The sequence below is a fragment of the Streptomyces sp. NPDC004647 genome (assembly GCF_040609575.1).
Classification (GTDB): domain Bacteria; phylum Actinomycetota; class Actinomycetes; order Streptomycetales; family Streptomycetaceae; genus Streptomyces.
In genome coordinates this window covers 1-46,352 of record NZ_JBEXKU010000063.1, presented here as the reverse complement: position 1 = coordinate 46,352, position 46,352 = coordinate 1, and the positions used below count along the sequence as shown (strand labels likewise).

Sequence of the window (46,352 nt, the reverse complement as noted above, 5' to 3'; positions counted from 1 at the left end):
CCCAGCCGCCCTGGCGCGGTTGCCAGCTCGAACTCCTTGTCCATGTCGTTCGTGCCGGCATGCAGCGTCACCACATTCGGCCGGTATCTGCGCACCGGGCAATAGGCGAGATCGGCGATCTCATCGATCCGCTTGCCGGGATGACCCTCATGGTCGATGTCCGCGAACGTCCCATCTCGCTGTGTCCCGACGAAATCCATGGTGCGGCCCCCGAGATTGAGCTGGTCCCACAGCTCGGCCCGGTAGCCGGAGCCGGTGGAACTGGCCACGCCGGCCGTGATCGAGTCGCCCAACGGCATCACCCGCAGGGGGGTGGGCGGCGTCGGCGCGGGCTTGATCCCGCTTACCCTCTCGATCCAACCAGCGATGAGGTAGGTGGGAGTCATGTCGACGTAGGTCTCTTCGTCGCCCTGCGCAACCACTCCCACCACCTTGCCGCCGTACTGAATTCCGCCGCCGGAATCACCATGGGAGGCTACACCGCTCCCCATTTCATCCAGACGCTCAAATTCATGTACCACGTCGCCGGTGACCCTCATTGTGGCGACCTTCAGCTCGGGGGAGAGATCTGGGAGAGAGGGATCGGGTCTGCCCCAACCGCGAACGGCCACGCTGCTCATTTCCGGCGCGAAGTCCGCTGTGTAGTCGACCACGAGCTCATTGCGAGTGGAGGGTTCGGACAACTCGATGAGTGCTGCGTCCTCGGCGACGGTTCTGGACACCGATTGGGTATCGCGCCGCTCCCCCTCCCCCAAACGCCGGTCACCGATCAGGACATTCGTGTCTTTGTCATCCGTCACCCTTTTGAAACAATGCTTCGCGGTCAGGACCCACTTCACGTCGATCAGGGTTCCGGTGCAGATGGTTTTGCCAAAGTGCTGTACCTGCACCTGGCCACGGAGCTTGGCAGCGGCGGTGCCTCCGACGATGGCGTGCGCCCCCGGCGCGGTGGCCACTGTCAGGCCGAGCAGCGTCGCCAGCGCCAACAACACAGCCGTTAACGGTCTTCTCACGTATTTGCTCCTATGTCCTCGTTCGGTGTCGTTCACGGCATCCTGGCATGGCCCAGACAACGAGGACTGGTCTTCCGGGGTGAACGGCAAGCTGACTTGGCCACGTCGTCGTTGGTCAGCTCCCGGCGGGCAGCTCGTACGGCGGGCGGGCCCTTCGTCACACCGGATCGTCGTCCTCACCTCCGGCGGCCGGGTCGCGCAGGGGCCACGGGCCGCCGCCGGAGACCAGCTCCTCCACCGGCGTTGTGTGCAGGTCTTCACGACATCGGGAAGCTCTCCGGGTTCCAGTACTGCGATGCACGAGCGCGGGCGCTGTTGAGCGAGTCGCTAACCAATGATCCGGGGCGGATCAGGCTAGAGCGGATGGGCCACGACGTCGCAGGAATGCACGCCGCGGCGACTGTGCTCGCGGCTCTCGGGTTCGAGGCTGGCGGGACCTCCGTGAAAGGGGCGGTGCGCCGGGTAGCGGAGGTCATCGGCGGGCACCACGGCCGGTTCCACGAATACGTACCGATCCATCCCCAGAACCAGGATCTGCTAGGCGGTCCTGCGTGGGCGAGGCAGCGGCAGGCGCACGCGGGTGCGGTGTTTGAAGTGTTGGGCGCTCCGCTGCCGCCGGAGTACGTCGAGGCGCCAGCCGCGGTTTTGATCACGGGGGTGGTGATCCTGGCGGACTGGCTGGTCAGCCAGGAGGGCTATCTGCAGAGTCGGCAGCGCGGCCTCGACTCCTCCTTGGAGCGGCACTTCGCGCAGTCGTGTGCCGACGCCGAGGGTCTGGTTCGCGAGGCCGGTCTGCTGCCCGTGGAGCTGGAGCGCAAGGATTTCGCGGAGACGTACGGCATCACCGGGCAGCCGAATCCGCTGCAGCGGTCGATCACCGAGGAGTTGACCCAGCCGACGAGACCGCCGAACTCCTTCGGCCCGTGAACGACTGGATCATCGACGCGCTCGTCGAACACCGCGGCGCCCCCCAGCAGAGCATTGGCCTCGTCGCAGGTCGCTGGTGGGCGTTCACATGCGAGTTGCCCGGCTGCTGCGAAGGCGAACCGCTCCCCGCCCTCGACGACCCCAACAGCGCCGCCGCGCAACTGATCCAGCTCGGCTACGCACCCGGCCGCCGCACCAGGGAGATCGTCAAGGAGTTCCAGCCCATCGACCCGGAGCACGCCCCTCACCAACTCTCGGCCCTCGACAACGAGGGCGCGGCCTACGCCGCCCAATGCGCGGCGCCGGAAGGGCAAGACGCCGCCCTCGACGCCACCCACTCGCTCCTCGAAACCGCGATGCGCGACTTCCGCGCCGGAGCAACCGAACTCGCCGACGACATAGCCGCCCGGCTCATCCACGGTCTGCACGACGACTGGGCCCGAGACCACGGCCTCGAATTCTCCGAGGACGACGACCTTCCCTACGCCCGGCGCCTCTGGGCATTCCTCGCCCGCCGCTGCATCGCGCCTCACACCAACGCAGCCGTCCCGGCCCTCACCCTGCTGGCCTGGGTCACCTGGCGGCAGACCGACCTCCCCACCGCGCGCCTCGCGCTCAAGAAGGCCCTGACCACCGACCCCAGCTACGAGCTGGCCGAAGTCCTCCACGGCGCCATCAACAGCAAAGCCGACCCCCAAGGACTCCTCGCCATCGCCCGCAACGCCCGTGACGCACGGATGAATCGCGCCAAGCGCACGGACAGCCACACGCACTGAACGGCTCGGCGGCCCCGGCATCAGCCGGGGCCGCCCCGATCCGAAAGACGGAAGCATGACCGCACCACCGAAGCCGTCGGCGCCATCGCACGACCGCAGCATCCACGCCGGCGCCCCGCCCGACCACGGAAGGTTTGGTTACAGAGTGACTTCGCGCATGACTTTGATCTGCCCGATAACGGAATCAGCGGCAACCGTGTAGGAGTGTGCCGTAGCATCCGTGGGAATCAGACTCGGAGAACTAGGCATCCCCACGCCTCCTTGTGTTCCGTAAATGACTTCTCCAACCCTCAGTAGCTTTGCGACATTGTCGCCAACTACAAGCCATCGAAGATCCCCGGTTTTCTCTGCGAGTTGCTGCCCTGCCTTCTTGTTGCGATTTCCCCACCGCGGCGGTACCACCCCGGCTTGGCTACAGGCCGCTTCGAACTCGGATTTCACCTTTTTTGAGCAGCATCTACAGCAGCAAATTTTGGCGGCGGCGTGATCCAATACCCAGTGATGCCCTTCCAACTCAGCTCCCTCTTGAGCTTGATTACCTGAATGGGCTGCACCGCAGATAGCGCGCGTTCCCGTTCCCGCTGCCGCTTCTCTTCCTGTTCCCGCTGCCGCCGCTCTCGCTCTTCCCGCTGGCGCTGCTCTTCCCGCTCTCGCTCCCGCCGCTCGCGCTCTTCCCGCTCCTGTTGCTCCCGGTCCCTCCGCTCCCGTTCTTGTCGCTCCCGTTGCTCTTCCTGCTGCCTCTGCCGTTGCTCTTCCTGCTCCCGTTGCTCTTCCTGCTCCCTCTGCCGCTGCTCTTCTTGCTCCCGCCGCCCCTCCTGCTCCCGCCGCCCCTCCTGCTCCCGCCGCTCATCCTGTTGACGCTGCTCTTCCCGCCTCCGCTCTCTGCGCCATTCCACAGAACCCGCGAAGACCAAGATCAATAGAGCCGCTGAAATTACCCACCATTCCGTACCGTCCGGGACTTCGATCAAGCTAGTGATCACGTTGACCACGGAACTCACAATCACCGTGGTTAGAACCCAACCACCGACTACCGACGATCGCCTAAGCTCACTCATTTCCCCCCCAGCGCCGACCTCGAACGCCTGATCGAGGTCGGCTCTCTTGTGACTCACTGCCTACACATCCCCAGGTATAGCGATTCGCACGTCGCCAGGAGGACGCGTGGCCAAACCCATCCATGACGAAGACAGTGAGCAAGTCCGCTCCGGGACACGAAGCTTCGGATGAATCAGGACCTTCGTGCCGCGAGTGCGACCTGGCCGTTGACTCGCCGAGGCTGGAGCAGCTGGTGCTGTGACCGGGAATGGTCGTCGCCGGGTTGCCGGGAGGGGTGGTCGGCGGGTCATGCCGTGGTGACGCCGCCGTCTTGGACTATGGCGCGGACGGGGCGCGCTGTGCGGTGAGCACGGGCTGGTAGTACCCGCTGGAGGCTGGGGTGTGCCAGGTGATGTCGGTGAAGCCGGCGTCGGCCACGAACCTGGTCACCTGCCAGCCGGTCAGTGCCCAGTAGGTGGTCCGGCGGACTCGGACCTTCCAGGTGTCCGCTGCGGGGATGAGCTGGAAGTGCTCCAGGTCGTAGTGTTCGCCGTCCTCGTGCCAGTGCCAGAGCACCCTCGCCGAGGATGCGGACATGAATCCCACGCTAGTGCGTCGTTGCCGGGGCTGGGCGGTCAGGCTGGGGCGGCGTCTGATGCTCAGGCACATTCGGTCCTACCAGCGGGGACTGGGACGCGTTACTGACGTTGAAAGCATGGTGTCGGCGGGGCTGACGGTCCATGATCCCTGCGGGATGCCGACTGTATGAGGTATGCCAGGCTGCGGCGGCACCAGTCGGGCGGCTTGCTCGACGACAGCCCCGCGCGGGCCGACCTGGGCGCCTTACCAGACTGACCGGCGCGCGGGCCCGGAAGAGCGAAACAACGCCGGGCACGCCGGTCGCGGGGCCATGCTGCTCCCAGCGACAAGAGCGGGGGGCGGGGAACGTGCAGGCGATTCTGGCCGGGGCCGTACTTCTGGTGTGTCTGAGCACGCCGCTGATGGGAGGGATGCAGCCGCCACGGCTGAGGTCGAAGCGGCTGACACCCGAATACTCGGTAGGGGCGCCGTTGGCGGTGGGGCTCGGCTCCTGGGCGATGTGGGTGCTGATGTTTCCGGTGCTCCGCGTCGGCTTCACCGGCACCAGGAACACCTGGATATGCGTGGCGTTGCTCGTGCTGTGCGTACTGGTCGCCCGGCCGATGGTCCGGATGGTGGCGCCCGCGCGGCTCAAGGGGAGCCGAATGCTGGTCGCGGCACGCGCGGTGGGCCTCTGCTGCGTCGTGGCGGGCGTCATGACACCGCTGGACGCGGAGGTCGACAAGCAGCCCACGGCCGGGATGACCGTCATCTACGCGACGACCGCCGCCGTACTGGGTCTGATGCGGATCGTGGACCACGGCTACTTCCCGCTGGTCCTGCTGTGGACGGCGCTGTGGAAGGCGCTCCTGGCCATCGTGACCGGGTACTGGATCCACTACACCGGCGGCACCCTCGTCCCCGACCCGGACGACGCCACCGCCGGGACGCTGCTGCTCGCCGTCCTGTGGTGGTCGCTGGTGGGGCTGTCCGCCGGCTGCGCGGTGGCCGCGGCCGTCCGCCTGGTGCGCTGGCTGAGGACCGGGCCGCCGGCCCGTCCCGCGCCCCCCGGAGTGACGTCCTGGCCACCGGCCGTCGGCAGTGTGTGGACGGCCGAGCTCACCCACGACGACAACACCTACAAAGAGCGTCCGGTGGTCGTGCTGGAACGCACCCCGGGCTTCGTCCGCGTGCTCGGCATCACCAGCGTCGACAAGTCCGACCGGCCGCGCGGCTACCTGAAGCTCCGCCTGTCCGAGTGGGAGGGCGTGCTGAAGAAGGACGGCTGGCTGAACCTGGAGATCGCGCACGTCCCGTACTGCGACTTCCTTTGGCGGCGCGGGGAGTGCCCGGACCGAATGTGGGACGTTCTGTGCACGAAGGCCGACGTGCGGGAGCGGTCCGCGAAGGCAGGACCGGCCCCGGGGTTCACCTTCCGGCACCGGCTGCGGTCAGCGATGAACGCGCACGTCGGCCGTGACGCGCGCACGGTCCGCGCCGGCGCCGACAGCCGGGTGCGCTGGGTGTGGACGCGGGAGAAGGTCTGACCCGAACCGCCGCCGGACCGTGAGACGCCTGGGAGGGGCCGGCGCTCAGGACACGTGGCCCACGTGCGCCAGCGCCTGCTTCAGCAGCACGCCGTGGCCGCCGGGCATCTCGCTCTGCACGGCCGGGGGACGCGGCCTCCTGCGGGCTGAACAGCGTCTGGTCCGTGCTGCGGCGTACCACGTTGGCCAACCGGGCCCCCGACGACCTGATCACCACTGTCCGGCGCGAATTACGCCAGTTCCAGTCCCGCCACGACGTTCTCGACGGCTGCCTCGCCGGCACCGGCCTCCTCCGCGATCCCCCCTGACGACATCACGCATTCAACCGCAGTAGTCTGTGAGCAAGCGTCTGACCTGCTGAAATGGTCATGGGCTCCGTCCCGGGTTCAGGGGCCAGAGCCGGTTTCCACCTCGAACGATCTGCGGTGCTCAGCGTTTCGCGGCACAGCACCGACCTGGGCAGTATCTGCTTCGCCCTGCACGGACGCTCTTGAGGGCCTCCCCCATGGGAACGTGGTGGGAACACAAGGACACACAACGATCGAGAAGGACCAGGAAAGAGCTACCCGATGTGCTCCGCCTGCGGGGCTCTGACCTGCGCAGAAGCGCCAGGAATGAGAATGGTAATGAAGGATCAATGAGGTTCTTGCCATCCTTGTAAAGCGAAGGTCGTCGGTTCGAATCCGACAGTCGGCTCCAGCCCCGAACAGGGAAAACGCCCCGGACTGATGGTCGTCCGGGGCGTTTGACATCCGCGGCTGACATCAACGAGGGCAGTCAGCCGCGATCAAGGCGCCGTTTCAGCAGTCGGTCCATGTGGCTGATCGCTTCCCGCTGGGTGTCTTGCACGACGTGCGTATACACGTCCACGACACCGGCCAAACCCGCGGAGCCGACCTCACGCGGTCATGCCCATTCCGCACGGTTCAATCCGGCGATACGCGTGCAATTTGGGCGTCTCTCCCGACGCATGTAGCTGGAGGCAAGACACCCATCGCAACCTGCGAGACGCCCTCCGCCCGGTGGCAGCCGCCCCTGTCGACGCCTAACGTGGATCTCGTGGGCACGAGGATCGGGCTGGCAGCCTGACCAGTGCAGCGGCTGGCCGCAGAGCTGGAAAACGGCTTACGGCACGAGAACCGCTTGAGCGTATTCACTCGGCATCGCGGGTCGAATGCGACCGCCCCGCACGTTGAGTGCTGCGATGGGACCTCGGCGCATTTACTGCTTCCTTGCAGCGCACGGCCGGGACGCCGTAGGCGGCTTCGGGAGCACCGGGCCGGGGTGGACGAAGCGCCACTCTGGTGCGGAGGGCGCCGACCCCCGCCAGCCAGCCCAGTTCACCGGATCCGTCTGCCAGATCGACAGTCAGGACCGGTGGGAAGGAGCGCCGGACTGATGCCGGTGATCGAATACCAGCCAGGAACCGCCTTCCCGGGAGTCATGGGGCGGACCACAGAAGTATCCAGCCCGGCATGGCCCGAGCCGGCGCGGGCAGTACCCGGAGCGCCGAACGTGCTGTTGATCGTGCTCGACGACACGGGCTTTGGGCAGTTCGGCTGCTACGGAAGTCCGATCCGGACGCCCAACCTCGACGCACTGGCCGCGGGTGGGCTGCTGTACAACAACATGCACACCACGGCGCTGTGCTCGCCGTCGCGTTCGTGCATCATCACCGGCCGCAACCACCACGCCAACGGCATGGCGGCGGTCGCCGAGATGGCCACCGGGTACCCGGGCTACAACGGCAACATCCCATTCGAGAACGGGTTCTTGTCGGAGATGCTTCTGCTGCACGGATACAACACGTACATGCTCGGCAAGTGGCATCTGATGCCTTCGGAGCAGGAGTCTCCAGCCGGCCCCCACGACCGCTGGCCGCTCGGCCGCGGCTTCGAGCGGTTCTACGGATTCCTGGGCGGCGACACGAACCAGTGGTATCCGGAGCTGGTCTACGACAACCATCAGGTAGAGCCTCCCGCGTCCCCTGAAGAGGGCTACCACCTGACCTCTGACCTGGCGGACAAGGCGATGGCGTTCATCTCCGACGCCAAGCAGGTCGCACCCGACAAGCCGTTCTTCATGGACTTCAGCACCGGTGCCACCCATGCGCCGCACCACGTCCCGCCGGAGTGGGCAGACCGCTACCGGGGCCGGTTCGACGAGGGCTGGGACGCCTACCGCGAGGTGACCTTCGCCAACCAGCAGAGGCTCGGCGTCGTGCCGGCCGATGCGGTGCTCTCCGAACACGACCCGGACGTCCCGGCCTGGGACTCCCTCTCCCCGCAGGCACGACGTCTCGCTGCACGCATGATGGAGGTCTACGCCGGTTTCCTCTCCCATACCGACCACGAGATCGGACGGCTGCTGGAGTTCCTCAAGACAACCGGTGAACTTGACAACACCCTGGTCATGGTGGTCTCCGACAACGGCGCCAGCGCGGAAGGCGGAGTGACCGGCACGACCAACGAGGCACAGTTCTACAACAACGCCCCCGAACCGATTGAGGACAGTCTCAAGGCGATCGACGGACTCGGCGGCCCCACCATGTTCAACCACTACCCATGGGGCTGGACATGGGCAGGCAACACGCCGTTCCGGCGCTGGAAACGGGAGACCTACCGCGGCGGCGCCAGCGATCCGTTCCTGGTCCACTGGCCCCGTGGCATCAAGGCACGCGGAGAGGTGCGAACCCAGTACGCACACCTCATCGACATGGTCCCCACCGTGCTCGACGTCCTCGGTATCGAACCGCCCGGCACCATCAAGGGCGTCACCCAATCCCCGCTTCACGGCGTCAGCTTCGCCCACAGCTTCGACGACGCGTCCGCGCCGACCCTGCACCGCACTCAGTACTTCGAGATCCTCGGCCACCGCGCCATCGACCACGACGGATGGCGTGCCGTATGCCCCTGGCCGGGCCCCTCCTACGCCGAGGCCGACCAGCCCTTCGGGACGCCCATCACGGCTGAGAAGCTCACCGACCTGGACGTCAATCACTGGGAGCTTTACCACGTCGACGAGGACTTCGCAGAGACCCAAGACGTCGTCGCCGACCACCGCGACAAGATGCTGGAGATGGTCTCCCTGTGGTACGTCGAAGCTGGCAAGTACAACGTGCTGCCGATCGACGGCAGCACCCTCGCGCGGATGATGACGGAGCGTCCTCAGATCACCAAGGAGCGGACCAACTACACCTTCCGTGCCGGTACCGCGTCGCTTCCGGCGTCCGTAGCCCCCCGAGTGCTCAACCGACCGCACAGCATCACCGCCGACGTGGAGATCCCCGCCGACGGCGCCGAAGGCGTACTCATCAGCCAGGGAACCCGCGCCGGCGGCTGGAGCTTCTACATCAGGGACGGCAAACTTCACTACGTCCACAACTACGTCTGCCGAGCCTTCTACACTGTGGACTCGCCGGACCCGGTACCCGCAGGCCGCCATGAGCTGCGCTTCGAGTTCGAACCGACCGGCGAACCCGACATCGCCGCGGGCAAGGGCACACCGGGCCGAGCCGAGCTCTACATCGATAGCCACCGTGTGGCGGAAGCCGAATTCCCGGTGACCACCCCTGTCATGTTCAACCCGGGCGGTATGACATGCGGAGCCAATCCAGGCCCGTCGGTCACGGCCGAGTACCGCTCTCCGTTCCGGTTCACCGGCACCCTCCACAGCGTGACGGTCGACCTCTCGGGCAAGCTCATCAGAGACGCTGATAGCGAGATGCGGATGCACTTGGCTCGCCAGTAGCCCGAGTCGAGTTCTGACAGGTGTGACTGTGTGGCCCAGCTCCTAGTCCTCCGGCGTGGCCTTCCCCGCCCGCTTCGCCCGCGCGACGCGGCTGGCCACGGTCGTCCCGTTGATCGCCAGGTACTTCCGCTAGTTCCGTGTGAACGCGCTGGTTGCCTCCTTCTACAGGTCGGCGAAGGGCTGCACTCTGATGTCGACGAGGCCACGCCGGGCGGTGCCAACCCAGGAAGTGAAACGCCAGGTCGGACGCGCCCGGACTGGGCCGCCGCTGTCACGGCCGACGTAAAGACCTTCGCCACTGACCGCCACGAGCTACTCGCGCCTCAGAGTGGCGTATATGTACCTTCAGATGGCGATCTTCGCCCCTGTCCAGTCTGAACGTTGTATCGCTGTGTAGCGCCTGCGCCGGAGCGGGTCGTCTCGCTGCGGCAGCAGTCCTCTGAAGCGGAGACGAACCTATGGAGAAGCCTGATCCCCGGGGCGAGAATGGCACGGGCCGGGAATCGCGGCCGTCCCGGTCGGCCGCGCGCCGCCTGGCGCTGTTCGCGGGGATCCGGTCGGTCGTCACAGCGACTGGCTGCGTCCTGGCGTACTACCTGCTCCCCATGGACCAAGCTTTCACTGGAGGTACGGCGGCGGGCCTCGTCGTCGGCTTGATGCTCTTGGCGTTGCTGTTCGCCTGGCAAGTCCGAATGATCACACGGTCTGCTGCCCCTCGTCTGCGGGCCGTGGAAGCCATCTCCAGCACAATCCCGCTGTTCCTGGTGTTGTTCGCGTCCACTTACTACCTGATGGAGCGCGGCAGACCCGGTAGTTTCAGTGAGGCGCTCACCAGGACGGACGCCTTGTACTTCGCGCTCACCGTGTTCAGCACCGTCGGCTTCGGCGACATCACCGCCAACACCCAGGCAGCGCGCGCGGTCGCGATGGGGCAGATGGTCGGCAACATCCTGATCGTCGCCCTCGCTGCACGCGTGATGGTCGGAGCTGTCCAGGCCGGACTGCATCGACGGGACACAGACGAGGTGTGACGGGCGCTGCGCCCAGGAAGCGCCGCACAGAAGCGTCGTGGGCGGAGTGCTGAACGGCGGGGCGGGCAGGGCCGCCAGTGCCGGCCGGACCAACAAGGGCCTGCTGGCCGCCGCCTTCCGGGATGAGCCTGAACGGCTCTTCCTGTCCGTGCGGCCATAGCTGTATGGACTTACTCCAGGGGTAAAAACCATCCACTACGGCAATATCGCCCGAAAGGGACATTCACCTGAAAGTGCAATAGAGTAGAAGAATAAGCACCATTGGGAGGAAGTCATGGATGCAAATGTGCTCTTGGCGTACGACTATCCGGTGCTCGGGGTCTTCTTGACCGTCTTGTTCCTCGCCGTGGGGGCGATGTGGCTGATCTTGCTGTTCCGGGTGGTCGCCGACATTTTCCGTGACCACAGCATGGGTGGGCTCGGGAAGACGGCCTGGCTGGTCTGCGTGATGTTCCTGCCGTTCCTCGGTGTCTTCATGTACCTCATCGCCCGCGGCGACAAGATGAGCGAGCGCGAGGCCCGACGAGAAGCCGTACAGAGTGTGAGCAGCCGCTCTGCGGACCACCCCAGCGCCCAAGACTTGGACGAATTGGCCAGGTTGGCGGACCTCAAGGCGCACGGAGACCTATCGGACGCGGAGTACGAACGCGCCAAGACAAGAATCCTGCACTGAGAGAGCGCCTCGCAGGTTGATGTCCGTTCTCCGCATGGCTCGGGTGAGGTCGTGCGGACTCCCCGAATGACTCGTTCGGCGATCATGTTCGTGGTCGGTGCGAACACCGGCGCACGTGTCATCACGAGACCGCTTTGATGCCCGTCATCGAGGGCCGTGCCCCCCTGGGGCTACAAGGGGGCGGGGGCAGCCTGCCGCTCAACGCCCTCGTTCCTGCTCAGGCGGCACAGTTAGTCGTCGTCATCCCCATGGTCGCCGTCGTTGTCCTCGCGCCCTTCGTGTTTCCACCTGTTGTGCCGATCTCCCTTGTCCTCGTTCTCTTCCAGCACCTCGGCCGGCAAGCCGGTTGGGGAAGCGGCGGGAGTCACGGGCTCGGAAACAGCCGGGCTCGGAGATCTGGAAGTGGTCGGAGCGGGGTCTGCGACCTGGGACGATTTGTCTCCGGGGCGAGCCGATCCGCTGCTGTCAGGGGAGAACCAGGCCATGCCGAGCAGGGTGGCGACCACGAACGCGCCGATCCCGGCGACCACACCCGTCAGCAATTTGTGCCGACGTATCTGTGGCCGTATGCGCAGGAGGAGTTGCGGCTGTGTCCCCGGCGCGGCGTACTGGCCTTCCCGCGGAGCACGGTGCCGGGAGGCGCCGACCGTCGGCTGAAAGGTGGTCTTTGGCAGGCCGTATGTCGTTGCCGCGTCCGGTCCGTCGGGTGTGGTCATCCGCTGGGTGTCGCTGCCGCGCCAGGCTGGGCCGGCGAACCAGTCGGCCACGTCCTGTGCGCTGGGACGGTCCTGGGGGTCCTTCGCCAGCATCCTGAACAGAAAGTCCTCGAAGGCGCGCGGGATTTCCGGGCGTCGCAGGGAGAGACGCGCGGGTTGGGCGTCGACGTGCATGTAGAGGACGGCTGTTGGGGTGTCGGCCTGGAAGGGCGGATGGCCTGCCAACAGGTTGTAGAGGACACAGCCCAGGGCGTACACGTCCGAGCCGGGTCCGGTGGGCTTGCCCAGCGCGCGTTCCGGAGCGAGGTAGAGGCTTGTGCCGACGATCTGGCCTGTGCTGGTGAGCGCGGCGGAGGCGTCGTCGACGAACCGGGCGATGCCGAAGTCGCTGATCTTCACCGTGCCGTCGGCGTCCCGCATCAGGTTGCCGGGCTTGATGTCGCGGTGGATCACGCCTTGGCGGTGGGCGGCGGAGAGGCCGGCGGCGGCCTGGGCGGCGATCTGGGCGACGCTCTGCGGGCCGAACACTGCACCGGCTGCCAGGTCCTGGGCCAGGCTGATGCCCTCGACGAGCTCCATGACGAGGTAGAAGCGCTCGTTCCAGCAGCCGAAGTCGAACACGGTCACGACGTGGGGGTGGTTGAGGCGTGCGGCCGTCTGGGCCTCGAGGCGGAAGCGCGCGCCGGCCTGCTCGTCGGTTTCGCTGCCGAGGAGCAGTTTCACCGCGACCGGACGGCCGAGCACCTCGTCCGTGGCGCGCCAGACCTCTCCCATTCCGCCCCGGCCGATTGCCGTGTCCAACCGGTACCGTTCCGCCACAAGCACCCGCGTACCCTCCCTCGTTGTTCGATCAAGTCAGCTCGAAGCCGCGGGGCTGACTTCCCGGACGTCGTCGTGGGGGGACGGTAGTGCCGCGGCGACCTCAGCGTACAGACCTCGAGGAACGCAGCGGACCGTCGGCCGGGCGACGGGTGGCGTGGGGTGTCAGTCTCCCGACAGCCGCTGGCGACGATGGGGGCGCCGAGGCGCCCCCATGTCGTTACCGACCGCCCGGTCCGTGCCGGACTCAGGCGTTGTACTTCGCGAAGGTCCTGGTGCCGACCCCGAGCGACGCCGCCACCAGCGCGACCACCACGGCCAGTCCGAGCAGGACCGGCTGGGAGGTGTAGTCACCGGCGAACAGATCACGCATGGCGTCCACCGCGTACCGGAGGGGGTTGAACTCCGAGACGGTCTGGAGCCAGCCCGGCGCGAGGCTCATCGGGAGGAGGATCCCGGACAGCAGCATCAGGGGCAGGGCGATGCCGTTGAGGACAGGGGCGAACAGCCACTCGGAGGAGAGCTTCAGCGCCAGCGAATAGGACAGGGACGCCAGGCTGACGCCGAGCAGTGTCATCAGCGCCACCCCGGCCAGCACTCCGGTCAGGGGTGTGCGCAGCCCGAACAGCATGCTGATGAGCACGATGATGACCGACTGGACCAGCAAGGTCAGTACGTCCCACAGCACCCGCCCCAGCAGCAGACCGAGCCGGCTGGCCGGGGTCACCCGCAGCCGCTCGAGATAGCCGGAGCGCACGTCGGGGATCAGACCGAATCCGGCGTAACCCGTGGCGAACAGGCCCAGCTGTACGAGCAGGCCGGGGATGTAGATCTGCCAGGCGGACGTCCCGTTGCCGGGCAGCACCTGGATCATGACCGGCCCGAACAGGGCCAGATAGACGATCGGCTGCACCAGACCGATGAAGACACCCATCTGGTTCTGCACCGAGGCCGACGCCTCGTCGCGGAAGACGATCATTGCGTCCCGGAACGTGTGCACCCCTGCTCCCTTCAGACGTGGGCGCCATCGGCAGCGTGCTGCGGACGGCGGTCGGTGATGGCCATGAAGACGTCGTTGAGCGAGGGCCTGAGGACGCGTACGGACTCCGCCCGGATGTGGGCCGAGTCCAGTTCCCGCAGCAGCGAGGTGAGGCTCTGGTCGGCGTGCCGGCAGGTCACCGACAGCACCATGCCGTCGCCTGTCACGTTCTGGACGTCCGGGTGGGCGGCCATGACTTCGCTCGCCTGTGCCACCTCGCCGGCCACCTCGACCTCGATGGTGTCGTGAGCGATGGCCGCCTTCAGCCGTTCCGGGCTGTCCTCGGCCACGATGCGGCCGCGGTCGATGATGAGGACCCGGTCACACAGGCTGTCGGCCTCGTCGAGGTAGTGGGTGCTGATGAAGACCGTGGTGCCGTACTCGTCGCGGAGCCGGCGGATCTGGTCCCACAGCCCTATCCGGCTCTCCGGGTCCAGGTTCGCCGTGGGCTCGTCGAGGAAGAGTAACTGCGGCCGGTGCACCAGTCCGAGCGCCATGTCCACACGGCGCCGCTGGCCCCCGGACAGGCTCTGGGCCTGACGCTCGGCCAGCTCCTTGAGGCCGAGCTGGGCCAGCACCTCGTCGGCCCGGGTCTCGGCCTCGGAACGGGACATGCCGTAGAGACGCGCCTGGAGGATGACGTCGTTACGGATCACGGAGCCGGGTTTCGCGCCGCCCGCCTGGGACGTGTACCCGATGTGCAGCCGGACCTTGGCCGGCTGCCGGAGCAGGTCGCACCCCGCGATGGTGGCCGTCCCACCACTCGGCTTGAGCAGGGTGGTCAGCATCCGCATGGTGGTCGTCTTCCCGGCGCCGTTCGGGCCGAGGAACCCCACGATCTCTCCGGGAGCGACATCGAAGTCGACGCCGTCCACCGCCTGTACCGGACCTTGCTTGGTGGAGAAGCTCTTGGCCAGTTCCCTGACATGGATCATGGATTTGTGCCTTCCTCGAGAGTCGCGCGTAAGAAGCTGACGGAAGCGGGCAGTCCGGTCATGGCGCGTCAGGTGCTTCGGCCTCGTCCTGCTCGGCCCACACCTCCCGGCCTTCCACGGTCATGAGCTCCGGCCAGACGAGCGTGCCGTCGCGGATCTCCCGCACGATGCCGCGGGCCCAATCCCGCTCGGACGCCGCCATCGTGACCGCGTAGTCCAGTTCGATCACGAACAGCCGCGGCGCCTGCTTGGCCAGCGCTTCGTCCTGGGCCTGCCGGCCGCGTTCAACGTCCTCGTCCAGCCAGGCGATGCGTTCTTCCAGTGCCTGTACAGCCCGGTCCGGCCCGAGTGCGCCGAGGTAGCTCACCGCCGCGAGGAAGCTGGGGTACTCCTTGACGGGCTTCCGCACCAGTTCGTCCAGCCAGCTCACGAACTCCTTGCGCCCCAGCTCCGTGTGGGCGTAGACGGTGCGTTCGGGCCGGCGTCCGGACCGCTCGGTGCTGTGCGCGGAGATCCAGCCCGCACGGGCCAGCGATTCCACGACGTCGTACAGCGAACCTGTCTTGATCTTGAAACTGGTGTCCTTGTTGCGCTCCCGCAGCGTCGCTGCCATCTCGTACGGGTGCATCGGTTGCTCGATCAGCAGTCCGAGGACGGCGAGTCCGAGCAGATTGGAGACGGGTCGTTTCTGCGTCGCCATCATCCATCCCTTCGTTAGTCGGAGTCGACTATACGCTGCCGAGTAAGGTGGGGAGACGGCCGGATGCGGGCCGGTCGCACGGTGGCCCGTCCGAAGCCGTACTGGTCGCGCAGGGCGGTCGGTTCGGCGGATGTGCGGTTGAACTCGTCGGTGTACGTGGCGGGTTGGACCGGACGGTCCGTCACGTCGTTCTGGCTGGAGACCTGGGCACGCGTGTGTGACGCGATGCTCGCCACCGGGCTGGTGGACGCCGCGCAGGTCGACGCTGCGGTGCAGGCGCTCGCCTCCTCGGCTTTCGCCGCGCTGTCCCCAGGAATGATCACCGCCTGGGGCGGATGCCGGGCCTGAGAGCCCGGGCGGCTCGGCATGCACACCGGCTTCCTGCGCCCCATACTGAATGGCCGGGGCGAGGCGGCGTACGGGGCCGGGTCTCGTCGGCCGGTCACCGTTCATCCGCGGCAGTGTTCTCGGCGGGAGCGACCCCATGGCTGATCGTGCGGCAATGGAACGCGTGTGGGACGCACATACCGACAGCGAGTTCGTGCACCGGGATGTGCGGGTCACCATGAGCACGATGACCGACAGCCCGACGGTGATCCACGTTCCGACCGCCATGGGTGGTGTGGGGCGTGGGAACGTCAGGGATTTCTACGAGCGCTGGTTCATCGGCCGCAACCCTGACGACTTCGCCCTGAGGTCCGTCTCCCGCACGGTGGGGGACGAACGGATCGTCGACGAGATGGTCGTGTCCTTCACCCACGACATCGAAGTCCCCTGGATCCTCCCCGCGATCGGCCCGACCGGACGCGAGGTCCGCATCCCGCTCGTCGCCGTCGTGGGATTCCACGGCGAGTCCATCGACAGCGAGCACATCTACTGGGACCAGGCGTCGGTCCTCGCCCAGACGCTCCTGCTGGACACCGGACTCGTGGCACGGCTTCCGGTCGTCACGGATCAGCCGGGCATGCTGGACGGCGGCATCGCGCTCAACCAGCTCGCCGAGAACCGCTGAGGGCTCGCATCGTCGGCACCCGCCCAGCGGGGCGGACGCAGGGCAACCGGACTATCGTCACCGGCGGCCGCACGACCGGGACCGCACAACTCGCGGCAATCGCCTGAGAAGGCTGACACCACTGCCGGAGTCGAAGACGGTCGGCGCACCCGTTTGTGGATCCGCGGCGGTCACACGCAGCGGTCTGTCGGGCCGGTCCTGCACCGACAACAGGGATCCGACGACCCTGAGGACTTCGCCCTCCGGAACGGTACGAGCAGCGAGGGCCATCCGCCGAGGCGATAGCACCAAAACTGGGGAGCGTTCCACGTTTATCGCGAGGGGCGGTTGCGGGCGCCCCGCACCGCTCCACCGTCGTCTCCGGCGGGGGCGGGTCGACCAACCCGCGCGACGGAAGATTAGATAGCTATCTATGTTGACACTCTTCGAATCAGGTGGGAGGCTGGCGATGCAGACATAGACATACATCGAATCAAGGGAGCCCGTCATGGACCGTGTCCAGCTCGCCCTGCGCGTCGCCGACCTGGAAGGCTCCGTCGCCTTCTACTCCAAGCTCTTCGGCACCGAGCCCGCCAAGCGCCGCGCCGGCTACGCCAACTTCGCCGTGACGGAACCCGCCCTCAAGCTCGTGCTCATCGAGGGCGAGCCCGGCGAGGAGACCCGTCTGGACCATCTCGGCGTCGAGGTGACCAGCACCGAGGACGTCACCGCGGCCACCGCCCGCCTCAAGGAGGCCGGTCTGGCCACCTTCGAGGAGAACGACACCTCCTGCTGCTATGCCCTCCAGGACAAGGTCTGGGTCCACGGCCCGGGCAAGGAGCCGTGGGAGGTCTACGTCGTCAAGGCCGACGCCGACAATCTCAGCAGCCAGGCCGACGACCCAGAGGCAGCCGCCTGCTGTGGCAGCGCGGCCGGGTGCGGCTGCGGCGGAGGGCACAACGAAGGCTGACGAGAGTTCGCCCCACGCCCACGATCCGTACGATCCCGGAGCCGGCCGGAGGACCGGCTCCGCAGGGGATCTGGCAGCGCCGCCCAACCGCCCTGGAACTGACCCTTGTCAGCTGTCAGCTGTCAGCCTCCGCCGATCCTGCGCCGGAGGAGGCGTCGGCGCTGTGACGCGTAGGCCGGGCCGCGTGCCGTCGTACGGCCGTACCCTGGCGGCATGATCCGCACAGCCACGGCCGAGGACGTCCCGGCCATAGTCGCCATGATCCGCGAACTCGCCGCCTACGAGAAGGCCGAGCACGAAGTGCAGGCCACCGAGGCCCAGATCCACCGCGCACTGTTCTGCGACCGCCCGGCGGCCTTCGGACACATCGCCGAGACGGACGGCCGTACCGAGGGCTTCGCGCTGTGGTTCCTCAACTTCTCTACGTGGCGCGGTGTGCACGGCATCTACCTGGAGGACCTCTACGTCCGCCCCGAGGCACGCGGGCGTGGCCACGGCAAGGCGCTCCTCGCCGAGCTGGCCCGGATCTGCGTGGAGCGCGGCTACGGGCGGCTGGACTGGGCGGTGCTGGACTGGAACACCCCGTCCATCGACTTCTACGCATCGCTGGGCGCGGTCCCGATGGACGAGTGGACGGGCTTCCGCCTGACGGGCGATGTGCTGAAGGACATGGCCGCAGCCTGACGGCCTGCCTGAATCCCCTCTGTGCATGGCCTCATTCATGCACAGGGGTGTCACGAGCAGGAGGCGCAGCTCCCGGCCGGGCGCGTGTGGCGGATCCGGGCGTCCGGGAGCTGAGGGGCTTGAAGGGGCTTGAGGGGCTGAAACGGACCGACGGCGTTCCAGGGCGTCCTCAGAACGTCCCAGGCGTCCCAGGAGTCTCAGGTCGTCCCCCCGTCGTCCCCCGTCGTCCCCCCGTCGTCCCCGGGGATCTACGACGTGGTGAAGCCCCGCGTCAGGGGATGAGCACGACCTTGCCCATGGTCGCCCGGCTCTCCAGCGCCCGGTGTGCGGCGGCCGCCTCGGCCATCGGGAAGCGCTGCACCGCCGGCACGAGACGACCCGCCCCGGCCTCCGCCAGCGACCGTTCCTCCAAGGTGCGCATGGGGTTGTCCCCGCCGATCCGCTCGAGCATCGCGGGGCCGAGCACGGCCCGAGAGGTGATGCCGCGCCGCTCCAGCTCCTCGTCGGCGAATTCCAGCGGGCCGCCGGTGAGCAGACCGCCCGCGGACCAGCCGTAGACCAGGTGGCGGCCGCCGCGACCGAGGAGGCCGACGGCGGCCCGGCCGGGGTCGCCGCCCACCGAGTCGAAGAGGACGTCGGCCCGGTGGCCACCCAGGAAGGCGCGCACCCGCTGCGGCCAGTCCGCCGCGTTGTAGTCGACGGCGAGGTCCGCGCCCAGCTCGCGGACCCGCTCGACCTTGGCCGGGCCGCCCGCGAGGCCGATGACCGTGGCACCGGTGTTCCTGCCGTACTGGACGAGCAGCGAGCCGATACCGCCCGCCGCGGCGGTCACGATCGCGATATCGCCCGCGTGCAGCTCGGCGAGGTGCAGGATGCCCATGGTGGTGCGGCCCGTACCGATCATCGCCACGGCCTCGGCCTCGCCGAGCCCTTCGGGCAGCGCGTGCAGCTTCTCCACGCCGGCCACGGCGAGCTCGGCGTAACCGCCGGGGACCATGCCGAGGTGGGCCACAACCCGGCGGCCGAGCCATTCACGGCCGACGCCCTCGCCGAGCGACTCGACCGTCCCGGCGACCTCGCGCCCGGGAATGGTGGGCAGCTCGGGTACGGGGGTCGGGCCGCCCTGCATGCCCTCGCGCAGCGCGGTATCGAGGAGGTGCACTCCGGCCGCGCTCACCGCGATCCGTACCTGGCCGGGGTCCGGCTCGGGATCCCCCACCTTCTCGTACGTCAGATTCTCGGCGGGGCCGAAGGCGTGCAGCCGGATCGCGCGCATGGTGACTCCTCGTTGACGTGTCACAAGGTCAGTGCGCATCACTCTCCGACCTCAAGTTTGCTTGAGGTCAAGTCGCCGCGTGTGCGGAGCGAGGGGATGCGGGCAGGCCCACGGTCCGGTGAGGGCAGGGGCATTGTCAGTGCCGTGGTCCACGATGTGTGGACGAAAGGCGGTGGCGAACATGGCGCGGGCCAAGAAGGCGGCGGGTGCGGTGCGGCGGGCCGAGGTGCGGTTGCCGCGGCTGCGGCCGTTCGACGGAGAGGGCCTGGAGTCGGAGGGGGACTACGACGGGCTGGAGTTCGCGGACCTCGACCTCGCCGGGCAGGAGGGTGTCGGCGCGAGGTTCATGGACTGCGGGGTGTACCGCTGCGGGCTGGACGAGGTGCGGCTGTCCGGCGCCCGGTTCATCGACTGCGTGCTGGACGAGGTGCGGGGCGTCGGTACGGATCTGGCCGGGGCCTCGCTGCGGGATGTGGAGCTGGCCGACGCGCGGCTCGGCGGTGTGCAGCTGCACGGGTCCGTACTGGAGCGGGTGCTGGTGCGCGGCGGGAAGATCGACTATCTGAATCTGCGGAAGGCCTCGCTCAAGGACGTCGTGTTCGAGGGGTGTGTGCTCGTCGAGGCCGACTTCGGTGGGGCGCGGCTGGACCGGGTGACCTTCCGGGACTGCACGCTGCGGCAGGTGGACCTCCACGGCGCGGAGATGACGGATGTGGATCTGCGCGAGGTCGCCGAGCTCGATATCGTGCGGGGCGTGGAGCGGCTGGCCGGAGCCGTGATCAGTCCGTCCCAACTGCTCGATCTGGCCCCGGTGTTCGCGGCGCGGATGGGCGTACGGGTCGAGCCGTCGGCGGACTGAGCCACGTCCTGGGGAGCGGACCGAGTCACGTCCTGGGGAAGCGGGCCGAGTCACGTCCTGGGGAAGCGGGCCGAGTCACGTCCTGGGGAAGCGGGCCTGGAGATCCCACAGGATGGGGTTGTCGGCGAGCGCGCCGTGCATATCGGTGAGGTCGGCGATCAGGTCGTTCAGGAAGTCCCGGGCCTCGCGGCGCAGCGCGGAGTGGTTGAAGGTGAGCGGAGGCTCGTCCGCCGGTATCCAGTCGGCGGTGACGTCCACCCAGCCGAATCGGCGCTCGAACAGCATCCGGTCCGAGGACTCGGTGAAGTCCAGCTCGGCGTGCTGGGGGCGGTGCGAGCGGTTGCCGCGGGGGTCGCGGTCGAGCTGCTCGACGATGTCGCACAGCGCCCAGGCGAAGTCGAGCACCGGCACCCATCCCCAGGCTGTGGACAGCTCCCGGTCGGCCTTGGTGTCGGCGAGGTAGACATCCCCGCAGAAGAGGTCATGGCGCAGGGCGCGGACGTCCGCGGTGCGGTAGTCCGTCTGCGGGGGGTCCGGGAAGCGGCGGGAGAGCGAGTAGCCGAGGTCGATCACCGTTCGATGGTCCCACGGCTTCGGCGCCGTACCCGGATCACTCCCCTGAACTGCAGAAACGTATCTGGGAGATCCCCTGCTATTTGCTGGTGGACCGGGAGGCGGGCGAGGCGATCCTTTATACCGAGCCCTCCGATGAGCGTTACACCCGCAAGGTCGAGGTCGAGTTCTCCAAGGCGATCACGTTGCCCGAGCCCCTCGGGTTCGACCTCGACACCAGCGAGTTCTGACCGCCCCGTCCCGGTGGCGGGCGGCCGGTGGCGGGCGGCGTCAGAACACCACCACGGAGCGCAGCACTTCTCCGCGGTGCATCTTCGTGAACGCCTCCTCGATGTCGTCGAGTCCGATCGTCTCGCTGACGAACGCGTCGAGGTCCAGCCGCCCCTGGAGATAGAGGTCGATCAGCATCGGGAAGTCGCGGGACGGCAGGCAGTCGCCGTACCAGGAGGACTTCAGGGAGCCGCCTCGCCCGAAGACGTCGAGCAGTGGCAGCTCCAGCTTCATCTCCGGCGTGGGCACGCCGACGAGCACCACCGTCCCTGCCAGGTCGCGGGCGTAGAAGGCCTGGCTGTACGTCTCCGGCCGGCCCACCGCCTCGATGACGACATCGGCCCCGAACCCGCCGGTCAGCTCCTGGATGATCTTGACCGGGTCCCCCGTGGCGCTGTTCACGGTGTGCGTGGCGCCCAGCGAGCGGGCCTGCGCCAGCTTCCGGTCGTCCAGGTCCACCGCGATGATCTTCGAGGCCCCCGCCAGCCGCGCTCCGGCGACCGCCGCGTTGCCGACGCCGCCGCAGCCGATCACCGCGACCGAGTCGCCGCGCCCGACGTTGCCGGTGTTGATGGCCGCGCCCAGGCCCGCCATCACCCCGCAGCCGAGCAGGCCCGCCGCCGCGGGGGACGCCGACGGGTCGACCTTCGTACACTGCCCTGCCGCCACCAGGGTCTTCTCGGCGAACGCGCCGATGCCCAGCGCCGCCGAAAGCCGGGTCCCTTCGGCGAGGGTCATCTGCTGCTCGGCGTTGTGGGTGGAGAAGCAGTACCAGGGGCGGCCGCGGCGGCAGGCCCGGCACTGCCCGCACACCGCACGCCAGTTGAGGATCACGAAGTCGCCGGGCGCGACGTCGCTGACGCCCTCGCCGACCGACTCGACGACCCCCGCCGCCTCATGCCCGAGCAGGAACGGGAATTCGTCGTTGATCCCGCCCTCGCGGTAGTGCAGATCGGTGTGGCACACCCCGCACGCCTGCACCTTCACCACTGCCTCGCCCGGGCCGGGATCCGGGACCAGGATCGTTTCGACCCGGACCGGTTCGCCCTTGCCGGGAGCCACCACGCCGCGCACCTGTTGTGTCATCCAGGCAGCGTAATTCGGGTGAGGCAGGAACAGAACGGGCCGCACCGTGGGGAGACGGTGCGGCCCGCGTCCTGCGAGAGAAGAGACGTGCGCGGTGCGAAATGGGTGGTACGTGATGTCGTGCGGTGCAGGAGTGTGCGGGAGCGTTGCGCAGTGGTGCCGAGCGGTGCGGATCGTGCTGAGCGGTGCGGATCGTGCTGAGCGGTGCGGATGGTGCTGGGTGTGTGGCGTTGCGCCGTGGTGCCGGGTGGCACCGGGCGGTGCGAAATGGCGTACGGACAGCGGGCGTTCGGCGTGCGCGAACGCGCACGTGGAACACGGCCCTACCGTCGTGAACGGCGGGCCGTGCAGAGCGTGCCATTGGTTGAACTTCTTTGGCAGGTCAGCAACAAAGATTTGACCTTGTGTTTCCGATGGATGTCCGGACCTGTTCGCAGAATGATCGCTGCCTGCGCTCAACTCGCCCGCCCCCTGTGGGGTTACCCGACAGGCGAGGGGCCCCGGCTCTGAGGCGGCGGTCCCTCAGTCCGTTGCCCCCAGGGCCTTGCGGAGTACCACGCAGGGCCGGTGGAGCCGGCGGTCCTCCCGGCGGTCGATGACCTCGTAGCCGAGCGCGGTCCAGAAGGCCAGGGCCCTCGGGTTGTTCTCCAGCACCGCCAGCCGTACGCCGGCAGCGCCCTCGTCGCGCAGCCGCTCCTCCACCAGCCGTGCCATCTCGCGCCCGTATCCCGTCCGCTGTTCCTGGCCGTGCACCATCAGCATGCCGATCCAGGGGTCCGGGTCGTCCGGGTCCGGATGCTCGGCCAGCGTGATGGCGACGCCCAGCAGGCGGTGGCCCTCACGGGCGAGCAGCACCTCGGCGGAGGGGTGGGCCAGCTCCGCGGAAAGGCTCGCCGCGACGTGCTCGGGGCGGATGTCGTCCGGGTCGGGGAAGTCTCCGCTGATCCGCTGGAAGACGGGATCGGACCGGTAGAGCGCGGTCAGCTCATCGAGGAGTGGCGCGGGCAGTCCGTGCGGCCCGTGCAACTCCTGCCGCCCGTCGTCGGGGATCGGGAGCGGTTCGAGGATCATGTGACCGACGCTATCGCCGCTGGGCCCGGCAGGCGCCCCATCGGGGCGCACGGCAGGCCGACCCGGAAGCCATCGACCGGGCAGAGGAGTCACGGGCGCGGCCGTATGGCCGATACGCCTGCCCCGGGCGCATCGAAAGAGGGCCGGCCCGGAGGGCCGGCCCTCTTTCCTCTGCTCTGTTCGGCTGCTCGTTCGCAGGCCTACGTCGGAGAGCAGGAGACGTAAGAGACGTGAGAGACGTCCGACCGGCGTAACGGCGTAACGGCGTAACGGCGTACCGGGGCGTACCCGTCAGACGTTGACGCCGAAGTCCTGGGCGATGCCCGTCAGACCGGCCGCGTAGCCCTGGCCGACCGCGCGGAACTTCCACTCCGCGCCGTTGCGGTACAGCTCGCCGAAGACCATGGCCGTCTCGGTGGCCGCGTCCTCGCTGAGGTCGTAGCGGGCGATCTCGGAGCCGCCGGCCTGGTTGACGATACGGATGTAGGCGTTGCGCACCTGGCCGAAGTTCTGGCTGCGGCTCTCGGCGTCGTAGATGGAGACCGGGAAGACGATCTTGTCGACGTCGGCCGGGAGGCCGGCCAGGTTGACGTTGATCGCCTCGTCGTCGCCCGCGCCCTCACCGGTGCGGTTGTCGCCGGTGTGCACGATCGTCTGGTCCGGCGTGGACTTGTTGTTGAAGAAGACGAAGTGGCCGTCGGAGAAGACCTTTCCGCCCGGGTTCACCGCGATCGCGCTGGCGTCCAGGTCGAAGTCCGTGCCGGTGGTGGTGCGGACGTCCCAGCCGAGGCCGACCGTGACGGCGGTGAGGCCCGGCGCCTCCTTGGTGAGCGAGACATTGCCGCCCTTGGACAGGCTTACAGCCATGGGAGTCCCTTTCTTCGTCAGGTGTCGGGCTCCGTACTGGTGACGAAGCTACCGTCATCCACCACAACGCCGTGAGGGCACCTTCGGGTTCCACACTGCTTTACTTTCTTTACCCGGCCTTGCCCTGGGGGCGGAAAACCGGGGTGACGGGACCGTCCCGAGCCGGGATCATGGGACACATGTCCGGGCCCTATGTCATCCGCGGCTCGGTCTCCCTTCCGGAGGCCGAGCTCATGTGGCGTTTCTCGCGTTCCTCCGGCCCCGGTGGCCAGCACGTCAACACCAGCGACACTCAGGTCGAGCTCCGCTTCGACCTCGCCGCGACGGAAGCGCTGCCGCAGGTGTGGCAGGAGCGCGCCCTGGAGCGGCTCGCGGACCGCCTGGTCGGCGGAGTCGTGTCCGTACGGGCTTCCGAGCACCGCTCGCAGTGGCGCAACCGCGAGACGGCGGCCGTCCGGCTGGCCTCTCTGCTCGCCGAGGCCACCGCACCCCCGCCCAAGCCGCGCCGACAGACGCGTATCCCCCGGGGCATCAACGAGCGGCGGCTGCGGCAGAAGAAGCGTCGCGGCGAGACCAAGCGCGGCCGCACCGGCCGGGACTGGTAGCCGACACCGGACACCGGAAGGAACAGAACAAAACCGGACACCGCACTGGAGCAGAACAAGGGGGAGCGCCGCGGAAGAAGCCGGCGCCCCGGACCGATCGTCCTAGGACAGCCGCCGGTAGCGCCCGCGGAAGTACGTGAGCGGCCCGCCCTCCGCGCTCGGCGTACGAGCCGTCAGCACCCGCCCGATCACCAGCGTGTGGTCCCCCGCCGGCACCCGCTGCTCCGTACGGCACTCCAGCACCGCCAGCGCGCCTCCCACCAACGGCGCTCCCGCCACCGCCCCCCGCTCGTACGGGATGTCCTCGAAGAGCAGCCGGTCGCTGATGCGCCCCTTCATCGAGAACCGTCCGGCGATGTGCCGCTGGCTCTCGGACAGCACGGACACCGCCCAGAGCGGCTGGTGCTCCAGGAGGTCGTCCATACGGGAGTCGTTGCGAACGCTCACCATCGCCAGCGGCGGGTCAAGTGACACCGACATGAACGCGGTCGCGGTCATACCGGCATCCGCGCCACTCGGCCCGTCCTCCGGGTCGAAGGCGGTCACCAGCACCACACCCGCGGCCAGCTGGGACATAGCGGCACGGAACTCGTCGTCGCTCACCCCATCAGCATGGTGGATGGGCTCGGCACACGGGGGAGGGCTCTTCTGCAACACGCGAAGAACGCTATCCGCCCCCGCTCGGCGCGCACATCGGGCCCCGGAACCAGACGGGACCTAGGTCCCGGGGACGAGGCCCGCCCTGACCGACAGTCGAATTTGCGTTCAAAAAGTGTAGGAGCGCTCCCAGGGCATGTCCCCAACCCTTCACCACCTGCTGTGACTTGGGTCACAGGGGCCACTTATTGTTGACCCTGTGTACCGAGTGAGCAGCTCGCTGTGATTCAGTGGCCGTGGCAATCGGACGACACGGACTCTGGAGTTGCTGTCGAGGTCTCGGGGGGTGCAAGCCATGGAGACGGAGTCGGAGCCTTACGTCCGTCTCGCGACCCTGCGGCAGTTGCACCACGTCGTCGCGGACCTCAACACCGCCCGCAGCCTCGCGGACACCTTGCAGACAGTCGCCGACGGCATCATCAACGGTCTCGGCTACGCGCTGTCCGCGGTGAATCTCGTACGCCCGGACGGTGACCTCGTCGTCGCCGCCGTCGCGGGCAGCGCGGGCGCGGAGGCGCTCATGGCCGGCCGTGTCGGCTCCCGGCCCGCCTGGGAGCGCTGGCTCTCCATGGGCGAGCAATGGGGCGAGCTGCGCTTCATCCCGTACTCCGAGGGCTGGGTGCTGGACGACGACGACATACCGCAATGGCACACGGAGGGACCGCAGCCGCGGTTCGCCGACGAATGGCACCCCAAGGACCGGCTGCTCGCGCCGATGTACTCCGCCAAGGAAGAGCTGCTCGGCGTCATCACGGTCGACCGGCCGCGCAACGGCCGCAGGCCCGGCCCCTGGGGCCGTGAAGCCCTGCAGATGTACGCCTTCCAGGCCGCCATCGCCATCAGCAACGCCCGGCTGCGCGCCAACATGCAGCGCGCCCTCGTCCGGCTCGAGCGTGAGCAGCAGGCACTGCGCGCCAGCGAGGAGAGCTTCCGTCAGGCCTTCGAGTACGCCCCCAGCGGCATGGCGATCGCCGAGATGGGCGGCGACCAGCACGGCCGCCTGCTGCGCGCCAACGACGCCCTGTGCCGCCTCCTGGGCCGCCCCGCCTCCGCGATGCGCCGCTACTCCTTCTCCGACCTCGTCCACCCCGAGGACATCGGCACGCTGTTGCGCACCTCCGCCGAGGGCGGCCGCGCCGAGCTGCGGCTCGCCCGCCGCGACGGCACGTACGTCTGGGTGTCCCTGCGCAACTCCGTGGTCGCCGACGCCGCCGACGGGCCGCGGTTCCTGCTCACCCACGTCGAGGACATCGAGGAGCGCAAGCGGCACGAGCTCCAGCTCGCGCACCGTGCCAGCCACGACTCCCTCACCGGCCTGCCGAACAGCGCCGAGCTGCGGGCCCGTCTCGGCGCCCGGCTGTGCAGCAGGCCGCCGTCCCCGAACGGGCCGAGCAGCGCCACGCTGGACACGGCGGACGGCGCGGAGTACGGCGGTGCCGCATACGGGCCCGCGGAGGTGGAGACCGACGAGCACGGCTTCCGCTCCGACGGCTTCGACACGCCCTTCGGCGGCCCTAAGCCGGCCGTGGGGCCGTTCGTCGACCACCACATGCACATGGTCGCGCCGCTGGAGGGCGAGACGGACGACGGCTCGAAGGGGCTCGCCGTGCTCTTCTGCGACCTCGACGGCTTCAAGTCGATCAACGACCGGTTCGGACACCACACCGGTGACGCCGTCCTGATCGAGGTCGCCCGCCGGCTGACGAACGGCGTCCGGGACGGGGACACGGTCGCCCGCCTCGGTGGCGACGAGTTCGTCGTCCTGGCGGACGGGCTGGGCCGCGCGGACGCCCAGGACCTGGCCGTACGGCTGCGCAACGCGATCATTCCGCCGATCCGGGTCGACGGGCGTCCGGTCCGGGTGGGCGCGAGTTTCGGCATCGGCTGGGCGGCCTGCGGAATGTCGGCGGAGGAGGTCCTTCAGTCGGCGGACCAGCGGATGTACGTGGAGAAGCGGTCACGGTCGAAGACCCACCGCCGAGCGGGATGACGAGTGCTCCCCGGCTGCCGTGGCAGCTGCGCGGCGGCTGTGTGGCGGCCGCGTGCCGGCCGTTCCCGGGGTTGAGACGTCGTTGTCGGAAGACCGGCGGCCGAGCGGGTTGGCCGGTGAGTCCGGCCGGTCCGTTGCGGCTGAGCCGCCGTAGAGCGTGAGACGCGTCTCACCCGGGGTCTGCCGGTGGCATGGCGGTTCCCGGGCCGGGTAGGGGCGACGGCATGGTCAGCAGTAACGCACCCGCACCGCATCCGCGGCAAGCGTGGAACGGTCGCCGCGCCGAGCGGGTAGGCTCGGCCGGTCGGCGGTATCGCCGAGAGTGAATCGATCATGAACATTGGCCATCCGGACAGCGCAAGGCCTGTTGAGGGTCGCCCCGGCCCTGATAGGAGCTGTTCTGGCGCTTCGGATCAAGAGCGCCGGTGGTCCGAAAACCAGTTGGGGAGTGACAGGGGATGACGGCCGGCAACAACGGCGCGAGCACGCCTGAGAACGACGATCCGTTCGGCTATCTGTACCGCTCGGAGGGCGGCGAGGATGGCGCGAGCGGCAACGGCGCCGCTCCCCGCACCGGTGGCTACGGCTACCCCGGTCCGGCAGCCCAGCCCGGCGTCCCCCGCACCTCGTACAACCAGGTGTCCCGGGTCGGCGAGCGCCGCTACGGCCAGCAGCAGACGCAGCAGCAGTCCTACGGTCAGCAGCAGACACAGCAGCAGCCGTACGGCCAGCAGGCCAACGCTGCCTATGCCGCCCCCGAGACCCTCCCGGGTGGCGCCCCGCGCCAGCCCGGGCCGCCGCCCCACGGCGGCCGTGGCCATGGCGGCGGGCGCGGCCCGAACAGCAGGGGCCTGCTGATCGGTGCGATAGCGGTCGTCGCGGCCGTGGTCATCGGCATCGGTGTGGCGATGGCTACCAAGAGCGACGACGGCAAGAAGGACGAGGCCCAGAACTCCGCGCCGCCCGCCGACGACTCCGGTGGGAACCAGGGCGGTGGGCAGAAGGAGAAGCCGTCCGGCAAGGACAAGGGCAAGGGGGAGTCGTTCTCCTCGAAGAAGGAGGACGCGGCCTCCCTGCGCCTGGGCGGCCCGGCCGCCGTCGCCAGCGACATCCCGAACGCACGCTCCAAGAGCGGCTCTTACGTCACCATGAACAGCCCTGGTGCGACGGCTTCCTGGTCCGTGGACGTGCCCAAGGACGGTCAGTACACGCTGTTCATGGGCTATTCGGTCCCGGGCAAGGACGCGAACACGACCCTCGTGGTCAATGACAAGCCCCGCAGCGAGCCCCACGACTTGGAGAACTTCGCCCATGCGACGGAGGGCGCGTGGGACAAGGGGTGGACGCACAGCTTCGCCTACGTGCAGCTCAACAAGGGCACGAACACCCTCCAGCTCTCCTGCCAGCCGGGCAACCAGTGCGACTACATCCTGGATCAGGTCTGGATGAAGGAAGGCCAGGTCAAGGGCTAGGTTTGAGCGTTCGCCGCAGCGCGTGGCGGACCCCGGCGGGACGAGCGGTCACGCTACGCGCAGCCCATGTCCTGTGCGTCGCAGTTCCACCGGTGCCCCCTGTCCGAGGAATTGCCGACACACGCTCTGATCTGCACCGCCCAGCCCTCGCGCCCTGCCTTCTGCAGCGTGGGGAGCGAGGGTGATTTTCGGTGCTTCACGCACCTTGGCCACGGGGTCGGCTGGAGCCGGAGCTGCCCAGTAGTGCCAGGAAGGCCGCCACGGTCTCCGCCATCGCATCCCGCGCGGGGCGCAGGTACTTGCGCGGGTCCACCGCCGTCGGGTTCGCCTCCAGGAACGCCCGTACGGCGCCCGTGCAGGCCGTGTTGAGGGCCGTTCCGATGTTGATCTTCGTCATGCCGGCCGCCACCGCCCGGCGGATCTCCTCGTCCGGGACGCCCGACGAGCCGTGCAGCACCAGCGGTACGGGCAGGGCGGCCCGTAGCCGCGCGATCAGTTCATGGTCGAGGACGGCTGTCCGCTCGGTCATGGCATGGGAGCTGCCGACGGCCACCGCCAGGGCGTCCACCCCCGTTTCGGCCACGTACGCGGCGGCCTCCGCCGGGTCGGTCCGTACTCCCGGGGTGTGCGCGTCCAGCGGAGACTCGCCCTCCTTGCCGCCGACCTTGCCGAGCTCGGCCTCCACCCAGATGCCGCGCTCGTGTCCCCAACGTACGGCCGCAGCCGTTGACTTGACGTTCTCTCCGTAACTCAGCTTCGACGCGCCGAACATCACCGAGCTGAAGCCCTCAGGGTGCGCGGCGTACAGCAGATTCACGGATTCGACGTGGTCGAGGTGGAGGGAGAGGGACGCGGTCGAGGCCCGGGCTACGGCACCGGCGGCAGCGGCGATGGCCGAGAGTCGTCCGCCGTGGAACTTCACCGCGTTCTCGGAGACTTGAAGGACCGCGGCGGCGCCCGCGGCCTCCGCGCCCTGCGCTATTGCTTCGGCGTGCTCCAGCGTGATCATGTTGAATGCCGCAACAGCGTGGCCTGCGGCCCGCGCCTGAGCGATGAGTTCACCTGTGCCGACGAGTGCCATGACCCCCACCTTCCCGGACCTGGCGGTCCGATTCCTTCGAGCCGGACACCGGAATGAGGTCTGTCGCCGCAGGGGAGTTGAGGGGGCGGCCCGCCTGCACTGGCTCCTGGCCCTGGTCCTGCTCCTGGTCCTGCTGCCGGTCCAGCTCCTGCTCCTGCTCCCGCTCCCGGTCCAGCTCCTGCTCCTGCTCCTGCTCTCGCTCCCGGTCCAGCTCCTGTGCCGGCCGTCGGTTCGGGTTGCGGATGAGCCGGTGAGCCGGACCGCCGCGGCGGTGGTTTCGGGCAGGTTCGGGCGCTCGGCCCGGGCGGTTCATGCCGCCGGCCGGTCCGTGACCTCGACCTGCGGCAGCAGATCCTCGTACGCCACGGGGTCGAACTCGCCCGCCACCGGGGCCAGTACGGTCGCCGCCGACAGCGCCACTGCCCGCGCCAGCCGGTCCGGCCAGGGAAGGCCCTCGGCCAGTCCCGACAGCAGGCCCGCGACCGCCGAGTCGCCCGCGCCCGTCGGATTGCCCGCCAAGCGGCGCGGTGGCGCCGCCCACCAACTGCCTTCCGACGTCACCGCGAGCATCCCGGCCGCGCCCAGCGAGGCCGCGACGGCGCGAGCGCCGCGGCGGCGGGCGTCGTGCGCGGCGCGCAGCGGCTCGGTGGAGCCGGTGAGCCCGGCCAACTCGTCGATGTTCGGCTTGACGAGGTCGGGGCGGGCGGCGATGCCGCGCCGCAGCGGCTCGCCGCCGGTGTCCAGCAGGATAGGGACGTTCGCGGCCTGCGCCTTCCGTATGAGCTGTGCGTACGTGCCGACCGGCAGCCCCGGCGGCAGGCTGCCGCACAGCGCGACCGCCTGTATCCCAGTCTCGCGGAGCAGCCCGGTGTACGTGGCGAGAAAGGCATTCCACTCGGATCGCCCGATGGTCGGGCCGGGCTCGTTGAGCTGGGTCGTGTCGCCGGATGTCGCGTCCACGACACCGACAGTCCGGCGGGTCGGACCGGCGATCGAGGTCAGGGCGTCGACGAGGCGACCGGCCCCTGCGGACGCTGTGGTCCCAGGGCGGCCGATGCGCAAACCGGCGGCGGGACCGGTATCGGTGAGGGGTCCGGCACCGGCGGCGGGTCCGGCATCGGTGGTGGGTCCGGCATCGGTGGTGGGAGCGGCATCGGTGGTGGGAGCGGCATCGGCTGTGGCGGAGGCGCCGGCGGCCGCGGACGGGACCGCGGCGATGGCCGAACCCGTACCCGTACCCGTACCCGGATTCGTGGTCGTACCCGTACGCGAAGCCCTACGCGCGGCCTCGCACGTACCCGCCTCCGCAGCCAGCATGTCCCGGAGTGCCGCGCCCGTCGCTCCGCCCGCGAAGCCCGTGACCACCGTCCGGTGCCCGAGCGCCGCCAGCACGCGCGCGACGTTCAGCCCCTTGCCGCCAGGCCGTTCCGACACCTCCGCCACGCGGTGTGTGGCGGAGACCGTCAGCCGTGGCACGCGGTAGGTGATGTCGAGCGCGGCATTGAGTGTCACCGTAAGGATCACCGGGCGTCCCCCTCCCGTGGTGCGTGCTGCCGGGCTCCGGCGCCACCGCCTGCGGACAAGTGCGCGAGCGATCATGCCAAAACAGCGGCGGTTGGCCCAGACTCCCGGTTCAACCGCCTTCCGCACCAGGGCATGTGGCGCGCCACTTCCGAGGTTCGGTCGGCGACGTCAGCCGCCGGCGGGCCCGGCCGCGGCGTGCGCTGCGGGGGAGATCAGCCATTTCCCCTTCCGCATGACGCCCACCAGCGTGAAGTCCCCGTCCAGCACGACCAGGTCCGCGTCCTTGCCCGGGTCCAGCGAGCCGACCCGGTCGTACACGCCCAGCAGCCGCGCCGGGTTCGCCGAGATCGCCCGGACGACCTGCTCGACCGGCACCCTGTCCACCGTCACCGCGCGCCGGAACGCCGTGTCGAGAGTGAGCGTCGAGCCCGCGATCGATCCGCCTTCGACCAGCCGGGCCACGCCGTCCTTGACCTCGACGTCCATCAGGCCGAGCGGGTAGAGGCCGTCGCCCTTCCCCGCGGCGCCCATCGCATCGGTGATGAAGGCCACGCGGTCCGCGCCCGCCCGGTGGAAGGCGAGCTCCAGAACAGCGGGGTGGAGGTGCACTCCGTCGTTGATCAGCTCGACCGTGACCCGCTCGTCCTCCAGCAGCGCGGCGACCGGACCGGGGGCGCGGTGACCGAGCCCCGGCATCGCGTTGAAGAGGTGGGTCGCCACCGTCGCGCCCGCCTCGATGGCCGCGAGCGTGGCGTCGTACGAGCCGTCTGTGTGGCCGACGGCCGCGATGACACCGTGGTCGGCGAGCAGCCGTACGGAGTCCAGGCCGCCGGGCAGTTCGGGCGCGAGGGTCATCATCCGCGCCGTGCCGCGCGCCGCGTCGACCAGCTTCCGCACGTCGGCAGGGTCCGGGTCGCGCAGCAGCGACGGCTCGTGCGCGCCGCAGCGGTTGCGGGCGATGAACGGTCCCTCGAAATGGACACCGGCCAGGTCGCCCTGCTCGACCAGTTCGGAGAGCGCGGACGCCTGGTGCGCCAGATCGTCGAGGTCGCCGGTGACCGTGGAGGCGACCATGGTGGTGGTGCCGTGGCGCCGGTGGGTCCCGATGACGTCCAGGGCCTGTTCGGCCGTCCCGGCGGAGAAGGAGGCGCCGCCGCCGCCGTGCACATGGATGTCGATGAAGCCGGGGACGATCCAGTGGTCGCCGGGGAGGGCGAGGGTGGTGATTCCACGCTCGGTGGCTCCGTGCTCGGTGGCTCCGCCCGCTGCCGTCTCGCCGCGGTCGGGCATGCCCTCCGCGTGCGGGGCGATCGTGGGGCCGTCGACGATGACGCGGCCGTCCTCGACGACGCCCGTCGGCAGCACCACGCGAGCGCCGGTAAGAACCTTGACTGCCACCATTAGGCGGTTACCTCCGCGGAGAGAAGATCCCAGGCGAGCAGACCTGCACCCAGGCATCCGGCGGTGGCCCCGAGGGCCGCCGGAACGATGTGGGGGATGTTCTGGAAGGTGATCCGCTGCTCGACCGCCGCGCGCAGCGGTACGAACAACGTTTCCCCGGCCTCGGCGAGACCGCCACCGATGATCAGTGTGCGCGGGTCGAGCAGCGTGAGGCCGGTGACGAGGCCGTCGGCGAGCGCGCTGATCGCTTCGCTCCAGACTTCCGTGGCCCTCGGGTCGCCGGACTCGACTGCCTTCGCGCAGTCGGCGGCGTCGGCGTCCGGGTTCCCGCTCGCGGCGGCCCAGGCGCGGGCCACCGCGGAGGCGGAGGCGAGGGTCTCCAGGCAGCCGTGCCGGCCGCAGCCGCAGGCCGGGCCACCGGGGCGTACGACGATATGGCCGATCTCGCCCGCGCAGCCGTGAGCTCCGGCCTCGATGCGGCCGTTGATCCCGATGGCGACCGATATGCCGGTGCCGAGCGGGACGAAGAGGAAACGGTCGGCGCCTTTCCCGGCGCCGAGGCGGCCCTCGGCGAGGCCGCCGGTGCGGACGTCGTGGCCGAGCGCTACGGGGCAGTCCGCGCTGTCTGTTGTGCCGGGGCGCTCGGCGCTGAGCCGTTCCGTGCCGACGCGTTCGGCGCCAAGTCGTTCCGCGCCGAGCCGTTCCGCGAGGAGGGCGCGGAGTGGTACGTCGCGCCAGCCGAGGTTGGCCGCGTAGACGGCGATGCCGTTCGTCTCGTCGACGATGCCGGGCACGGCTACGCCGGCCGCGGAGGGGGGCTCGCCGAACCGCTCCACGGCGAGGCCGTGGAGGTCGGCTGCGAAGTCGAGGATCGACGCGACTACGGCGTCGGGGCCGCGGTCGCGGGCTGTCGCCCGTCGGGCTTCGTGGAGCAGCGCGCCGTCCGGCCCTACGAGGGCGGCTTTCATGCCGGTGCCGCCCACGTCCAGGGCGATGACGTTTCTCACGGGTGACAGTGTCGCTCGGGACCGGGGGAGAGGTCTAGTCCACTCCTGCTCCGCCCTCGCCGGGCGGGCCGCTCCTGCCCTAAGCTCTCGGCGGCGCCGGGGGTTCGCGGGCGGCCGGTGCTAGTCAGTGAGGATCACGCTGCGTGTGAGGTTTCGTGGGTGGTCCGGGTCCTGGCCCCTGGACTCCGCCACCGCCACAGCCAGCCGCTGCGCGCGGATCAGGTCCGCCATCGGGTCCAGCGCCCGTGGGCCCGTCGCGCTGTCCGAGTCGGCGATGAGCGTGCCGCCGACCCCTGCGACATCGCCCGCGAGGCCCGGCGGAAGCGAGCCGAACATCCACGCGACCCGGTTCGGGCCGGTGATCGAGATGGGCCCGTGCCGGTACTCCATCGCCGGGTAGGACTCCGTCCACGCCCTCGCCGCCTCCCGCATCTTGAGCCCCGCCTCCTGCGCCAGCCCGTACGTCCAGCCGCGCCCCAGGAACGTCCATTGCTCCGCGGAGACCGCCGCTTCCGGCAGGGGCTGGGTGATGGCCAGTTCGGCGTCGACCGCCGCCTCGGTGACCGTCTTCACACCGGACGGGAGCGGCCCGTGGGACTCGAGCCCGGCGCGCAGCAGGGCGAGCGCCGTCGTCGCGAAGCGCGTCTGGACGACCGACTCCTCGTCGGCCCAGCCGAGCACGGCGATCGCGCCGGCCGCGTCCATGACCGGGGTCTTCGGGTCGGCTGTCAGGGTAGTCGTGGCCGTACGGTCACGCACGGCCGACAGGAGTTCCAGCACCTCCGTCGTCGTACCCGACCGGGTGATCGCGACCACCCGGTCGTACGCCCGGCCGAGCGGGAACTCCGACGAGGCGAAGGCGTCCGTCTCGCCCTGGCCCGCGGCCTCGCGGAGCGCGGCGTACGACTGCGCCATGAACCACGAGGTGCCGCACCCGGTGACCGCGACCCGCTCTCCCGGCCGCGGCAGCCCCTCCACCGTGGCCGCCGTCTCCACCGCACGGCGCCAGCAGCCGGGCTGCGTGGCTGTCTCGGCTGCGGTGCGGGACTGCTCGGCTGGCGCCATGGTCGGGTGCTCCCTCGATGCGTTGTGAGGTGATGTGCGACTGATTCCTCTCGTGGATAGCAGCCGTGACCTGCGCAGGGGAAGGGCGATACCGAAGCGGGACCGGCTTTGGTGTAGACCTTATGGGGGTGTGCGCGGGAGACTCGCACCTCGCGCGGGGTGGGGGAGCTCCGGCAGTTGGGGAGATTCATGACGAAGGTGGTATCCGCAGTGCAGCGGCGGCTCTTGGGCCTCATCGCGACAGGCGTCACGACGGCCGTGGCTCTCACGCTCTCCGGCTGCGGGGGCGTCGGTTCGGCAGCCGAGGGGGATGCGACGATCAAGCTCGTCGCGGCCGACTACGGCGACAAGCCCGGCAACAGCTCCACGAGGTACTGGGACGACCTTGCGCGGGAGTTCGAGGCCGAGAACCCCGGCATCAGCGTTGACGTCAACGTTCTCAGCTGGAACGACGTGGACCGGGAGGTCGCCGAGATGGTCAAGGCCGGCAAGGCCCCGGACATCGCCCAGATCGGCGCGTACGCCGACTACGCCGCCCAGGGCAAGCTCTACAGCGTCAACCAGCTTCTCTCCATCCCGGCCCAGGCCGACTTCCTGCCCGCCATGGCGAAGGCGGGGGAAGCGCACCGGGTGCAGTACGGGATGCCGTTCGTCTCCAGCACCCGGGTGCTCTTCTACAACAAGAAGCTGTTCGCGCGGGCCGGCATCACCGAGCCGCCGCAGACCTGGAGCGAGTTGCAGCAGGACGCGCAGAAGCTGAAGCAGGCCGGCGTGAAGGTGCCGTACGGGCTGCCGCTCGGCACCGAGGAGCCGCAGGCCGAGACGCTGAACTGGATGCTCAGCGGCGGCGGGGCGTACGTCAGCGACATCGGCAGCTACACCATCGACTCGGCCGAGAACATCAAGACGTTCGAGTGGCTGCGGGACGAGATGGTGGCCAAGGGCCTCACCAACTCCTCGCCGGGCAGGACCGACCGGAAAGAGGTCTTCGACGGCTTCACCAGCGGCGACGTCGGTATGCTCAACGGCCATCCGACGCTCATGCAGCAGGCGGACGCGAAGGGCATCGAGTACGGCATGGCGCCGCTGCCCGGCAAGGACGGGCAGTCCAGGGCGACCACGGGCGTCGCCGACTGGATGATGGCGTTCAAGCAGAACGGCCACCGTGTGGAGGCAGGCAAGTTCCTCGACTTCGCCTACCGCAAGGACAATGTGCTGGAGTTCGCCGACCGGTACGACCTGCTGCCGGTGACCACCTCGGCGTCCGAGGCGATGCGCGCCGACAAGGGCAGCCGAAGCCTCTGGAAGTTCCTCGACGAGCTGCCGACCGCCGAGTTCTACCCGGTGAGCAAGCGGTCCTGGGGCCCGGTCGTCAAGCGGCTCAAACAGTCGATCGGCACGGCCGTGGAGAAGAACGGCGACCCGGCGAGGGTGCTGGGCGCGCTCCAGCGCGAGGCCGATGCCATGGAGAACGCCACACGGTAGGGGCGGCTAGGTTAGTGGCATGACCGAGGGTGGCGAGCAGCAGCAGAGCCCGGTACTGACCGACCGGGACCGCGCCGTGCTCGGCATGGAGCGCCGGACCTGGGCGGGGCCGGGCGCCAAGGAGCGGGCCATAAGGGAGCAGCTCGGCATCTCCCCGACCCGCTACTACCAGCTGCTGAACGCTCTCCTGGACGACCCGCTCGCCCTCGCCCACGACCCGGTGACGGTCAACCGCCTCCGCCGTATCCGGGAGTCCCGGCGCCGCAACCGGTGACCTGGCCGGTCGAACGCCTACGCGGCCGCCGCACCCCCGGTAGTGTCGGGCTCATGGGCAGCATCCCCGATTTCCTGCCGACCCCCGCCACCCCCGCCGGCCGCGACGGTCTCGCCGCGTTGCTGGAGCGGCCCGAACGGTCGGTGGTGGCACTCGACTTCGACGGCACCCTCGCGCCGATCGTGCCGGACCCGGACCAGGCCCGGGCCCACCCACGCACCGTACCGGCCCTCGCCCGGCTGGCACCGCGGGTCGGCTCGATCGCCGTGATCACCGGCCGGCCGGCCGGGGTCGCGGTGCGGTACGGCGGCTTCGCCGGAGTGCCGGGCCTGGAGCATCTGGTGGTGCTGGGCCACTACGGCGCCGAGCGCTGGGACGCGGCGACCGCGACCGTGCACGCCCCGGCCCCGCACCCGGGAGTCGCCGCCGTCCAGGCCGAACTGCCCGGCGTCCTCGACCACAACGGCGCCTGGCGCGGCACCTATGTGGAGGACAAGGGCCGCGCGATCGCGGTCCACACCCGCCGCGCCGAGGACCCGCAGACGGCGTTCGAGCAGTTGCGCGAGCCGCTGTACGAGCTGGCGGAACGGCACGGGCTGATCGTCGAGCCGGGCCGGATGGTCCTGGAACTGCGCCCTCCGGGCGTCGACAAGGGCGTGGCGCTGGAGGAGTACGTACGGGAGTCGGGCGCCGGCGCGGTCCTCTACGCCGGTGACGACCTCGGTGACCTCGCCGCCTTCGCGGCGGTGGAGAAGCTCAGGTCCGACGGCCTGCCCGGTGTCCTGGTGTGCAGCGGCAGCACCGAGGTCACCGAACTCGCCGAGCGGGCGGACCTGGTGGTCGACGGCCCGGCGGGTGTGGTGGACCTGCTGAACGCACTGGCGGACGCCGTGGATCCGCCGGCGGAGAGCCGCTGACGAAGGCGGGCGGGTGGGTGCCGGGCGCGCCTCAGTACTCCAGCGCCCTCAACTGGTCGAGGAACCACCGCTGCGGCGGCAGCGCCGTGGCCGCCGCGGCCAGCCGCTTCGTGCGCTCCGCGCGCTCCCCCTCGGGCATCGACAGCGCCTCCCTCAGCGCCTCCGCCGTCCCCGACACGTCGTACGGGTTCACCACGACCGCCTCCGCGCCAAGCTCCTCGTACGCTCCCGCCTCCCGCGACAGCACCAGGGCACAGCCCTTCTCCGAGATCACCGGAATCTCCTTCGCGACGAGGTTCATGCCGTCGCGGATCGGGTTGACCAGCGCGACATCCGCCAGGCGGTAGGCGGCGAGCGAGCGGGCGAAGTCGTCCTTCACATGGAGGATCACCGGCCGCCAGCCGTCCGTACCGAATTCGGAGTTGATCTCGTCGGCGACGCGCTGCACCTCGGCCGTGTAGTCGCGGTAGACGGCCAGGTCCTGCCGGGAGGGGTAGGCGAAGGCTACGTGGACGACGTGGCCGCGCCACTCGGGGCGGTCGGTGAGCAGCTGCCGGTAGGCGTGCAGGCCGCGGACGATGTTCTTGGACAGCTCCGTGCGGTCGACGCGGACGATCACCCGGCGGTTCTCACCGATCTGCTCGCGCAGCGCCGCCAGCCGCTCGTCCACGTCCGGGCGGTGGGCCCGTTCCCGCAGGAAGTCGGCGTCCGCGCCGAGGCCGTGCACGCCGAGCCGGGTCGTACGGCCCTCGCTCGTGACGGCCGCGGCGCCGATTTCGGCACCCAGCACCTCAGCGCCGAGCACATCCACACAGCAGTCGGCGAAGGCGTCGGCCCAGCGCCGGGTGAGGAAGGCGGCCCGGTCCGCGCCCAGGATGCCCCGCAGCAGCTGCCGGGCGATGTCGTCGGGGAGCAGCCGGAAGTAGTCCACCGGCGCCCAGGGCGTGTGGGAGAAGTGGCCGATCCGCAGGTCGGGGCGGCGCCGCCGGAGCATGCCGGGGACCAGGCACAGGTGGTAGTCCTGCACGAGGACGGCGGCGTCCTCCGCGGCCTCCTGGGCGATCGCGTCGGCGAAGGCCGCGTTGTACGCCTCGTACGCCGTCCACTGCGCGCGGAAGTCGGCGTCGAAGGACGGCTCCAGAGGCGTCTGGTACAGCAGGTGGTGGAGGAACCACAGCATGGAGTTGGCGATGCCGTTGTAGGCGGCGGCGAAGACTGTGGGGTCGATGTCGATCATCCGGACCTGCTGGCCGCCGGTGTCGGCCGGGTCGAGCCTGCCGCCCGTCCGGCTGACGGCCTCGCGGTCGGCGTCGCTCAGCGCCGCGCACACCCACAGGGCGTCGGCGTCGGGCCCGATCGCACTGAGCCCGGAGACCAGACCGCCGCCGCCGCGCTTGGCGGTCAGCGTGGGAGCGCCTGACGGGGCGCTTGGCCCGGGTGGACCGTCCTCGTGCAGGGTGTACGACACCGGGCCGCGGTTGGACGCGACGAGAATCCGGGCAGCCTGCTCTGCGACCATGCCGCGAGCCTAGCCCGCGACAGATCCGCTCAAACGTACGGCTTCGTCATACAGGGGGAATGAACGGAAGTCTCCGGCCATGAAAGACGCAGTCGGGACCGCCGCTCCCGGCCGCTCCGGCCGTCGGCCGATCCGGCCCGGTCGGGCTCTGTACGGCCGGGTCAGGCCACCTGGCCGCTGCTCGCCGCCCGGCGGCGCCGGTACTCCGGGATCGTGATCATCGGGGGGCGTTCCTCGGCCGCCACCTGGTGGACGGTCGGGGTGAAGCCCCCCTCGGTCCGGTCGAACTGGGTCAGCACAGGCCGGACGAGATGGCCGCGCGCCAGCCGGGCGTGGGCGGTGCGGTAGATCGTCGCGGCCATCCGGCCGAGCGCCTGGCTGTCCTGGTGCCGGTGGAGCCGTACACCGACATCCACCTGGGCGAGCGCGTCGAGCCCGGCGAGCTCCAGCGCGTCGATGAGCATGCCCAGCTCGACGCCGTAGCCGACGGGGAACGGGAGCTGCTCGAGGAGGGAGCGGCGGACCGCGTACTCGCCGCCCAGCGGCTGGACGAATCCGGCCAGCTGCGGCCAGTGCAGATTGAGCAGCGGCCGGGCGACCAGCTCGGTGACGCGCCCGCCCTGCTCGACCCCGCCCTGCTCGACCCAGCCCTGCCCGGCCCCGGCCGGGCTCCCGGCACGGTTGCCGACGTCGCCGAGCGGCCGCTCGTACATCGCCTTGACCAGCTGTATGTCCGGCTCGGTGAGCAACGGGCCGACGATCCCGGAGACGAAGCGGGCGGAGAAGTCGCGGAGGTCGGCGTCGACGAAGCAGACGATCTCGCCGCCGGTCACGAGCAGGGAGCGCCACAGCACCTCGCCCTTGCCGGGCAGCGCGGGCAGCCGCGGCAGCACCGAGTCCCGGTGCACCACCCGGGCCCCGGCCGCGGCGGCCACCTCGGCCGTACGGTCCGTGGAGCCGGAGTCCAGCACCACCAGCTCGTCGACGAGGGGCACGGCCTCGCTCATCAGCTCGCGGCGGACCGACTCCACGATCGGCCCGACCGTGGCCTCCTCGTCGAGCGCGGGCAGCACCACGCTGACCGTCCCGGCGGCCCCCGCGGCGCGCTTGGCGGCGAGCAGCCGGCTCAGCGGGCGGTCGGCGGCCGACCAGGAGCGGCGCTCCAGCCAGCGCTCCACCTCTTCCAGCACCTGCGTTCGTCTCCCTGTCCGCCGCGCCGGCGGCTGGTGTGGTTTTTGGCGGGTCCGGCTGCCTCGGCAGCGGCCGTGTACCGTCCATCTCGCGGTTCGGACGACTATCTCAACAGTCCGGGCCTTCGGTTACAGTCTTGAACAACGCGTAAGCCCCCTTCATGTCGGGGTGGCCTGCGCCGACAAACGCCCGGGCCCCGCCCGGTGCCATACCGCTCATCCAGAGGGGCAGAGGGAACGGCCCGTTGAAGCCCCGGCAACCCTCCGGTCGGTACTCCGTTTTTCCAACGCGAGGCTCCCGGCTCGGGAAGGTGCCAATTCCGTCTCGTGGCGAAGTACGTCACGGGGAAGATGAGGAGAAAGGGCCTCGCCTCCATGGCTGTGCAAGCTACCGAAACCAGCTCCACCTCCACTGTCGCTCTAGGACCCGCCGCCGCGCTGTCCTGCCGCGAGTGCGGTGAGCGTTTCGCCCTCGGCCCGATCTTCGCGTGCGAGGTCTGTTTCGGGCCGCTCGAGGTCGCCTACGACCTGCCGGGCGGCGACCCCGAGAGCCTGCGCAAGCGAATCGCCGCCGGACCGGACAACATCTGGCGCTACGCCCCGCTGCTTCCCGTACCGGCGGACGTCGCCGGCAAGCCGAGCCTGAACCCCGGCTTCACCAAGCTGGTCAAGGCCGACAACCTCGCCCGCGAGCTCGGCGTGACCGGCGGACTGCACGTCAAGGACGACTCCGGGAACCCGACGCACTCCTTCAAGGACCGCGTCGTCGCCATCGCCGTCGAGGCCGCCCGTGCCTTCGGCTTCACCACCCTCTCGTGCTCCTCCACCGGGAACCTCGCGGGCGCCGTCGGCGCCGCCGCCGCGCGGGCGGGCTTCCGGTCCTGCGTGTTCATCCCGCACGACCTGGAGGCGGGCAAGGTCGTCATGGCCGCGGTCTACGGCGGCGACCTGGTCGGCATCGAGGGCACGTACGACGATGTGAACCGGTTCTGCAGCGAGCTGATCGGTGACCCGATCGGCGAGGGCTGGGGCTTCGTCAACGTCAACCTGCGCCCGTACTACGGCGAGGGTTCCAAGACCCTGGCGTACGAGATCTGCGAGCAGCTCGGCTGGCGGCTCCCGGACAACATCGTCATCCCGATCGCCTCCGGCTCCCAGCTCACGAAGATCGACAAGGGGCTGAAGGAGCTGATCCAGGTCGGTCTCGTCGAGGACAAGCCGTACAAGCTCTTCGGCGCCCAGGCCGAGGGCTGCTCCCCGGTCTCGCGGGCCTTCAAGGACGGCCACGACGTCGTACGGCCCGTGAAGCCCGACACCATCGCCAAGTCGCTCGCGATCGGCAACCCCGCCGACGGCCCGTACGTCCTGGACATCTGCCGCCGTACCGGTGGCGCGGTGGAGGACGTCGACGACGAGCAGATCGTCGACGCCATCAAGCTGCTGGCCCGTACGGAGGGCATCTTCGCGGAGACCGCCGGTGGCGTGACCGTCGGCGTGCTGCGCAAGCTGATCGAGAGCGGTCAGCTCGACCCGGTCGGCGAGACGGTGGTGCTGAACACCGGCGACGGCCTGAAAACGCTGGACGCGGTGGCCCCCACCACGGGCCCGTCCGCGACCATCCGCCCCAACCTGGACTCTTTCCGAGAGGCTGGCCTCGTATGAGCGTCAACGTCCGTATCCCGACCATCCTGCGCACCTACACCGGCGGCAAGGCCGAGGTACCGGCTGACGGCGCGACCCTCGCCGAGGTCCTCGAGTCCCTGGAGAAGAACCACCCGGGCATCGCCGCGCGCGTCCTGGACGACGCCGGCAAGCTGCGCCGTTTCGTCAACGTCTACGTCAACGACGACGACGTGCGCTTCGAGGACGGCCTGCAGACGGTCACGCCGGACGGCGCCGGCGTCTCGATCATCCCGGCGGTCGCCGGGGGCTGCTGAGCGGCCGTCACGGCGACTGACGGAGCGGCTCCGGCACCGCTCCTGAGCAGGCTACCGAGCAGTAAACGCAACAACCTTGCGTAATGGAAATGACCCCCTCCGTGAGAGAAACGGAGGGGGTCATTCTGCGTGGTTGAGCGGGGTACAGTTGGGCGATCCCGCTCCGGCGTCATGCCGACTGCATATGAGAACACGACAAGATGTGCCCGAAGTGTGTGCGCAATTTGTCGCGATGATGCTCTATGTCCGGCCCGAGTTGCCCTGAATTCTCGGTAATTCAGTGGATGGCTCCCGTCAGCCGTGTCCAGAATTCTCGTCCGTTTGACCTGTTGCAGACGGCATCTGTGCAGATACATTCAGCCGCGGTCGACGCGTTCCGGCGCACAACCCCCACCTGTCGGGGGGTGAATTCCGACCCGGGTCCGCGGAGTGCGGACCTGTGCAAGGGCCAGTAATAGGGGAGTTAGGGATGGCTCAGGGCACCGTCAAGTGGTTCAACGCGGAGAAGGGGTACGGCTTCATCGCGGTCGACGGTGGTGCGGACGTCTTCGTGCACTACAGCGCGATTCAGATGGACGGCTACCGCACCCTCGAGGAAGGTCAGCGGGTCGAGTTCGAGATCTCGCAGGGCCAGAAGGGGCCGCAGGCGGACATGGTCCGCGTAGCAGTCTGATCGCGCGCCGACCGACAACGAGTGTGCACAGGGCCCGTACCCCGCAGGGGGTGCGGGCCCTCTGCCGTGCCGGTCGCGGCGCGTGTCCGCAGGTCCCCGGGTCGACCACCCCTCGGCGGCTCGCGGGCCGCTTGCACTCGACCCCCTCGAGTGCTAATCATTGGCGTTAGCACTCTGACGTTGAGAGTGACAGAAGGACCGGGTCGGTGAGGTCCGTGGGCCGGGCGGGGCAAGGAACCGTCAGGCACGCAGGCCGTCCGTCGCGGGCGCCAGCGCGGTCCGAAGTATCCACCCTCCCCCAGACTTCGTCCGGGGGGACCCCCAGTCCGGGAGGACCACTTCACATGGCCAAGATCATCGCGTTCGACGAGGAGGCGCGGCGCGGCCTCGAGCGCGGGATGAACCAGCTCGCCGACGCCGTCAGGGTGACCCTCGGTCCCAAGGGCCGGAACGTCGTCCTTGAGAAGAAGTGGGGAGCCCCCACGATCACCAACGATGGTGTGTCCATCGCCAAGGAGATCGAGCTCGAGGACCCGTACGAGAAGATCGGCGCCGAGCTGGTCAAGGAGGTCGCCAAGAAGACGGACGACGTTGCCGGTGACGGCACGACGACCGCGACCGTCCTCGCCCAGGCGCTGGTCCGCGAGGGTCTGCGCAACGTTGCCGCCGGCGCCAACCCGATGGCCCTCAAGCGCGGGATCGAGAAGGCCGTTGAGGCCGTCTCCGCCCAGCTGCTCGAGCAGGCCAAGGATGTGGAGACCAAGGAGCAGATCGCTTCCACGGCCTCCATCTCCGCCGCCGACACCCAGATCGGCGAGCTCATCGCCGAGGCGATGGACAAGGTCGGCAAGGAAGGCGTCATCACCGTCGAGGAGTCGCAGACCTTCGGGCTCGAGCTCGAGCTCACCGAGGGCATGCGCTTCGACAAGGGCTACATCTCCGCGTACTTCGCGACCGACATGGAGCGTATGGAGGCGTCCCTGGACGACCCGTACATCCTGATCGTCAACTCCAAGATCTCCAGCGTGAAGGACCTCCTTCCGCTGCTGGAGAAGGTCATGCAGTCGGGCAAGCCGCTGCTGATCATCGCCGAGGACGTCGAGGGCGAAGCCCTCTCGACCCTGGTCGTCAACAAGATCCGTGGCACCTTCAAGTCCGTTGCCGTCAAGGCTCCGGGCTTCGGTGACCGCCGCAAGGCCATGCTCGGCGACATCGCCATCCTCACCGGTGGCACCGTCATCTCCGAGGAGGTCGGCCTCAAGCTCGAGAACGCCGGTCTCGACCTGCTGGGCCGTGCACGCAAGGTCGTCATCACCAAGGACGAGACGACCATCGTCGACGGCGCCGGTGAGAGCGACCAGGTCCAGGGCCGCGTGAACCAGATCCGTGCCGAGATCGAGAACTCGGACTCGGACTACGACCGCGAGAAGCTCCAGGAGCGCCTCGCGAAGCTGGCCGGCGGCGTGGCCGTCATCAAGGCCGGCGCCGCGACCGAGGTCGAGCTCAAGGAGCGCAAGCACCGCATCGAGGACGCGGTGCGCAACGCCAAGGCCGCTGTCGAGGAGGGCATCGTCGCCGGTGGTGGCGTGGCTCTGCTGCAGACCGTCTCCGTGTTCGAGAAGCTCGAGCTCGAGGGCGACGAGGCCACCGGTGCCCAGGCCGTACGCCTGGCCCTGGAGGCCCCGCTGAAGCAGATCGCGGTCAACGCCGGCCTCGAGGGCGGCGTCGTTGTGGAGAAGGTGCGCAACCTGACCCCGGGTCACGGCCTCAACGCCGCGACCGGCGAGTACGTCGACCTGGTCGCCGAGGGCATCATCGACCCGGCCAAGGTGACGCGCTCGGCGCTGCAGAACGCCGCGTCCATCGCCGCGCTCTTCCTCACCACCGAGGCCGTCATCGCCGACAAGCCCGAGAAGGCCGGCGCGGCCGCGCCGGGCGGCGGCATGCCGGGCGGTGACATGGACTTCTGATCCGGCTCGTACGGATCGGCTGTTCCAGCTGTACGACCGAGGGCGGCACCCCCATCGCGGGGGGTGCCGCCCTCGGGCGTTCCCGGGCTGCGATCTGCGGCTCCTGTGTCAGTCCGTCAGGCGGGGGTCGGGCCGGTCGAGTCGATGACGGAGAAGACGGCTCCCTGCGGATCCGTGACCACCGCCATCCGCCCCGCCGCCATATCGAACGGAGCCCGGAGCACCGAACCGCCCGTGGAGGACAGCTTCGCGACGCAGTCGTCGGTGTTCCCGACCGAGAAGTACGTCATCCAGTGCGCGGGGGTGCCGGACGGTGTGTCCCCGCGCATCGGGTTGAGACCGCCGACCGTGCGGCCGTTCACGGCGAGCGCGAAGTAGTCCTCGGCGCCCTCCATCGCGGAGACCTCGATCCCGAGCGCCGCGGAGTAGAACGCCCCTGCCGCCTCGCGGTCTTCGGTGTTGAGCTCGCTCCAGATCAGCGCGCCGGGCTCATTGACGATGCCCGCGCCGAGAAAGTCCCGCGGCTCCCAGACGCCGAAGACCGCTCCGGTGGGATCGGCTGCCACGAGCATCCGCCCGAGATCCATCACGTCCATGGCCGACGACAGCACGGTGCCGCCGTTGCCGGTGACCGCCTGCTCGGTGGCGTTGGCGTTCGCGGAGGCGAAGTAGGTGGTCCATACGGTGGGTGGCGCGGGCTGTTCGCCCATGGCCTCCGCCGACATGATGCCGGCGACCGGCCGGCCGTGGAGTGAGCACACCGCATATCCGCCGGTCTCGGCCGGGCCGATCTCACCGGTCCAGCCGAACAGTTCGCCGTAGAAGTCCAGGGCGGCCTGCTGATCCGGGGCCACGAGGTCGATCCAGCAGGGTGTGCCGGGCTGGTAGGGGACGGTGACTTCGGGCATCGGTGCCTCCAGGTCGGGTCCGGCCGCCTCTGGTGGCCGGAGCGCAAGCAGCCCCCCGGCCACCTTCCCCACCCCCGGCCACCCGTGCCACTCGGCGCGCCGAACCGGTCGCCTGTGCGGCACACCCGTTCGGTGGGGATCGTTGCTCGGGGAGTGGGCGCGCTCGGCAGGGCGGAGGCCGCGCGGCCGCCTCCGGCGTGTGCCGGGCCGGTGCACGGGCCCAGCCCGGCGCTCGGACGGGGGTTCGCCGCCATCGAGGGACTGGGATGAGCGAGGCTCAGGCGTCCGCCCGGAACGGCGCGCTTTCTTCAGGGCCGGGTCCTTCCCCCGCACCCTTTCGGCGAGGGAAGTCTCCGGCGTCCCAGTCAGGTACCGAGACGACGAAACGACCTGGCCGGGGGGGGCCGCCCGGGGGGGGGGGGGGCCGCCGGGGGGGGGGGGGCGCCCCCGGCCCCCCCCCCCCCGCCCGGGGACCCGCCCCACAGGG

The 46,352-nt window shown here is 69.5% G+C and carries 43 protein-coding genes, 4 pseudogenes and 1 riboswitch; of the genes and pseudogenes, 24 read left to right on the top strand and 23 right to left on the bottom strand.

What is annotated here, in order from left to right; genetic code table 11:
* Window positions 1–992, bottom strand: a 992-nt coding sequence (locus ABZW18_RS25095) for a trypsin-like serine protease (protein ID WP_356191257.1), incomplete at its 3' end; no start/stop codon positions are given.
* A gap of 33 nt (window positions 993–1,025) precedes the next feature.
* On the opposite strand from ABZW18_RS25095, the pseudogene ABZW18_RS25090 reads away from it, so the two are divergent.
* Together ABZW18_RS25090 and ABZW18_RS25085 are read left to right on the top strand one after the other, a co-directional pair.
* Window positions 1,026–1,700, top strand: a pseudogene (locus ABZW18_RS25090) (HD domain-containing protein); the annotation flags it as partial.
* A gap of 68 nt (window positions 1,701–1,768) precedes the next feature.
* Complete coding sequence (locus ABZW18_RS25085) at window positions 1,769–2,716, top strand: DUF4192 domain-containing protein (RefSeq protein ID WP_356191254.1); 948 nt, start codon at window positions 1,769–1,771, stop codon at window positions 2,714–2,716.
* 437 nt (window positions 2,717–3,153) lie between these two features.
* Here ABZW18_RS25085 and ABZW18_RS25080 read toward each other — a convergent pair whose 3' ends face one another.
* Window positions 3,154–3,708 (bottom strand): hypothetical protein, encoded by a 555-nt coding sequence (locus ABZW18_RS25080; RefSeq protein WP_356191252.1) that lies wholly within the window; start codon window positions 3,706–3,708, stop codon window positions 3,154–3,156.
* 382 nt (window positions 3,709–4,090) lie between these two features.
* Window positions 4,091–4,327, bottom strand: a pseudogene (locus ABZW18_RS25075) (class I SAM-dependent methyltransferase); the annotation flags it as partial.
* A gap of 374 nt (window positions 4,328–4,701) precedes the next feature.
* Between ABZW18_RS25075 and ABZW18_RS25070 the strand changes: the two are divergent.
* A complete protein-coding gene (locus tag ABZW18_RS25070) occupies window positions 4,702–5,880 on the top strand; it encodes a hypothetical protein (RefSeq protein WP_356191249.1) in 1,179 nt (392 codons plus the stop codon).
* Between the two features lie 45 nt (window positions 5,881–5,925).
* Here the strand turns inward: ABZW18_RS25070 and ABZW18_RS25065 are convergent.
* Window positions 5,926–6,031 (bottom strand): annotated as a pseudogene (locus tag ABZW18_RS25065) (DUF4916 domain-containing protein); the annotation flags it as partial.
* Window positions 6,032–6,035: 4 nt separating this feature from the next.
* On the opposite strand from ABZW18_RS25065, the pseudogene ABZW18_RS25060 reads away from it, so the two are divergent.
* The 5 genes and pseudogenes from ABZW18_RS25060 to ABZW18_RS25040 all read left to right on the top strand — a co-directional run.
* Window positions 6,036–6,188 (top strand): annotated as a pseudogene (locus ABZW18_RS25060) (DDE endonuclease); the annotation flags it as partial.
* 1,090 nt (window positions 6,189–7,278) lie between these two features.
* Window positions 7,279–9,630, top strand: a complete 2,352-nt coding sequence (locus ABZW18_RS25055) for an arylsulfatase (RefSeq protein ID WP_356191246.1) — start codon at window positions 7,279–7,281, stop codon at window positions 9,628–9,630.
* Between the two features lie 605 nt (window positions 9,631–10,235).
* The gene (locus tag ABZW18_RS25050) at window positions 10,236–10,661 is read left to right on the top strand and encodes a potassium channel family protein (protein WP_356191243.1); all 426 of its coding nucleotides are present in this window, start codon (window positions 10,236–10,238) and stop codon (window positions 10,659–10,661) included.
* Between the two features lie 37 nt (window positions 10,662–10,698).
* The gene (locus tag ABZW18_RS25045) at window positions 10,699–10,821 is read left to right on the top strand and encodes a hypothetical protein (protein ID WP_356191240.1); all 123 of its coding nucleotides are present in this window, start codon (window positions 10,699–10,701) and stop codon (window positions 10,819–10,821) included.
* 114 nt (window positions 10,822–10,935) lie between these two features.
* A complete protein-coding gene (locus ABZW18_RS25040) occupies window positions 10,936–11,334 on the top strand; it encodes an SHOCT domain-containing protein (RefSeq protein WP_356191238.1) in 399 nt (132 codons plus the stop codon).
* A 230-nt stretch (window positions 11,335–11,564) separates the two neighbouring features.
* On the opposite strand, the gene ABZW18_RS25035 is transcribed toward ABZW18_RS25040, so the two are convergent.
* The 4 genes from ABZW18_RS25035 to ABZW18_RS25020 all read right to left on the bottom strand — a co-directional run bounded on the left by ABZW18_RS25035 (window position 11,565) and on the right by ABZW18_RS25020 (window position 15,543).
* Window positions 11,565–12,875: a protein kinase gene (locus ABZW18_RS25035; RefSeq protein WP_356191236.1), complete on the bottom strand. Its 1,311-nt coding sequence runs from the start codon at window positions 12,873–12,875 to the stop codon at window positions 11,565–11,567.
* Window positions 12,876–13,116: 241 nt separating this feature from the next.
* Window positions 13,117–13,869: an ABC transporter permease gene (locus ABZW18_RS25030; protein WP_356191234.1), complete on the bottom strand. Its 753-nt coding sequence runs from the start codon at window positions 13,867–13,869 to the stop codon at window positions 13,117–13,119.
* An 11-nt stretch (window positions 13,870–13,880) separates the two neighbouring features.
* A complete protein-coding gene (locus ABZW18_RS25025; protein ID WP_356191231.1) occupies window positions 13,881–14,843 on the bottom strand; it encodes an ATP-binding cassette domain-containing protein in 963 nt (320 codons plus the stop codon).
* Between the two features lie 58 nt (window positions 14,844–14,901).
* On the bottom strand, window positions 14,902–15,543 hold the full coding sequence (locus tag ABZW18_RS25020) for a PadR family transcriptional regulator (protein WP_356191228.1): 642 nt from the start codon (window positions 15,541–15,543) through the stop codon (window positions 14,902–14,904).
* 63 nt (window positions 15,544–15,606) lie between these two features.
* On the opposite strand from ABZW18_RS25020, the gene ABZW18_RS25015 reads away from it, so the two are divergent.
* The 4 genes from ABZW18_RS25015 to ABZW18_RS25000 all read left to right on the top strand — a co-directional run bounded on the left by ABZW18_RS25015 (window position 15,607) and on the right by ABZW18_RS25000 (window position 18,188).
* On the top strand, window positions 15,607–15,891 hold the full coding sequence (locus ABZW18_RS25015; RefSeq protein WP_356191225.1) for a hypothetical protein: 285 nt from the start codon (window positions 15,607–15,609) through the stop codon (window positions 15,889–15,891).
* Window positions 15,892–16,027: 136 nt separating this feature from the next.
* On the top strand, window positions 16,028–16,555 hold the full coding sequence (locus ABZW18_RS25010; protein ID WP_356191222.1) for a nuclear transport factor 2 family protein: 528 nt from the start codon (window positions 16,028–16,030) through the stop codon (window positions 16,553–16,555).
* A gap of 487 nt (window positions 16,556–17,042) precedes the next feature.
* Window positions 17,043–17,504 carry an ArsI/CadI family heavy metal resistance metalloenzyme gene (locus tag ABZW18_RS25005; protein ID WP_356191219.1) on the top strand — a complete coding sequence of 154 codons (462 nt, stop codon included), beginning with the start codon at window positions 17,043–17,045 and terminating at the stop codon, window positions 17,502–17,504.
* A 213-nt stretch (window positions 17,505–17,717) separates the two neighbouring features.
* On the top strand, window positions 17,718–18,188 hold the full coding sequence (locus ABZW18_RS25000; protein ID WP_356191217.1) for a GNAT family N-acetyltransferase: 471 nt from the start codon (window positions 17,718–17,720) through the stop codon (window positions 18,186–18,188).
* A gap of 271 nt (window positions 18,189–18,459) precedes the next feature.
* Here ABZW18_RS25000 and ABZW18_RS24995 read toward each other — a convergent pair whose 3' ends face one another.
* On the bottom strand, window positions 18,460–19,464 hold the full coding sequence (locus ABZW18_RS24995) for a zinc-binding dehydrogenase (protein ID WP_356191215.1): 1,005 nt from the start codon (window positions 19,462–19,464) through the stop codon (window positions 18,460–18,462).
* A gap of 181 nt (window positions 19,465–19,645) precedes the next feature.
* Between ABZW18_RS24995 and ABZW18_RS24990 the strand changes: the two genes are divergently transcribed.
* A complete protein-coding gene (locus ABZW18_RS24990; RefSeq protein WP_356191212.1) occupies window positions 19,646–20,323 on the top strand; it encodes a pentapeptide repeat-containing protein in 678 nt (225 codons plus the stop codon).
* Window positions 20,324–20,398: 75 nt separating this feature from the next.
* On the opposite strand, the gene ABZW18_RS24985 is transcribed toward ABZW18_RS24990, so the two are convergent.
* Complete coding sequence (locus ABZW18_RS24985; protein ID WP_356191210.1) at window positions 20,399–20,896, bottom strand: hypothetical protein; 498 nt, start codon at window positions 20,894–20,896, stop codon at window positions 20,399–20,401.
* 89 nt (window positions 20,897–20,985) lie between these two features.
* Between ABZW18_RS24985 and ABZW18_RS24980 the strand changes: the two genes are divergently transcribed.
* Window positions 20,986–21,126 carry a hypothetical protein gene (locus ABZW18_RS24980; protein ID WP_356191207.1) on the top strand — a complete coding sequence of 47 codons (141 nt, stop codon included), beginning with the start codon at window positions 20,986–20,988 and terminating at the stop codon, window positions 21,124–21,126.
* A gap of 40 nt (window positions 21,127–21,166) precedes the next feature.
* Here the strand turns inward: ABZW18_RS24980 and ABZW18_RS24975 are convergent, their stop codons facing one another.
* From ABZW18_RS24975 to ABZW18_RS24965, 3 genes are all read right to left on the bottom strand, one after another.
* Window positions 21,167–22,252, bottom strand: coding sequence for an S-(hydroxymethyl)mycothiol dehydrogenase (locus ABZW18_RS24975; protein WP_356191204.1), 1,086 nt, complete (start codon window positions 22,250–22,252; stop codon window positions 21,167–21,169).
* Between the two features lie 522 nt (window positions 22,253–22,774).
* Window positions 22,775–23,323 carry a GNAT family N-acetyltransferase gene (locus ABZW18_RS24970; RefSeq protein ID WP_356191201.1) on the bottom strand — a complete coding sequence of 183 codons (549 nt, stop codon included), beginning with the start codon at window positions 23,321–23,323 and terminating at the stop codon, window positions 22,775–22,777.
* A gap of 291 nt (window positions 23,324–23,614) precedes the next feature.
* On the bottom strand, window positions 23,615–24,190 hold the full coding sequence (locus tag ABZW18_RS24965) for a TerD family protein (protein ID WP_356191198.1): 576 nt from the start codon (window positions 24,188–24,190) through the stop codon (window positions 23,615–23,617).
* Window positions 24,191–24,360: 170 nt separating this feature from the next.
* Between ABZW18_RS24965 and arfB the strand changes: the two genes are divergently transcribed.
* The gene (gene arfB / locus ABZW18_RS24960; RefSeq protein WP_356191195.1) at window positions 24,361–24,795 is read left to right on the top strand and encodes an alternative ribosome rescue aminoacyl-tRNA hydrolase ArfB; all 435 of its coding nucleotides are present in this window, start codon (window positions 24,361–24,363) and stop codon (window positions 24,793–24,795) included.
* Window positions 24,796–24,897: 102 nt separating this feature from the next.
* On the opposite strand, the gene ABZW18_RS24955 is transcribed toward arfB, so the two are convergent.
* On the bottom strand, window positions 24,898–25,371 hold the full coding sequence (locus ABZW18_RS24955; protein ID WP_356191260.1) for a flavin reductase family protein: 474 nt from the start codon (window positions 25,369–25,371) through the stop codon (window positions 24,898–24,900).
* A 376-nt stretch (window positions 25,372–25,747) separates the two neighbouring features.
* Between ABZW18_RS24955 and cdgB the strand changes: the two genes are divergently transcribed.
* Together cdgB and ABZW18_RS24945 are read left to right on the top strand one after the other, a co-directional pair.
* Complete coding sequence (gene cdgB / locus ABZW18_RS24950) at window positions 25,748–27,442, top strand: diguanylate cyclase CdgB (RefSeq protein WP_356191192.1); 1,695 nt, start codon at window positions 25,748–25,750, stop codon at window positions 27,440–27,442.
* A 458-nt stretch (window positions 27,443–27,900) separates the two neighbouring features.
* Complete coding sequence (locus tag ABZW18_RS24945; RefSeq protein ID WP_356191189.1) at window positions 27,901–28,914, top strand: carbohydrate-binding protein; 1,014 nt, start codon at window positions 27,901–27,903, stop codon at window positions 28,912–28,914.
* A 196-nt stretch (window positions 28,915–29,110) separates the two neighbouring features.
* Here the strand turns inward: ABZW18_RS24945 and ABZW18_RS24940 are convergent, their stop codons facing one another.
* The 6 genes from ABZW18_RS24940 to ABZW18_RS24915 all read right to left on the bottom strand — a co-directional run bounded on the left by ABZW18_RS24940 (window position 29,111) and on the right by ABZW18_RS24915 (window position 34,992).
* Complete coding sequence (locus ABZW18_RS24940; RefSeq protein ID WP_356191186.1) at window positions 29,111–29,995, bottom strand: class II fructose-bisphosphate aldolase; 885 nt, start codon at window positions 29,993–29,995, stop codon at window positions 29,111–29,113.
* Entirely contained in the window at window positions 29,973–30,308 is a 336-nt protein-coding gene (locus ABZW18_RS24935; protein ID WP_356191183.1) for a hypothetical protein, read from the bottom strand. The genes ABZW18_RS24940 and ABZW18_RS24935 overlap by 23 nt, the downstream gene beginning before the upstream one ends.
* Complete coding sequence (locus tag ABZW18_RS24930) at window positions 30,305–31,594, bottom strand: 1-phosphofructokinase family hexose kinase (protein WP_356191180.1); 1,290 nt, start codon at window positions 31,592–31,594, stop codon at window positions 30,305–30,307. The genes ABZW18_RS24935 and ABZW18_RS24930 overlap by 4 nt, the downstream gene beginning before the upstream one ends.
* A 93-nt stretch (window positions 31,595–31,687) precedes the next feature.
* The gene (nagA, locus tag ABZW18_RS24925; protein WP_356191177.1) at window positions 31,688–32,920 is read right to left on the bottom strand and encodes an N-acetylglucosamine-6-phosphate deacetylase; all 1,233 of its coding nucleotides are present in this window, start codon (window positions 32,918–32,920) and stop codon (window positions 31,688–31,690) included.
* Window positions 32,920–33,927, bottom strand: a complete 1,008-nt coding sequence (locus ABZW18_RS24920) for an ROK family protein (protein ID WP_356191174.1) — start codon at window positions 33,925–33,927, stop codon at window positions 32,920–32,922. The genes nagA and ABZW18_RS24920 overlap by 1 nt, the downstream gene beginning before the upstream one ends.
* A gap of 120 nt (window positions 33,928–34,047) precedes the next feature.
* The gene (locus tag ABZW18_RS24915) at window positions 34,048–34,992 is read right to left on the bottom strand and encodes a sugar isomerase (protein ID WP_356191172.1); all 945 of its coding nucleotides are present in this window, start codon (window positions 34,990–34,992) and stop codon (window positions 34,048–34,050) included.
* Between the two features lie 189 nt (window positions 34,993–35,181).
* Here ABZW18_RS24915 and ABZW18_RS24910 point away from each other — a divergent pair, with 189 nt between their 5' ends.
* From ABZW18_RS24910 to otsB, 3 genes are read left to right on the top strand one after another with little or no spacing between them, the layout of a single operon-like run.
* Window positions 35,182–36,477, top strand: a complete 1,296-nt coding sequence (locus ABZW18_RS24910) for an extracellular solute-binding protein (RefSeq protein ID WP_356191170.1) — start codon at window positions 35,182–35,184, stop codon at window positions 36,475–36,477.
* A 19-nt stretch (window positions 36,478–36,496) separates the two neighbouring features.
* Window positions 36,497–36,751 carry a DUF3263 domain-containing protein gene (locus ABZW18_RS24905; RefSeq protein ID WP_356191168.1) on the top strand — a complete coding sequence of 85 codons (255 nt, stop codon included), beginning with the start codon at window positions 36,497–36,499 and terminating at the stop codon, window positions 36,749–36,751.
* A 53-nt stretch (window positions 36,752–36,804) separates the two neighbouring features.
* Complete coding sequence (gene otsB / locus ABZW18_RS24900) at window positions 36,805–37,668, top strand: trehalose-phosphatase (protein WP_356191166.1); 864 nt, start codon at window positions 36,805–36,807, stop codon at window positions 37,666–37,668.
* Between the two features lie 31 nt (window positions 37,669–37,699).
* Here the strand turns inward: otsB and ABZW18_RS24895 are convergent, their stop codons facing one another.
* Both ABZW18_RS24895 and ABZW18_RS24890 read right to left on the bottom strand, forming a co-directional pair.
* Window positions 37,700–39,187 (bottom strand): trehalose-6-phosphate synthase, encoded by a 1,488-nt coding sequence (locus tag ABZW18_RS24895; protein ID WP_356191164.1) that lies wholly within the window; start codon window positions 39,185–39,187, stop codon window positions 37,700–37,702.
* Window positions 39,188–39,348: 161 nt separating this feature from the next.
* Window positions 39,349–40,377 (bottom strand): glucosyl-3-phosphoglycerate synthase, encoded by a 1,029-nt coding sequence (locus ABZW18_RS24890; protein WP_356191162.1) that lies wholly within the window; start codon window positions 40,375–40,377, stop codon window positions 39,349–39,351.
* A 213-nt stretch (window positions 40,378–40,590) separates the two neighbouring features.
* A riboswitch (SAM riboswitch) is annotated at window positions 40,591–40,735 on the top strand.
* A 17-nt stretch (window positions 40,736–40,752) separates the two neighbouring features.
* Here ABZW18_RS24890 and thrC point away from each other — a divergent pair.
* The 4 genes from thrC to groL all read left to right on the top strand — a co-directional run bounded on the left by thrC (window position 40,753) and on the right by groL (window position 44,957).
* On the top strand, window positions 40,753–42,039 hold the full coding sequence (gene thrC / locus ABZW18_RS24885) for a threonine synthase (RefSeq protein ID WP_356191160.1): 1,287 nt from the start codon (window positions 40,753–40,755) through the stop codon (window positions 42,037–42,039).
* The gene (locus ABZW18_RS24880; protein ID WP_356191159.1) at window positions 42,036–42,314 is read left to right on the top strand and encodes a ubiquitin-like small modifier protein 1; all 279 of its coding nucleotides are present in this window, start codon (window positions 42,036–42,038) and stop codon (window positions 42,312–42,314) included. The genes thrC and ABZW18_RS24880 overlap by 4 nt, the downstream gene beginning before the upstream one ends.
* 469 nt (window positions 42,315–42,783) lie before the next feature.
* Window positions 42,784–42,987 carry a cold-shock protein gene (locus ABZW18_RS24875; RefSeq protein ID WP_037653356.1) on the top strand — a complete coding sequence of 68 codons (204 nt, stop codon included), beginning with the start codon at window positions 42,784–42,786 and terminating at the stop codon, window positions 42,985–42,987.
* 344 nt (window positions 42,988–43,331) lie between these two features.
* Window positions 43,332–44,957 (top strand): chaperonin GroEL, encoded by a 1,626-nt coding sequence (gene groL, locus ABZW18_RS24870; RefSeq protein ID WP_356191157.1) that lies wholly within the window; start codon window positions 43,332–43,334, stop codon window positions 44,955–44,957.
* A 116-nt stretch (window positions 44,958–45,073) separates the two neighbouring features.
* On the opposite strand, the gene ABZW18_RS24865 is transcribed toward groL, so the two are convergent.
* Complete coding sequence (locus ABZW18_RS24865) at window positions 45,074–45,865, bottom strand: VOC family protein (protein WP_356191155.1); 792 nt, start codon at window positions 45,863–45,865, stop codon at window positions 45,074–45,076.
* Between the last annotated feature and the right edge of the window lie 487 nt (window positions 45,866–46,352).

Excerpts from the sequence above, each read along its gene's own strand:
- otsB (WP_356191166.1), top strand. The coding sequence starts at position 36,805 with ATGGGCAGCATCCCCGATTTCCTGCCGACCCCCGCCACCCCCGCCGGC.
- ABZW18_RS24875 (WP_037653356.1), top strand. The coding sequence starts at position 42,784 with ATGGCTCAGGGCACCGTCAAGTGGTTCAACGCGGAGAAGGGGTACGGC.
- ABZW18_RS24930 (WP_356191180.1), bottom strand. The coding sequence starts at position 31,594 with ATGATCGCTCGCGCACTTGTCCGCAGGCGGTGGCGCCGGAGCCCGGCA.
- thrC (WP_356191160.1), top strand. The coding sequence starts at position 40,753 with ATGGCTGTGCAAGCTACCGAAACCAGCTCCACCTCCACTGTCGCTCTA.
- arfB (WP_356191195.1), top strand. The coding sequence starts at position 24,361 with ATGGGACACATGTCCGGGCCCTATGTCATCCGCGGCTCGGTCTCCCTT.
- nagA (WP_356191177.1), bottom strand. The coding sequence starts at position 32,920 with ATGGTGGCAGTCAAGGTTCTTACCGGCGCTCGCGTGGTGCTGCCGACG.
- ABZW18_RS24955 (WP_356191260.1), bottom strand. The coding sequence starts at position 25,371 with ATGTCCCAGCTGGCCGCGGGTGTGGTGCTGGTGACCGCCTTCGACCCG.
- ABZW18_RS24990 (WP_356191212.1), top strand. The coding sequence starts at position 19,646 with ATGGCGCGGGCCAAGAAGGCGGCGGGTGCGGTGCGGCGGGCCGAGGTG.
- ABZW18_RS25010 (WP_356191222.1), top strand. The coding sequence starts at position 16,028 with ATGGCTGATCGTGCGGCAATGGAACGCGTGTGGGACGCACATACCGAC.
- ABZW18_RS24880 (WP_356191159.1), top strand. The coding sequence starts at position 42,036 with ATGAGCGTCAACGTCCGTATCCCGACCATCCTGCGCACCTACACCGGC.
- ABZW18_RS25000 (WP_356191217.1), top strand. The coding sequence starts at position 17,718 with ATGATCCGCACAGCCACGGCCGAGGACGTCCCGGCCATAGTCGCCATG.
- ABZW18_RS24895 (WP_356191164.1), bottom strand. The coding sequence starts at position 39,187 with ATGGTCGCAGAGCAGGCTGCCCGGATTCTCGTCGCGTCCAACCGCGGC.
- groL (WP_356191157.1), top strand. The coding sequence starts at position 43,332 with ATGGCCAAGATCATCGCGTTCGACGAGGAGGCGCGGCGCGGCCTCGAG.
- ABZW18_RS25005 (WP_356191219.1), top strand. The coding sequence starts at position 17,043 with ATGGACCGTGTCCAGCTCGCCCTGCGCGTCGCCGACCTGGAAGGCTCC.
- ABZW18_RS25015 (WP_356191225.1), top strand. The coding sequence starts at position 15,607 with ATGCGGGCCGGTCGCACGGTGGCCCGTCCGAAGCCGTACTGGTCGCGC.
- cdgB (WP_356191192.1), top strand. The coding sequence starts at position 25,748 with ATGGAGACGGAGTCGGAGCCTTACGTCCGTCTCGCGACCCTGCGGCAG.
- ABZW18_RS25040 (WP_356191238.1), top strand. The coding sequence starts at position 10,936 with ATGGATGCAAATGTGCTCTTGGCGTACGACTATCCGGTGCTCGGGGTC.
- ABZW18_RS24995 (WP_356191215.1), bottom strand. The coding sequence starts at position 19,464 with ATGCGCGCGATCCGGCTGCACGCCTTCGGCCCCGCCGAGAATCTGACG.
- ABZW18_RS24905 (WP_356191168.1), top strand. The coding sequence starts at position 36,497 with ATGACCGAGGGTGGCGAGCAGCAGCAGAGCCCGGTACTGACCGACCGG.
- ABZW18_RS24910 (WP_356191170.1), top strand. The coding sequence starts at position 35,182 with ATGACGAAGGTGGTATCCGCAGTGCAGCGGCGGCTCTTGGGCCTCATC.
- ABZW18_RS25025 (WP_356191231.1), bottom strand. The coding sequence starts at position 14,843 with ATGATCCATGTCAGGGAACTGGCCAAGAGCTTCTCCACCAAGCAAGGT.
- ABZW18_RS24975 (WP_356191204.1), bottom strand. The coding sequence starts at position 22,252 with ATGACACAACAGGTGCGCGGCGTGGTGGCTCCCGGCAAGGGCGAACCG.
- ABZW18_RS24915 (WP_356191172.1), bottom strand. The coding sequence starts at position 34,992 with ATGGCGCCAGCCGAGCAGTCCCGCACCGCAGCCGAGACAGCCACGCAG.
- ABZW18_RS25020 (WP_356191228.1), bottom strand. The coding sequence starts at position 15,543 with ATGGCGACGCAGAAACGACCCGTCTCCAATCTGCTCGGACTCGCCGTC.
- ABZW18_RS24945 (WP_356191189.1), top strand. The coding sequence starts at position 27,901 with ATGACGGCCGGCAACAACGGCGCGAGCACGCCTGAGAACGACGATCCG.
- ABZW18_RS24940 (WP_356191186.1), bottom strand. The coding sequence starts at position 29,995 with ATGGCACTCGTCGGCACAGGTGAACTCATCGCTCAGGCGCGGGCCGCA.
- ABZW18_RS24935 (WP_356191183.1), bottom strand. The coding sequence starts at position 30,308 with ATGAACCGCCCGGGCCGAGCGCCCGAACCTGCCCGAAACCACCGCCGC.
- ABZW18_RS24865 (WP_356191155.1), bottom strand. The coding sequence starts at position 45,865 with ATGCCCGAAGTCACCGTCCCCTACCAGCCCGGCACACCCTGCTGGATC.
- ABZW18_RS25055 (WP_356191246.1), top strand. The coding sequence starts at position 7,279 with ATGCCGGTGATCGAATACCAGCCAGGAACCGCCTTCCCGGGAGTCATG.
- ABZW18_RS25050 (WP_356191243.1), top strand. The coding sequence starts at position 10,236 with ATGGACCAAGCTTTCACTGGAGGTACGGCGGCGGGCCTCGTCGTCGGC.
- ABZW18_RS24970 (WP_356191201.1), bottom strand. The coding sequence starts at position 23,323 with ATGATCCTCGAACCGCTCCCGATCCCCGACGACGGGCGGCAGGAGTTG.
- ABZW18_RS24965 (WP_356191198.1), bottom strand. The coding sequence starts at position 24,190 with ATGGCTGTAAGCCTGTCCAAGGGCGGCAATGTCTCGCTCACCAAGGAG.